The 57,671-nt window shown below is 52.0% G+C and carries 48 protein-coding genes, 1 pseudogene and 1 CRISPR repeat array (1 of these 50 running past the window's edge); of the genes and pseudogenes, 17 read left to right on the forward strand and 32 right to left on the reverse strand.

Annotated features, from left to right (window positions below; translation table 11 throughout):
- The first annotated feature begins 48 nt into the window (after positions 1-48).
- A CRISPR array of direct repeats spans positions 49-1,726; the repeat unit is 29 nt; unit sequence CGGTTTATCCCCGCTGGCGCGGGGAACAC.
- 96 nt (positions 1,727-1,822) lie between these two features.
- The 11 genes from cas2e to cysJ form a co-directional block, all read right to left on the reverse strand.
- A complete protein-coding gene (gene cas2e / locus N0B36_RS12780; protein WP_019077560.1) occupies positions 1,823-2,116 on the reverse strand; it encodes a type I-E CRISPR-associated endoribonuclease Cas2e in 294 nt (97 codons plus the stop codon).
- On the reverse strand, positions 2,113-3,036 hold the full coding sequence (gene cas1e, locus N0B36_RS12785) for a type I-E CRISPR-associated endonuclease Cas1e (RefSeq protein WP_259688447.1): 924 nt from the start codon (positions 3,034-3,036) through the stop codon (positions 2,113-2,115). Before cas1e ends, cas2e begins: the two co-directional genes overlap by 4 nt.
- Entirely contained in the window at positions 3,033-3,683 is a 651-nt protein-coding gene (gene cas6e, locus N0B36_RS12790) for a type I-E CRISPR-associated protein Cas6/Cse3/CasE (protein ID WP_049282614.1), read from the reverse strand. The genes cas1e and cas6e overlap by 4 nt, the downstream gene beginning before the upstream one ends.
- Positions 3,683-4,411 carry a type I-E CRISPR-associated protein Cas5/CasD gene (gene cas5e / locus N0B36_RS12795; protein ID WP_200047098.1) on the reverse strand — a complete coding sequence of 243 codons (729 nt, stop codon included), beginning with the start codon at positions 4,409-4,411 and terminating at the stop codon, positions 3,683-3,685. The genes cas6e and cas5e overlap by 1 nt, the downstream gene beginning before the upstream one ends.
- Before the next feature lie 9 nt (positions 4,412-4,420).
- Entirely contained in the window at positions 4,421-5,476 is a 1,056-nt protein-coding gene (gene cas7e / locus N0B36_RS12800) for a type I-E CRISPR-associated protein Cas7/Cse4/CasC (RefSeq protein ID WP_235117368.1), read from the reverse strand.
- Between the two features lie 12 nt (positions 5,477-5,488).
- A complete protein-coding gene (casB, locus tag N0B36_RS12805) occupies positions 5,489-6,043 on the reverse strand; it encodes a type I-E CRISPR-associated protein Cse2/CasB (protein ID WP_075847520.1) in 555 nt (184 codons plus the stop codon).
- The gene (casA, locus tag N0B36_RS12810; RefSeq protein WP_259688448.1) at positions 6,040-7,599 is read right to left on the reverse strand and encodes a type I-E CRISPR-associated protein Cse1/CasA; all 1,560 of its coding nucleotides are present in this window, start codon (positions 7,597-7,599) and stop codon (positions 6,040-6,042) included. The genes casB and casA overlap by 4 nt, the downstream gene beginning before the upstream one ends.
- Before the next feature lie 158 nt (positions 7,600-7,757).
- Positions 7,758-10,508, reverse strand: a complete 2,751-nt coding sequence (cas3, locus tag N0B36_RS12815) for a CRISPR-associated helicase Cas3' (RefSeq protein WP_259688449.1) — start codon at positions 10,506-10,508, stop codon at positions 7,758-7,760.
- A gap of 222 nt (positions 10,509-10,730) precedes the next feature.
- Positions 10,731-11,465: a phosphoadenosine phosphosulfate reductase gene (gene cysH, locus N0B36_RS12820; RefSeq protein ID WP_259688450.1), complete on the reverse strand. Its 735-nt coding sequence runs from the start codon at positions 11,463-11,465 to the stop codon at positions 10,731-10,733.
- 83 nt (positions 11,466-11,548) lie between these two features.
- Positions 11,549-13,261: an assimilatory sulfite reductase (NADPH) hemoprotein subunit gene (cysI, locus tag N0B36_RS12825; protein WP_016154216.1), complete on the reverse strand. Its 1,713-nt coding sequence runs from the start codon at positions 13,259-13,261 to the stop codon at positions 11,549-11,551.
- Complete coding sequence (gene cysJ / locus N0B36_RS12830) at positions 13,261-15,060, reverse strand: NADPH-dependent assimilatory sulfite reductase flavoprotein subunit (protein ID WP_259688451.1); 1,800 nt, start codon at positions 15,058-15,060, stop codon at positions 13,261-13,263. Before cysJ ends, cysI begins: the two co-directional genes overlap by 1 nt.
- Before the next feature lie 305 nt (positions 15,061-15,365).
- On the opposite strand from cysJ, the gene queD reads away from it, so the two are divergent.
- From queD to N0B36_RS12850, 4 genes are all read left to right on the forward strand, one after another.
- Positions 15,366-15,728, forward strand: a complete 363-nt coding sequence (queD, locus tag N0B36_RS12835; RefSeq protein ID WP_016154218.1) for a 6-carboxytetrahydropterin synthase QueD — start codon at positions 15,366-15,368, stop codon at positions 15,726-15,728.
- An 81-nt stretch (positions 15,729-15,809) separates the two neighbouring features.
- Positions 15,810-17,081 carry an FAD-dependent oxidoreductase gene (locus N0B36_RS12840; RefSeq protein ID WP_259688452.1) on the forward strand — a complete coding sequence of 424 codons (1,272 nt, stop codon included), beginning with the start codon at positions 15,810-15,812 and terminating at the stop codon, positions 17,079-17,081.
- Positions 17,072-17,332 carry a ferredoxin family protein gene (locus N0B36_RS12845; protein WP_103847974.1) on the forward strand — a complete coding sequence of 87 codons (261 nt, stop codon included), beginning with the start codon at positions 17,072-17,074 and terminating at the stop codon, positions 17,330-17,332. Before N0B36_RS12840 ends, N0B36_RS12845 begins: the two co-directional genes overlap by 10 nt.
- Positions 17,333-17,348: 16 nt before the next feature.
- A complete protein-coding gene (locus N0B36_RS12850; protein ID WP_016157338.1) occupies positions 17,349-17,924 on the forward strand; it encodes a glycerol-3-phosphate responsive antiterminator in 576 nt (191 codons plus the stop codon).
- Between the two features lie 50 nt (positions 17,925-17,974).
- On the opposite strand, the gene N0B36_RS12855 is transcribed toward N0B36_RS12850, so the two are convergent.
- From N0B36_RS12855 to N0B36_RS12875, 5 genes and pseudogenes are all read right to left on the reverse strand, one after another.
- The gene (locus N0B36_RS12855; RefSeq protein ID WP_259688453.1) at positions 17,975-18,829 is read right to left on the reverse strand and encodes an electron transfer flavoprotein subunit alpha/FixB family protein; all 855 of its coding nucleotides are present in this window, start codon (positions 18,827-18,829) and stop codon (positions 17,975-17,977) included.
- A complete protein-coding gene (locus N0B36_RS12860; RefSeq protein WP_259688454.1) occupies positions 18,826-19,608 on the reverse strand; it encodes an electron transfer flavoprotein subunit beta/FixA family protein in 783 nt (260 codons plus the stop codon). The genes N0B36_RS12855 and N0B36_RS12860 overlap by 4 nt, the downstream gene beginning before the upstream one ends.
- A pseudogene (locus N0B36_RS12865) lies at positions 19,586-20,944 on the reverse strand (MFS transporter); the annotation flags it as partial. The pseudogene N0B36_RS12865 and the gene N0B36_RS12860, both read right to left, overlap by 23 nt.
- A gap of 45 nt (positions 20,945-20,989) precedes the next feature.
- The gene (locus N0B36_RS12870) at positions 20,990-22,444 is read right to left on the reverse strand and encodes an FAD-binding oxidoreductase (protein ID WP_259688455.1); all 1,455 of its coding nucleotides are present in this window, start codon (positions 22,442-22,444) and stop codon (positions 20,990-20,992) included.
- A gap of 59 nt (positions 22,445-22,503) precedes the next feature.
- A complete protein-coding gene (locus N0B36_RS12875) occupies positions 22,504-23,289 on the reverse strand; it encodes an SDR family oxidoreductase (RefSeq protein ID WP_016154226.1) in 786 nt (261 codons plus the stop codon).
- Between the two features lie 318 nt (positions 23,290-23,607).
- On the opposite strand from N0B36_RS12875, the gene N0B36_RS12880 reads away from it, so the two are divergent.
- The gene (locus N0B36_RS12880; protein ID WP_049268514.1) at positions 23,608-24,906 is read left to right on the forward strand and encodes a nitrate/nitrite transporter; all 1,299 of its coding nucleotides are present in this window, start codon (positions 23,608-23,610) and stop codon (positions 24,904-24,906) included.
- Positions 24,907-24,932: 26 nt separating this feature from the next.
- Complete coding sequence (locus N0B36_RS12885) at positions 24,933-26,411, forward strand: FGGY-family carbohydrate kinase (protein ID WP_259688456.1); 1,479 nt, start codon at positions 24,933-24,935, stop codon at positions 26,409-26,411.
- Between the two features lie 52 nt (positions 26,412-26,463).
- Here the strand turns inward: N0B36_RS12885 and queE are convergent, their stop codons facing one another.
- Together queE and N0B36_RS12895 are read right to left on the reverse strand one after the other, a co-directional pair.
- A complete protein-coding gene (gene queE / locus N0B36_RS12890) occupies positions 26,464-27,135 on the reverse strand; it encodes a 7-carboxy-7-deazaguanine synthase QueE (RefSeq protein WP_016154229.1) in 672 nt (223 codons plus the stop codon).
- Between the two features lie 113 nt (positions 27,136-27,248).
- Complete coding sequence (locus N0B36_RS12895; protein ID WP_259688457.1) at positions 27,249-27,905, reverse strand: winged helix-turn-helix transcriptional regulator; 657 nt, start codon at positions 27,903-27,905, stop codon at positions 27,249-27,251.
- Between the two features lie 383 nt (positions 27,906-28,288).
- Here N0B36_RS12895 and N0B36_RS12900 point away from each other — a divergent pair, with 383 nt between their 5' ends.
- From N0B36_RS12900 to N0B36_RS12945, 10 genes are all read left to right on the forward strand, one after another.
- Entirely contained in the window at positions 28,289-28,921 is a 633-nt protein-coding gene (locus tag N0B36_RS12900) for a winged helix-turn-helix transcriptional regulator (protein WP_223952806.1), read from the forward strand.
- 400 nt (positions 28,922-29,321) lie between these two features.
- A complete protein-coding gene (locus tag N0B36_RS12905) occupies positions 29,322-29,852 on the forward strand; it encodes a fimbrial protein (protein WP_047499397.1) in 531 nt (176 codons plus the stop codon).
- Positions 29,853-29,940: 88 nt separating this feature from the next.
- Positions 29,941-30,615 carry a molecular chaperone gene (locus tag N0B36_RS12910; protein ID WP_219816052.1) on the forward strand — a complete coding sequence of 225 codons (675 nt, stop codon included), beginning with the start codon at positions 29,941-29,943 and terminating at the stop codon, positions 30,613-30,615.
- Positions 30,616-30,674: 59 nt separating this feature from the next.
- Positions 30,675-33,254, forward strand: coding sequence for a fimbria/pilus outer membrane usher protein (locus N0B36_RS12915; protein ID WP_259688458.1), 2,580 nt, complete (start codon positions 30,675-30,677; stop codon positions 33,252-33,254).
- A 67-nt stretch (positions 33,255-33,321) separates the two neighbouring features.
- Positions 33,322-34,290: a fimbrial protein gene (locus tag N0B36_RS12920; protein ID WP_259688459.1), complete on the forward strand. Its 969-nt coding sequence runs from the start codon at positions 33,322-33,324 to the stop codon at positions 34,288-34,290.
- A 39-nt stretch (positions 34,291-34,329) separates the two neighbouring features.
- Complete coding sequence (locus N0B36_RS12925) at positions 34,330-34,866, forward strand: fimbrial protein (RefSeq protein ID WP_047499395.1); 537 nt, start codon at positions 34,330-34,332, stop codon at positions 34,864-34,866.
- Positions 34,867-34,897: 31 nt separating this feature from the next.
- Complete coding sequence (locus N0B36_RS12930; protein WP_052138005.1) at positions 34,898-35,398, forward strand: fimbrial protein; 501 nt, start codon at positions 34,898-34,900, stop codon at positions 35,396-35,398.
- A 78-nt stretch (positions 35,399-35,476) separates the two neighbouring features.
- Entirely contained in the window at positions 35,477-36,199 is a 723-nt protein-coding gene (locus tag N0B36_RS12935; RefSeq protein WP_259688460.1) for a fimbrial protein, read from the forward strand.
- 39 nt (positions 36,200-36,238) lie between these two features.
- Positions 36,239-36,754: a fimbrial protein gene (locus N0B36_RS12940; RefSeq protein WP_200079777.1), complete on the forward strand. Its 516-nt coding sequence runs from the start codon at positions 36,239-36,241 to the stop codon at positions 36,752-36,754.
- 249 nt (positions 36,755-37,003) lie between these two features.
- The gene (locus tag N0B36_RS12945) at positions 37,004-37,639 is read left to right on the forward strand and encodes a LuxR family transcriptional regulator (protein ID WP_200051891.1); all 636 of its coding nucleotides are present in this window, start codon (positions 37,004-37,006) and stop codon (positions 37,637-37,639) included.
- A gap of 47 nt (positions 37,640-37,686) precedes the next feature.
- Here N0B36_RS12945 and eno read toward each other — a convergent pair whose 3' ends face one another.
- The 6 genes from eno to rlmD form a co-directional block, all read right to left on the reverse strand.
- Positions 37,687-38,985: a phosphopyruvate hydratase gene (eno, locus tag N0B36_RS12950; RefSeq protein ID WP_003034129.1), complete on the reverse strand. Its 1,299-nt coding sequence runs from the start codon at positions 38,983-38,985 to the stop codon at positions 37,687-37,689.
- Between the two features lie 87 nt (positions 38,986-39,072).
- A complete protein-coding gene (pyrG, locus tag N0B36_RS12955; RefSeq protein WP_016154233.1) occupies positions 39,073-40,710 on the reverse strand; it encodes a glutamine hydrolyzing CTP synthase in 1,638 nt (545 codons plus the stop codon).
- A gap of 224 nt (positions 40,711-40,934) precedes the next feature.
- Positions 40,935-41,726 carry a nucleoside triphosphate pyrophosphohydrolase gene (gene mazG / locus N0B36_RS12960; protein ID WP_200051890.1) on the reverse strand — a complete coding sequence of 264 codons (792 nt, stop codon included), beginning with the start codon at positions 41,724-41,726 and terminating at the stop codon, positions 40,935-40,937.
- Between the two features lie 402 nt (positions 41,727-42,128).
- Entirely contained in the window at positions 42,129-42,911 is a 783-nt protein-coding gene (locus N0B36_RS12965; RefSeq protein WP_259688461.1) for a DUF4225 domain-containing protein, read from the reverse strand.
- 202 nt (positions 42,912-43,113) lie between these two features.
- On the reverse strand, positions 43,114-45,348 hold the full coding sequence (gene relA / locus N0B36_RS12970) for a GTP diphosphokinase (protein ID WP_259688462.1): 2,235 nt from the start codon (positions 45,346-45,348) through the stop codon (positions 43,114-43,116).
- A 100-nt stretch (positions 45,349-45,448) separates the two neighbouring features.
- The gene (rlmD, locus tag N0B36_RS12975; protein ID WP_259688463.1) at positions 45,449-46,747 is read right to left on the reverse strand and encodes a 23S rRNA (uracil(1939)-C(5))-methyltransferase RlmD; all 1,299 of its coding nucleotides are present in this window, start codon (positions 46,745-46,747) and stop codon (positions 45,449-45,451) included.
- Positions 46,748-46,804: 57 nt separating this feature from the next.
- Between rlmD and barA the strand changes: the two genes are divergently transcribed.
- Positions 46,805-49,552 carry a two-component sensor histidine kinase BarA gene (barA, locus tag N0B36_RS12980; RefSeq protein ID WP_016154237.1) on the forward strand — a complete coding sequence of 916 codons (2,748 nt, stop codon included), beginning with the start codon at positions 46,805-46,807 and terminating at the stop codon, positions 49,550-49,552.
- A gap of 59 nt (positions 49,553-49,611) precedes the next feature.
- On the opposite strand, the gene N0B36_RS12985 is transcribed toward barA, so the two are convergent.
- The 8 genes from N0B36_RS12985 to syd all read right to left on the reverse strand — a co-directional run.
- The gene (locus tag N0B36_RS12985; protein ID WP_259688464.1) at positions 49,612-50,754 is read right to left on the reverse strand and encodes a glycerate kinase; all 1,143 of its coding nucleotides are present in this window, start codon (positions 50,752-50,754) and stop codon (positions 49,612-49,614) included.
- 81 nt (positions 50,755-50,835) lie between these two features.
- Positions 50,836-52,176 carry a glucarate dehydratase gene (gene gudD / locus N0B36_RS12990; protein WP_103284169.1) on the reverse strand — a complete coding sequence of 447 codons (1,341 nt, stop codon included), beginning with the start codon at positions 52,174-52,176 and terminating at the stop codon, positions 50,836-50,838.
- Between the two features lie 20 nt (positions 52,177-52,196).
- The gene (locus tag N0B36_RS12995) at positions 52,197-53,537 is read right to left on the reverse strand and encodes an enolase C-terminal domain-like protein (RefSeq protein ID WP_029139643.1); all 1,341 of its coding nucleotides are present in this window, start codon (positions 53,535-53,537) and stop codon (positions 52,197-52,199) included.
- 2 nt (positions 53,538-53,539) lie between these two features.
- Positions 53,540-54,892: a galactarate/glucarate/glycerate transporter GudP gene (gene gudP, locus N0B36_RS13000; RefSeq protein ID WP_216404158.1), complete on the reverse strand. Its 1,353-nt coding sequence runs from the start codon at positions 54,890-54,892 to the stop codon at positions 53,540-53,542.
- 365 nt (positions 54,893-55,257) lie between these two features.
- Positions 55,258-55,707 (reverse strand): flavodoxin, encoded by a 450-nt coding sequence (locus N0B36_RS13005; RefSeq protein WP_016154242.1) that lies wholly within the window; start codon positions 55,705-55,707, stop codon positions 55,258-55,260.
- A gap of 19 nt (positions 55,708-55,726) precedes the next feature.
- Positions 55,727-56,509, reverse strand: a complete 783-nt coding sequence (truC, locus tag N0B36_RS13010; RefSeq protein WP_003825671.1) for a tRNA pseudouridine(65) synthase TruC — start codon at positions 56,507-56,509, stop codon at positions 55,727-55,729.
- Positions 56,509-56,838, reverse strand: a complete 330-nt coding sequence (locus N0B36_RS13015) for a YqcC family protein (protein WP_016154244.1) — start codon at positions 56,836-56,838, stop codon at positions 56,509-56,511. Before N0B36_RS13015 ends, truC begins: the two co-directional genes overlap by 1 nt.
- A gap of 631 nt (positions 56,839-57,469) precedes the next feature.
- Positions 57,470-57,671 carry the 3' end of a SecY-interacting protein gene (syd, locus tag N0B36_RS13020; protein WP_016157357.1) on the reverse strand. It continues 344 nt past the right edge of the window, so 202 of the gene's 546 nt are visible here — the last part of the coding sequence; the start codon falls outside the window, past its right edge; its stop codon occupies positions 57,470-57,472.

A 57,671-nucleotide genomic window follows, 5' to 3' on the forward strand; every position in this document is an offset into this window, starting at 1 on the left:
CTGGCGCGGGGAACACAGAGGCAACGGTAAAATCACTCAGCTGCGAACCGGTTTATCCCCGCTGGCGCGGGGAACACAGAGGCAACGGTAAAATCACTCAGCTGCGAACCGGTTTATCCCCGCTGGCGCGGGGAACACCCTACGGCGCAAGACATCAGTGATGCCACATCCCGGTTTATCCCCGCTGGCGCGGGGAACACGCATGCCCTTTAGCGACCGCCAGCAGGCGTGGCCGGTTTATCCCCGCTGGCGCGGGGAACACCCCACGATCCCCGCCTGGTTGCCAGTGACTAGCGGTTTATCCCCGCTGGCGCGGGGAACACGCCCTCTTCCTCCCACGTTTGCGCAAGGCTAACGGTTTATCCCCGCTGGCGCGGGGAACACCGGATTGCGTACCAGTTTTTGCACTGCGTACCCGGTTTATCCCCGCTGGCGCGGGGAACACTAGTTTTTCTGCCTCCAGATTAAGTCCCCTGGCGGTTTATCCCCGCTGGCGCGGGGAACACTCCCGGCAAAGTCCGTGGTATTGTCGATAAGCCGGTTTATCCCCGCTGGCGCGGGGAACACTTAAGTCGGGCATATTCCAGTTGTTGAATGATCGGTTTATCCCCGCTGGCGCGGGGAACACTTTTTGTGCGATCAATAAAGGGGCTGTCTGGGCGGTTTATCCCCGCTGGCGCGGGGAACACATCGTTTGCGAATTGTCGGCGCGCCATAATCGCGGTTTATCCCCGCTGGCGCGGGGAACACTCGTCGAATGATACAGGCTCAGCGCTATCAGCCGGTTTATCCCCGCTGGCGCGGGGAACACTGGATAAACTCGAAAAAAGTTTGTTTGTACGGCGGTTTATCCCCGCTGGCGCGGGGAACACTAATGCAGTGTACGAGGATGGTTTTTGGTGTGCGGTTTATCCCCGCTGGCGCGGGGAACACGACCTGAACGCTGATATTGATAACGAGGGGAAAGGTTTATCCCCGCTGGCGCGGGGAACACTATGGCAATTCGCAATCAATACCGGCCTGCGCCGGTTTATCCCCGCTGGCGCGGGGAACACTCTGTTGCCGCCACTGCCGCTGACTCCAGGCCCGGTTTATCCCCGCTGGCGCGGGGAACACTGCAGGCAACTCCCCACGATAAAACCCCCAAGCGGTTTATCCCCGCTGGCGCGGGGAACACCCTGCCTGGATGCCGTTACCGTCATGCGGCGACGGTTTATCCCCGCTGGCGCGGGGAACACCATAATAGCCCGTTTTTCACTATATATGCCACCGGTTTATCCCCGCTGGCGCGGGGAACACGGTCATCAATGAATTCACCGGGATTCTGCATCCGGTTTATCCCCGCTGGCGCGGGGAACACGAAAGTAGATCTCGCCAGTTGTGTCGTCACGACGGTTTATCCCCGCTGGCGCGGGGAACACGGTTAGCCGCTGACAGATAGCGCAATAAGTAGCGGTTTATCCCCGCTGGCGCGGGGAACACTGCCACCGGGAAAATCAAATCAGATGCCAGCGCGGTTTATCCCCGCTGGCGCGGGGAACACGTATTGGTGCCGCTGAAGTTGCGACAACCACGCGGTTTATCCCCGCTGGCGCGGGGAACACTTGCCGGTCATGGTCAACGGTGAGAAGCACTACGGTTTATCCCCGCTGGCGCGGGGAACACCCTGGTTCACTGATAAAGAATCGCCAGTCACCCGGTTTATCCCCGCTGGCGCGGGGAACATACTAAATATATATAACTGTTTTCTATTGCAATTTTCATCAAGTAACAATCTACCAACTTGGGAACAACAATTCCGTTTTATTAAAGAACACTCAACCTATTGATTATCAAAAGGAAGAAAAGACACTAGTCTAAGTCCATCCAAATCTACCGGAATACGGCGATTTTCTCCCCAGGTTTGAAACTCAAAACCTGACTCCGTGTTTGTCGCCCAGGCCATCACAACGTTTCCCGCTCCGCCCAACTGTATGATTTGGTGCCAAATCATTTCCCGAATTCGCTTAGAGGTATCACCAACATAAACACCCGCACGGATTTCCAGCAGCCAGACGGCGAGACGCCCTCGCAGACGCGGCGGAACGTTTTCCGTTACAACGACAACCATACTCATCCACCACGCCCCCTATGACCACCATCTCCAAACAATTCCGGTTCCGGTATTGCAGGCGGCAACATATCTGGCGCAGGCTGCGGAGGGTCTATTTCGCCAGCGTCAAGGACTTCCTCAATCAGAGGTATCAGTTTGCTCGTCAGCTTAGAACTACGAAATATATCGCGACAGGCCAATCTCACCTCTCTATCTGGCTCTACAGGATGGCGGGCAGCAATTTCAAATGCCTTCGGCACGACAGAGTCGAATTTAATGATATCGGCAATGTCATAAACAAAAGAAAGCGGTTTACCACTGTGAATGAAACCAATGGCAGGTGCATAGCCAGCCGCCAGGATAGCCGCTTCTGAAATCCCATAAAGACATGACGTCGCGGCGCTAATACATCGATTGACTACATCGCCTTTTTCCCAGTCTTTAGGATCATAGTTGCGACCATTCCATTTTACGCCGTATTGTTTTGCCAGCAGGGCATAGGGCTGCCGCACACGGGCCCCCTCAATACCGCGTAACTGTTCAACTGAACGACGCGCTGGGGGCGGCTCGCGAAAACGCAATTCATACATTTTTCGCACGACTTTCAGCCGAAAATCATCATCCAGCGCTAATTTGGCCTGATAGAGCAGCTTGTCAGCCCGTGCCCCACCGGGCTGGCCGGAAGCGTAAACGCGCACACCCGCTTCCCCAACCCACACCAGCAATGTCCCGACTATTGATGCCAGTCGCACTGCGGCATGAGAGACTCGCGTTCCCGGCTCCAGCATAATGCAGGCTACCGACCCCACCGGAATATGCGTGCGAATACCGCTTTTATCGATCAAGACAAACGCGCCATCCAGTACGTCAACCTGACCATACTGGAGGAAGATCATTGAGGTACGATCTTTTAAGGGAATCGGGCTTAGCGGGACAAACGTCACTCACCATCTCCCGGTTTGATCATCATCATGCCGCAGCCAAACGCCCGGCTTTTACCGAATCCCACCGCCAGACGTTGCAGGAATCGTTCAGGATCGTTGACCACCAGCACGCCACTATAATCCACGCTGCTGAACTGAATCATCTGGCGGGCTTTCTCGCGCCGTATCTGCTGCTGCCGATAGGCATCAACATTACTCTCACACAATGAGAATCCATGTTGCTCCCCCTGGCGAGACAGCCACGCCAGCGCCGCCTGCTGCTGACAGAGCCAGATGTCCTGACTACCCATCTGCGCTTTGACCTGGCGCTTTGCTTCCATCAGCAAATCATGACGTTTACCTGCTTTACAAATTGTCGGATTAGCACGCAGGTTAAATCGCAACGTCTGACCAACGCTTAACGCTGGGCTGAACGAGCGGCACTGCACGTCGAAAATCGCGCTTTCTGCTGGCCGTTCCTGTGACAAAACAAAAAAGCGAAAAGCACCCTGTAACTCCTCACGACGATAAAGGAACTGCCGATCCTTTCCACCAGGAAAAAGATCCCACAGCCACTGATGCATAACGTATTCGCCACGATCCACCAGATGCAGCAGTTGTGAAGGCGAAAGCTGGCTGGTATGTAACGTTATTCTTGAGAGGTACACTATTCCTCCTTGCTGAGCCATGGCCCTTGATTCACGGAACGTTCGCCAAACAACCATTGTTGGCGACTCAACGGCCTGTCACGGCGGCGCAAAATTTTATTCGCGGTTAAGCCGTCGTGATCCCCTTCCCACCAGCATTCATTCTGTAATTTCGCCAGAGGAAGTTTCAGCGCTTTGAATTTACTCTCATACTGACGATATGCCTCACGTAAGACATCCGGCGCGCTTCCTTCCAGCAGTACCGGCGCGAGCGGCAACCCCAGCGGATAGCTTTTTCGCCCCAAATACAGAGGAAATACCGGATGTTGCAATCCTTCCCGGATCTGCTTCAGCGAATAAGGCGCGTCCGGCGTCATTGCAACGCCAACCATCCACCAGGCATCGGTGTAATAGTCTCGCCGGGAAATCAGCGCACTGAGCAACTCAGGATCGCGCAGCTCTTCCCGGCGGCTAAAATAGCGCGCTTTACGCACCTCTCTTGGCATCTGGACTGTGTGATAATCTCGTGCCCAGCGGGGTTCCTGGCTGGCACACAACAGAAAAGCATAATGCTGATTGAAATCGTTTAACCGCTCCTCTTCATCACGACAAATACCGAGCGCTGCCGCGAGCAGCCCCAGTAATGCCGAACGAGAGGGAAGCTCGTGACTATGGCGAACTTCGCCGGGCGCATCGACGCCCCAGGAAGCCATTGGCCCATGAAGCTGAAAAACCAGATATTGGCTCATAGCCGCCCCTTACGCGCAGATAAAGTCCAGGACGTCTTTCATGCTTCCCTGTTGCTGCATAACATCAAAGTGGGTTGATTTGGTTTGCTCACCATAGACTTTCTTCATATTTTCACGCAGTTCGGTAATGCGTTTTACCGCCACATCCAGTTGGTTGGTGCCGTTGATCGGATTATAAAATGCCGCAGCCAGGGAACGAGGCTGATCGGTTCCCGTTTCCGCCAACGCCCAAGAGGCATAAGCGCGACTGGCAAAGCTGTTTTGTTTGCCGGTTGGCGAGACTTTCAGCGCCGCTTCGGTAAAGGCCCGCAACGTTTTATTAGCCAGCTCTTCATTACTGTGGAGATTTTTCACCAGCAGATCTTTGTCGATGCAGATATAGGTATAAAACAGCGCTGAACCAAAACCGGTTTCTCCCAAGTGACCTGCGCCCGCATCATCTGAAGAAGCGCGTAAATCGTCGACGGCAGTAAAGAAATCGTCTTCGACGATCGTTTCGCTGACGCCGAAGGCATGCGCAACCTGGCAGGCTGCTTCTATATTGAACTCTGGTTTATTGGCCAGCATGCGGCCAAACATCGCGATATCGACGGCCATGCGATCTTTACGTAGCAGCGCCAGCTCTTCCTCTTTTGGCGCACGTTTTTCTTCTGCCAGACGATGAGCCAGGGTAATTACCGCATCAAACTCTGCCGGGCTAATGTGCACCAGTTGCTCGGTTTCGGCGTTGGTCAGCACATCTTTCGCTTTCTTATCTGCTTTTACTTTGCCAAAGCAGTTTGCGATACCCTCTACCCATTCAACCGCTTTTTTCGGATCAATACCTTTTTCTATCAAGATATTCGCCGCCTCACGCGCAATACGCCCACTGCGAATACCAATATTCCCGGCCAGCGCCTGCTCAAACAATTCAGAAGTGCGCCATGCGCGTTTCAGACTCTGGGAAGAAATACGCAAACGTGTTGCTCCGCCAAGCACTACCGTTTTCGGCGCACCGGTATCGTCACGGTTCAGATTGGCAGCAGGATAAGCGGTCAGTAAATGGAGCTGAATAAACGTTGTCATTTGGAGTCCCTATTAATTTTCTTCGTTATCGGTTTCGCCAGCCTGATAGTATTCCAGCGCCCAGCGGATATGGATAAATTCGGTGGGTCGCTGCTGACGGCGATGATGGTTTTGCAAATCGTCGTTTTCCTGACACCAGCGGAAAATATCTTCCGCCAGCGAAATCAGGTTTACAGAGCCTTTTAACAGCTTCACCGCACGTCGCAGCTGACGCAGCAGTTCATCCGGCGTTTTTACCGCAGACAATATCGCAAACCGCTTCTCCGACATGACCGGGTTATTGCCCGTCATCTGCCCAAGCTGCGCGGCAAAACACAGGCGTTCATCAATCGTTTTCACATTTGCGCCCAGTGCAGCAACCAGCGCCAGCGCGGTAACCCGCCACTCCTGCCCTTCAATTTTCCACAGCGTATGGGTCTGCATCAGCAGGGAGCGAAATCCTTCAGACAGACAGGCATCGTTTACCGTTATGCTGCGCCGCAGACTGGCACGCGCGCCGCGCTTCTCCTGCAACTCCTCATGCCATTTGCGCAGCCTGGCTTTGTGATCTTCTTTCACAATACTCATTCAGCAGCCTCCTGCTTTTTGTCCCTGACGGTTTTTGCGCTTTGCTTTTCCGCCGATGTCGTAAAATATTTTTTGCGTGCCATCATGCTGCGCTTCAGGTCGTTATCTTCATAGGGGTTGGTAAAGACACGATCGTCAAAGTAACGGCGAGTAAATAGCCACAGCTCCCTTTGCCATTTATTCAGCCTGTCACCCGGCTCATGGCCATTTTCAAGATCGTGAATCAGGGTCAAAAAACGTCCCTGCGTCAGATTCCAGAAATCAATATCAATAAAACTGAAGTCGCCGCGCGCGCCTTTGGCATCGGCGAACCAGGCGTCTTTTAAGGCGTTACGTAATAGGCTGAGGAGTCGGGTAGCCGTTTGCATGGCTTTACGCAAATGAGGGATCAAATTTTCCGTCATAAGTATCGGGAAGTGATGTTCATACCAGCAGCGTATTTTCATATTGTCGAAATCCGCCCCAAAGCCCCACAAACCCGCCTTGATGTCCTTCAGGCTGCGAGCGTTAAACACTTTGACCACCAGCGCCGGATATTCTTTATTCGTGTCCGTCTGGTTGTCCTGGCTTAACCCCAGCCAGTCCCGCCAGATAAGCCCGCCAGGCTGTGGTTTCACGGAAAAGAACCCATCGCTCTCTTTTATCGGCAGACGATACGGCGTCAGCGGGTGTCGCCAGCCTTCATAGTTAACGCCGTAGTTTTTGACGGTCATCGCGCTGAGCAACTCGTCGCTGTCAGCGCCGCACATATCACAGAAACCAGACTGCGTGGTGGCAAAATTCAGACGGATACGGCGCGGCATGCCCCAGTACGCCTGGAGCTTATTAACCAGCTCCGGCGTCGTCACCCTATTCGCTGGCGGCTCGCTGGTGCGCGTAACGGCGAGCCACGGGAAAATCGACGCATCATATAAATCTGGCAGAGGAAGTTCTGCGGCGTCCTGCGGCATCACGTTAAGCCACAGCTTGCGCCACAGCGGCGTTTGCCGGGTACCCTGATATTCCTGTAACTCGATAAGCGTGGTCATCGGCCCACCACCGCGCAGACCGGTACGATAGCCTTTACCGCCGGATGGCGCGTTGAGTTGCAGTGAGAATAGCGCCAACGCCGCGCAATGCGGGCAAAAACGTTCTGTGACGCCACGTTTGATAAAATGGTCTTTATTAAATTTGGTGGTTTGCGCCCCGGGTGTTTCCGGCAACAGCGAAGCTATAGAAACTTTTTCGCCGGTTAACGGTTCAAAATCCTGCATAAAAGAGGGCGATTCAGCACCGAACTGAAAGGCATGCTCTAAGGGGGTCAGCGCCTCACGAAGCGTTTCTTCCGTTAATCCCTCCACCCAAATATCGTCCCAGCGGGCGCTATTTTTTGGCGCAATGCTGCATTGCAGCAATCCCAGCAGAAATTGCCAGGCCGCCCCCTGTAAATCAGCTCGCGTTGCGGCGATATCCACCACGTTTTCATCCGCCAGATTGGCGGGGGCCAACTTGCCCAGCGAGCCGTCATTAAAGCGCACGGGAAGCCAGGGCGTTGTTAGTAAATTTATTGGAAACATACCTTTTCCTTACGATGCGCCATCCATAGCGCTAATGTTCCCTGGAGTGTTAATGAACTGACAGTTGAAAGCTTGCTGACAGCTTATTACCTAACTGAATCTTCAACCGACAGAACAACCGTTTGCATCGGTTTGATTTTTCTTCCATGACAGATTCCTTATTTACTATTGAAACAACCAATCCCTGAAAGAACGCTATCAAGCTGAGAAACGTGATTGGGCTTCGGGGCATCTCTTCTTATGGAGAGGTAATCAACTTTACCAATCAATCCTTCACTCGCCGTATAGCCGCTGTTTGCATCCTCCGACACAACAATCACCACGGCAAACTCCATATTCTGATGTTGCTCCACACACCATTTCTGCAGCACCTCTCCCTCCAGCCGTTCAAACTCATCTTTATGCTTTTCCCACCAGCTCTGGCGCACTCGCAGCACGCTCATCTCCCAGGGATGAGCACCAGAGGCATAAGGGGTGACGTTGCCATCAACCCTTTTCGCCAGCCATAGCGTGATGGACTCTTCCGCCAGACGAGTCGACAACTTCTCCGGAAGGAAATCGCTACTTTCAGGGCTGTATCCCGGTGCAAAGTTCAGCAACATCTGCGCGGCAAACGCCCGATCGCAATAATATTTTCCTTCCTGCGCATTCTCTGTTTTCGCAAAACCGTCAGGCATTACCACATTTTCACCGTATACCGACTCAATCAACAACCGGGCAGATTGCGGCATCCGAATGGCTCCCTGCTCCCGCAGCACGCGCTGTGTCAGCCATAGGCGGCCATGATCGGGATAGACATAGGCGCTGTTACGCATGGCAGCGGAAAACCAATCTTCTTGCGGGGCGCCATCCCACTCTGGTGCGAGGATCACCAGTTCCGGCGCATCGCGTTCATCCTGACCACTACCTTTCACTCTGCCGTTGCGATAGCGGATATGGCGCTGTAACCGTCCCGCTCGCTGGATCAGGAGATCCACTGGCGCTAAATCAGAGATCATCTCGTCCATATCGATGTCGAGACTCTGCTCAATCACCTGAGTGGCGATAAGAACTTTACCGGCACGTTGCGTACTCTCCCCTTTACCAAATAGCGACAATGTCTGCGTCTCAATCCGCTGCCGGTCATAAAAAGCAAATCGGCTATGAAATAATGAGAGATGTTCGGCCTGAACACGGCCTCTGGCGAGTAGCTGGCGATAAATCCGAATGGCATCATCCACCGAATTGCGAATCCACGTGATGCATTTGCCTTTGCTTACCGCTCGTTCAATTCGCGCGATGCAGGATTCCTCGCTATAGAGCCAACCGACATTAACACTGCGCTCAACTTCTTTGCGCGTCGCCACATGCTGAGAAACCACCTCCTGCCCTATAACCTGAGTCAACCAGGGATAATCGTCATAACTCAATAAAGGCGCTTCAGCTCGGCTTCCTGCCCCGCGCGCGAATGCGGCCACCAGCCGATCGCGCTGCTGTTGTGAGAGCGTGGCAGAAAGCAGGATCGTACTGTTGCCGCTGCGGGCCTGATGCTCAATCAGACTTTCCAGAATCCGCGACATATAGGCGTCGTAAGCGTGGATCTCATCGGCCAGCAGAATTTTGTCGCTAAGGCCCAGCAACCGCAGGTTGTTATGCTTAAACGGCATCACCGCCATCATGGCCTGATCGAGCGTGCCGACGCCCACTTCAGCCAGCAGCGCTTTCTTATTACTGTCGGCAAACCAGGCGGCGCAGCCCTGGCTTAAGGGCTGCTTATCATCCAGCTCCTCCGAACCTGACGACTCAGTCGACCAAATTGATTGATTAAATTTGTCCATTAAACCGCGCGCACTGTGCGCCAGCACCAGACTGGGGCAAGAACCCGACCTGTACAGCGAAAGCCAGCTCTCCGACAGGCGATCAAACATGGCATTCGCGGTTGCCATCGTCGGCAATCCAAAATACAACCCCTGCGCTTTTCCTGCCGCCATCAATCGATGGGTGAGAATTAACGCGGCCTCGGTTTTACCTGCGCCCGTTACGTCTTCCAGAATGAATAGTTGCGGCGCGTCTTTATCAATATCCAGCTCAAGTACCTTTTGCTGTAAAGGCGTGGGCTGCTGAATAAAGGGGAAAAGCGTTTGAATACCGGAGAAAGGAGCAACCGCAGAAGGAGGCGGTATCGTAGCAAGCGCGGCCTTCGCTTTATCCAGCGCTAGCGGCCAGTATTTTTCGATGGGCATCGAACAGGCGATGCGAGGGAAAAAACGGCAGGACGAACCACACCAGTCCGCCAGAACTACCGCAGCAGAAATCGGCCATGAGAGGTGCTGGAACAACACAATACCTTCGTCTTCATCCCAGAATAGCGGAATATCAATCAGCGGAAACAGCGATTTAATACGCGTTAAAAATTCCCGGGCCGCATCTTTGTCCTGCGGCAGAAAATTATCCAGCTCGCGAATCCCCTGCGGCGGGCGCCCATGATGGCCTGTCGTCACCGATATCCACATACCGATAACCCGCTTCAACTTGCGGGAAGAAAGTGGAGAGCCCGGCAATAGTTCAGGGAACTCGCTTAACCAACTGTTCCATAACCAGTGTCCCAGCGTCGTGTGGTGGATTGATTCATAGTTTTTTCGCCGTTCGGAAGGAACGGGCAGGTTGGGATGGCTATACAGCCGTTGAAATGAACTGGCAAACTTACCGATATCATGCCAACACAATAACCAGGCAAAAAATTGTGCGGCTTGCTCAACATTCGTTATTCCCAATCTCTGGAAATAAACAGCAAGCCCGTAGAGATTATTTTTCACCATCCAGTAGCCTACTGCCGCTACGTCCAGTGAATGCCAGCACAGCAGGTGGTAATCGTCGCCACCATCTTTTTCAACTTGCCGGCTTTTTCCCCAATAAAAATATATCGACACCGCGTATCCAGCTAATCAGGAATTGTCTTCGTATCATTACGTATTTACAGAAAACAATTCGTGACACGGCTCAATATATCTTATAATTCAATTAATTAGATAATATGATGTATATTCTAACTTACATTGAATTTTAATATAATTAATAACAAACTTGGCTAAAATATAAAAAAATCCCGGCAACGCCGGGAGTAGAATTATTGATTTGGTGTCCGCTATTTATCACCCTTCGTGCAATCCGCACTCGCGCTTCAATCCAAAGAACCGCGTCTCTTCTTCCGCCATACCCGGCTCCCATTTGCGGGTGGTATGGGTATCACCCACTGACAGATAGCCCTGATCCCACAGTGGATGGTATTTCAGGCCGTACTTTTGCAGGTACTGGTAAACGGTACGGTTGTCCCAGTCGATGATCGGCAGCACTTTAAACACGCCACGCTGGATAGCCAACACCGGCAAATGCGCCCGGCTGCCCGACTGCTCGCGGCGCAGACCGGCAAACCAGGTTTGCGCATTGAGTTCTTTAAGCGCGCGGTTCATCGGCTCGACTTTGTTGATCTCATTGTATTTCTCAATGCCTTCAACGCCCTGCTCCCACAGTTTGCCGTAGCGCGCTTCCTGCCAGGCCGCGCTCTCCTTCGCCCGGTAGACTTGCAGATTAAGCTTGAGTTTGTCTGTTAACTCATCAATAAACTGGTAGGTTTCCGGGAACAAATAGCCGGTATCGGTGAGGATCACCGGGATATCCGGGTGAACCTGATTCACCAGGTGCAGGCTTACTGCAGCCTGGATACCAAAGCTTGATGACAGTACATATTCACCAGGCAGGTTTTCCAGCGCCCACGCCACGCGATCCTCTGCGCTCAATTTTTCCAGTTGGTCGTTGGTTTGTGCCAACGCCATAACGCGTTCAACCTTCGGCAGCGCGTTCAACGCGTTGAGATCGAGTTTGGACATAAATTCCTCGCTGTTTACCTTGCCTGATGGCACTGCGCTTATCAGGCCTACAGATTCAGCAGACCCGATAAGTCAATTTCACCTTATTCCCAGAAATCCCGGGCGGGATCGAGCACCGGGCGAATGATGCCCGCACGCACCGTAAAATCACCGAAGCCTTCACCCGCTTCGCGCTCTTTCGCCCAGCGCCCAACCAGTTCGTCAACGGAGTCGAGAATTTCCGATTCCGTAATATTTTCGCGATACATACGCGGAATGCGCGTGCCCATGCGGTTACCGCCAAGGTGCACGTTGTAGCGCCCCGGCGCTTTACCCACCAGGCCCAGTTCCGCCAGCATCGCGCGGCCGCAGCCGTTCGGGCAACCTGTAACGCGCATCACGATATGCTCGTCAGGAATGCCGTGTTTTTCGAGAATAGCTTCCACTTTATCAGTGAACGATGGCAGGAAACGTTCGGCCTCCGCCATCGCCAGCGGACAGGTCGGGAACGACACGCAGGCCATCGAGTTTTCACGCTGCGGCTTCACCGCATTCATCAATCCGTGATCGCGCGCCAGCTTCTCGATCTTCGCTTTTTGGCTTTCCGGCACACCAGCAATGATCAGGTTCTGGTTGGCGGTGATGCGGAAATCCCCTTTGTGGATCTTCGCGATCTCCAGCAGGCCGGTTTTCAGCGGACGGCCCGGATAATCCAGGATACGGCCGTTTTCAATAAACAGCGTCAGGTGCCAGTTATTGTCGATCCCTTTTACCCAACCAATACGATCGCCGCGACCGGTGAACTCGTACGGGCGGATCGGCTCAAATTTAATACCCGCACGACGCTCCACTTCCTCTTTGAACGTGTCGATACCAACGCGTTCAAGCGTGTATTTGGTTTTGGCGTTTTTACGATCGGTACGATTACCCCAGTCGCGCTGCGTGGTAACAACCGCTTCCGCCACCGCCAGCGTGTGCTCCAGCGGCAGATAGCCGAATTCGCTCGCGGTGCGGGCGTAGGTTTTCTTATTGCCGTGCTCAATCGATAAGCCACCGCCGACCAGCAGGTTAAAGCCCACCAGCTTGCCGTTTTCGGCAATCGCTACGAAGTTCATGTCGTTGGCGTGCAGATCGATGTCGTTCTGCGGCGGGATTACGACCGTGGTTTTAAACTTACGCGGCAGATAGGTTTGACCGAGGATCGGCTCTTCGTCGGTGGTCGCAACCTTCTCCTGATCCAGCCAAATTTCTGCATAGGCGCGAGTACGCGGCAGCAGATGTTCGGAGATCTTCTTCGCCCATTCATAGGCTTGGGCGTGCAGCTCGGACTCGTACGGGTTAGAGGTACACAGAACGTTACGGTTCATGTCGTTGGCGGTCGCCAGCGCGTCCAGCCCGACCGAATGCAGCATCTGGTGTACCGGCTTAACGTTCTTCTTCAGAATGCCGTGAAACTGGAAGGTCTGACGGTTGGTCAGACGAATGCTGCCATAAATCGTGTTGTCATGGGCGAACGTGTCGATCGCCTGCCACTGTTTGGTGGTGATCACCCCACCCGGCAGACGGCAGCGCAGCAGCATCGCGTGACGCGGCTCCAGCTTTTGCTCGGCTCGTTCGGCGCGGATATCGCGGTCATCCTGCTGGTACATACCGTGAAAACGGATCAGCAGGAAGTTGTCGCCTTTGAAGCCGCCGGTCAGGCCGTCGTTTAAATCTTCGGCAATCGTACCGCGCAGATAGTTGCTTTCCAGCTTCATACGCTCAGCGTCGGACAGCTTGCCTTCGACCACCAATGGTCCTGGGTATTTTTCGCTCATTAGTAGACATCTCGCTGATAACGGCGCTCAATGCGCAGCTCACTTAAAAATTCATCCGCCGCTTCGATATCCATAGAACCGAATTCGGCAATCACTTCCAACAAAGCCTGCTCAACGTCTTTCGCCATGCGATTGGCGTCGCCGCAGACATAAATGTGGGCACCGTCGTTTATCCAGCGCCACAGTTCCGCACCTTGTTGGCGCAGTTTATCTTGTACGTAGACTTTTTCTTTTTGATCGCGCGACCAGGCGAGATCGATGCGGCTCAGTACGCCCTCTTTGACGTAACGCTGCCATTCCACCTGGTACAGGAAATCTTCGGTAAAGTGTGGGTTGCCAAAAAACAGCCAGTTTTTGCCTTCGGCTCCGTCAGCCGCACGCTGCTGCATAAATGCACGGAATGGCGCAATCCCCGTGCCCGGTCCAATCATAATCACCGGTGTCTGCGGGTTAGCCGGCAGGCGGAAGTTATCGTTGTGTTCGATGAACACACGCACTTCGCCCTCTTCTTCCACGCGATCGGCGAGGAAACTGGACGCACCGCCAGCACGGGCCCGACCTTCAATGTCATAACGCACCACGCCCACGGTGACATGCACTTCGCTTTCCACTTCCGCCTGGGAAGAGGCAATAGAATACAAACGCGGCGTCAGCGGGCGCAGAAGATCAACCAACGTTTGGGCGTCCAGTTGCGCTGGGGAGAAGCGCACCATATCGACGATTGGCGTGGTTGCGGCGTAATGCTGCAATTGCGCTTTGTCGCCCACCAGCGGCAGCAGAGAGTCGCTACGGGTTAAAGTGGCATAGTTCTCGACGATATTGCCGGTGTTAACCGTCAGCTCGAAATGCCATTGCAGCGCTTCGGTGAGCGACAGGGTTTTGCCGTCAACCGTGACCGGTTCATCTCCTTTCAGCCACAGCAATTCAACCAGCTCTTTGACCAGCTCAGGATCGTTCTGATACCAGACTCCTAAGGCATCGCCCGGCTGGTAGCGCAGGCCGGAATCGCCGAGATCGATTTCAATATGGCGCACATCTTTTTCCGAGTCGCGACCGGTGATTTTCTGATTCACCGCAAGTGACGCCGTCAGCGGCGCTTCTTTGGTGTACGGGCTGGTGTGTACTTCGTTTACCGCACCGCTCGCAGCAACTTGCACAGACGATGCCGCAGGCGCACGCGCTTTCAGGACATCAACCAGACGGGCACGCCATTCGGCTGCCGCGCCCTGGTATTCGACGTCGGCATCCACGCGGTCAAGCAAGCGTTCACCGCCCAGCTCAGCCAGTTTTGCATCGAAGTCTTTTCCTGACTGACAGAAAAACTCGTAAGAAGTGTCACCAAGACCAAACACGGCAAAAGCGGTGTTATCGAGCTTCGGCGCTTTTTTAGAGAACAGGAATTTATGCAACGCTACGGCTTCTTCCGCCGGTTCACCTTCCCCTTGCGTCGACGCCACTACGATCAGCAATTTCTCATTGGCGATTTGTTTGAATTTATAGTCGCCAGCATTGGTGAGAGTGACGTTGAGCTTTGCAGCGATCAGATCATCGCACAGGGCTTCCGCCACACGACGCGCATTACCGGTTTGCGAGGCGGAGATAAGCGTAATGCCAGGCATTTCAGCAGCAGGCGCAGGAGTCGCCGCATTGCTGCCTGGCTGCTGATTCAGCACGCCCCAAAAATAGCCAGAAACCCACGCAAGCTGTGCGGGAGTGAAATCGGTCGTGGCCGCCTGAAGGCGTGCCAGTTGCTCCGGGTTTAGCGGTAGCAGAGCGGAAGGTGGGGCCTGTGTCGTCATGCGTTGTCATGTTCCAGTAAGCAAAGCGGATTTCAGCAATAAAACCCAAACTGAAGATAAGGTTAACGGCGGGGATAGTAACAATTAAAGAAGGGATAGAAATAACAAATAACCAAATGAACTAACCTGTTTTAGTTATAGTTATTAACAGCAAAACAGATTGGATAACTATATGATATATCAATAATTATTAAATATTACCATCATGAATAGGTCGTTCTGATACTCAGCGCCCTTTTAACTAATGATAAAATTCGCTCTTTACGGTACCCTACGGCGGTTTTTCGCATTCTTGAGAGTAAAAAATGTCCACCACCTTGTTTAAAGATTTCACCTTCGAAGCCGCTCACCGCCTGCCGCATGTACCGGAAGGGCATAAGTGTGGCCGCCTGCATGGTCACTCATTTATGGTGCGTCTTGAAATTACCGGTGAAGTCGATCCGCATACCGGTTGGATCATGGATTTTTCTGAGTTAAAAGCCGCGTTTAAGCCAACTTACAACAGACTCGATCACTACTATCTGAACGATATTCCTGGCTTAGAAAACCCAACCAGTGAAGTTCTGGCCAAATGGATTTGGGATCAGGTTAAACCAGTTGTCCCTCTGCTGAGTGCCGTAATGGTGAAAGAGACCTGCACAGCAGGCTGCGTGTATCGCGGGGAATGATTGTATCGTCTGTGGCGACGGTCAATTTTCCTTAACTAACACTCTGTTAGGGTTATGTGCTCTGGATATCTGGAGCACAACATGTCTGACGATTTCGATATTATTATTATCGGTGCAGGGATAGCGGGCACCGCTTGTGCTTTACGCTGCGTGCGAGCAGGACTGTCAGTTTTGCTTATTGAACGCGGCGAGCGTCCCGGCAGTAAAAACCTTTCCGGCGGGCGTCTGTATACTCACGCGCTCGGTGAACTTCTTCCCCACTTCCAACATTCAGCCCCACTTGAACGCCGAATTACCCAGGAAAATCTCTCGCTGTTAACTCGCGATGGCGCAACGACGTACTCCAGCCTGCAACCGGATGGAGACTCATGGAGCCTGCTGCGCGCCCGCTTCGACCCGTGGTTTGTCGCCCAGGCCGAGGACGAAGGCGTACAGTTTATCAGCGGTGTGACGGTCGAGGCGCTCCATATCGAAGAGGGCAGAGTCTGCGGCGTCATTGCCGATAACGAGACGCTGCGCGCCCGTTATGTGGTACTGGCGGAAGGGGCAAACAGCGTACTGGCCGAGCGCTACGGATTCCTGCCGCGTCCCTCGACAGCCGCAATGGCATTAGGCATTAAAGAGACTTTGGCGCTGGATAAATCGTTACTTGAGGAACGTTTCCGCTTATCCAATGACGAAGGCGCGGCAATGCTGTTTAGTGGCAATATTTGTGGCGAGCTTCCCGGCGGCGCGTTTCTCTATACCAATCAAGATACGCTCTCTCTGGGCGTGGTTTGTCCGCTCTCCTCTTTGGCACAGAGCGATATCCCGGCGGCTGAACTGCTGGAACGGCTCAAGACGCATCCGGCGTTACATCCGCTGCTCAGAGGCAGCGAAACGCTGGAATATGGCGCACATCTGGTACCAGAAGGCGGCCTGCACAGCCTGCCCGTACAGTACGCCGGAGACGGCTGGCTGCTGGTGGGCGATGCGCTGCGCAGTTGTGTGAATACCGGTTTCTCCGTTCGCGGCATGGATATGGCGCTCATTGGCGCTCAGGCGGCGGCGCAAACATTGATTAACGCCTGCCGGAAACGCGAGCCGCAAAACCTGTTTCCGGCTTATCACCACGACATCCAGCACAGCCTGCTGTGGGACGTTCTACAACGTTACCGGGATGTTCCAGCGTTGCTCCAGCGCCCCGGATGGTATCGCCAATGGCCCATGCTGATGGAGTCGGTCTCGCGCGAAATCTGGCATCAGGGTAATCATCCGGTAGCCCCACTGCGCCAGATTGTCTGGCGTCAGTTTCGTCGTCACGGCCTGCGTCATCTGGCAGGCGATATCATCAGGAGCTTACGATGTCTGTAGCCCGTAACGTCTGGCGTCCCGCCGACATTTCACATATTGTTCCTGCGACCGTTATTGACAGCAAAACGGCACAACGGCTGATCGCATCCTGCCCCGCCGGACTGTTTTCTCTTACGGCGGAAGGTGAGCTACGGGTCAACTTTCGCGGCTGCCTGGAGTGCGGCACCTGTCGACTGCTGTGTGATGAAAAAACGCTGCAACAGTGGCGCTACCCCGCGTCCGGCTTTGGCATCACTTACCGATTTGGATAATTTAATAGGATAATTTATGCCCCTGTTACACCTGCTCCGCCAGAATCCGGTCATTGCCGCGGTGAAAGACAACGCCAGTCTGCAATTAGCCATTGATTCCGAATGCCAGTTCATCTCTGTTTTGTACGGCAATATCTGCACCATCAGCCATATCGTAAAGAAAATTAAAAATGCCGGTAAGTACGCATTTATCCACGTTGATCTGCTGGAAGGCGCGTCTAATAAAGAGGTGGTGATCCAGTTTCTGAAGCTGGTCACTGAGGCCGACGGCATCATCAGTACCAAAGCGTCGATGCTGAAAGCCGCGCGGGCGGAGGGCTTTTTCTGTATTCATCGCCTGTTTATCGTCGACTCTATCTCTTTTCACAACATTGATAAGCAGGTCGCACAGTCAAACCCGGACTGTATTGAAATCCTGCCGGGATGCATGCCAAAAGTGCTGGGATGGGTGACGGAAAAAATACGCCAGCCGTTGATTGCCGGTGGTCTGGTTTGCGATGAAGAGGACGCCCGCAATGCGATGAAAGCTGGTGTGGCGGCGCTTTCAACTACCAACACCGACGTCTGGACGTTAGCGAAAAAGCTGCATTAACCCGAGGTGCCGGATAGCGGTGTAAACACCTGATCCGGCCTCCCCCTGAATTAATTTTCTGCGATGGCTGCCAATGCCTCCAGCACCGGCAGCCAGTCATCCACAATCCCGACATCCGCCTGTGAAAAGACCGGCGCGCTGGCGTCACTGTTTATCGCCACCACAAACCGGCTCTGACGAACCCCGGCCATTAGCGCCGCCGCGCCGAACGCTCCCGCCACAATGCAGACATCCGGCGCAAGCAGATGCCCCGATATCCCAATCACGCGCTCAGCGTCAAAGCCACCGTTCATCACCCGTGCACGGCTGTAGCCCACTTCGGCACCAAACTCCTTACCAAGAGCGGTAATTTTTTCGGCATCGGCGTCACTTCTTCCCTGCCCGACCACCAGCACACGCCGGGCCTGCAACAAAGGATGAGCTGTAACACGGTCGATGCTTTCTACGCTATCCAGCCAGCCCGGAGGTGTCGTGGGGGCAATTCGGCGCTCCACCATCGCTGGCAGCACGTTGCCCGACGCGCTCGTTTCCGGTTGTCGCGCCAGTGAAAGGCACAAGGGACGCGCGGTGATTTGTAGCCTGGCCGTCAGCGCATTCCCCCAGTGGGATTTCGTCACCATCCCCTGTTGCGCATCCAGCGTCTGCACCTGGCAAACGCTGCCGCCATGCAGACGCCAGGCCAGCCGCGTCGCAAGCTCATCCCCCAGCGCACCCGCCGGGAAAATCAGGATGTCGGCTGGCGTCAGCAACCACTGCGCCGCCAGCGCGTCCAGCACCTGCTCCGCCACGTCCGGCATCGGGTCTAGAGTCCAGCGTTCCAGTTCTGCTGCATTAAGCGCGTTTTCTGCAATCCAGCCTGCCAGTGCAGCGCATTCACCCGATTCCGTAATCACAACGATCTTCATGGCTGCATCCTCTGGCGCAAATAATCATTCCACAATATCCGCGCTTTTTCCTGCGCCGTCGCGCCGTCGATAAGCGTGGCGCTGCGCCGCTGCGCCGGTCGCGCCAGCTTCTGACATTGCACGTTCGGAGTTTCATCACTGGACGCTGGCTGACGTAAAATTGCCGCTTTTGCCGCCGCCAGACGCTGACGCATTCCGGGGACGGGAAGCGCCACTTCACCACATTGCCTGACGGCAATCACTGCCGGAAGCCGCACCCGGCAGCGGCGTAACCCGATTGTCGTTCGCTGTTCGACAACAACAAAAGGCGGCGTCAGCGTAAAACGCTCCACCTGGGTAAAGCAGGGCCAGGCCAGCATTTCAGCCATCAGAAATGGCGTTTGCCCGTTCTGCCCTTCGCTACTCTGACAGCCAGTGATAATCAAATCCGCGCCGTGATGACGCTGCCAGTCAGTTATTTGCCGGGCAATGAATTCCGGCGCAAAGCGCAGATCCGCCGTCGTTTCCAGCAACACCGGCTTATCAAAACCCAGCGCAGCAAAATAGCGCAACCAATGAATCGCACGCTCATCGCTAATGCTTAGCGCGGTTAACGTCATATCACAACCTTCACGACGTTGCGCCAGCAGTAATGCTGCAGCCGCCTGCTCATCGGCACCAGGAGAACAGCGCAGCAGCGCGGTGTCCGGGCCACGGGTATCTTCCGTCGCCGCCAGCCAGTCTTTTTCCGCCAACATGCCGGAGTCTGGTTCGGCCTTAAACGCGAACAGAATGTTCATGTGCTCCTCCCTGTCTTTTCTCCACACTTCCGGCCACCACCAGCGGCAATGCCTTCGTTTCCGGTGCCCATAGCCATGTCACCACAAATCCAATGAGGAGTACGCCAGCCAGCAGCAGCAACGTAACCTGCATCCCCCATTGCGCCAGCGTCCAGGGCAGCAGGCCGGTGCTGATTGCCGCGCCAAGTCTGCTCATCGACGTCGCAAAACCCACGCCCAGCGAGCGGATATCCGTCGGGAAGCTTTCAGCAGGCAGGATCCCTACCAGATTACTGACCGCAGAAATTGTGGTGCTGAACAGGACAAAAAGCAGTAGCGTTAACGAGCTACCGGACGGCAGAAAAGCCATCACCACCAGCGTGGCAGCCAACAGAAAAAAACTCCCAAGCAGAAACCGACGGTGCGCCAGCAGATGTGTCAATACCAGCCCCAGCAATGCGCCAACGATTAACAACGCATTCAGCAGCAGGCTGGCGGTGAGCGCATCCTCCAGGCCGAGGGTCCCGGCAATCGTGGGCAGCCAGGTGTAGATAACAAACCACGGGATCACCAGACAAACAAAAAACACGCTGTTAAACGCGGTTCGCCGCCAGTAGAGGGGGGAAAAGAGCGTTTTGATATGTTTCCCGGACGCCGCAGAAACCTCGTCGCCGAGCAATACGTGCGGCCCAAGATAGCGGTGAACAATGGCATGGGCTTCCGCGAAGCGCCCCTGGCGAAGCAGCCAGCGAGGCGATTCCGGCGTCCCCCAGCGAAGCAGGGTAATCAATAGTGCAGGCAGCGCCGCCGACGCCAGCAGCCAGCGCCAGGCATCCGGGCTTTCGGTAATAAAATAGTGTCCCGCCAGGCTTGCCAGCACATAGCCGATGGTCCATACCACGCTAAAAGCCCCCAGCAACACCCCCCGATGTCGTCGTGGAGAAAATTCGGCCAACAGAGTGTGCCCTACGGAATAATCGCCTCCCAGCCCAATCCCAATCAGAATACGTAAACCAATAAGCTGCTCTGGCGAAGTGGCGAAAAGCTGTAAAAAAGAGGCGATGGTGATCAGCACAAAGCTGAAAGTGAAGATCTTCTGTCGACCAATGTGGTCTGAAATCCAGCCCAACACCAGACTACCGAGAAACAACCCGAGCAGCGCCGAGCCGCCAATCATCCCGGACATAAACGGCGTGAGCTGCATGGCAGGTGTTAACTGAATAATGGCATAGCCGACAACGCCAAGAACATAGCCGTCGGTAAGGTGAGCACCAAAGGTCAAGGCGGCAATACGACAGTGAAAACCTTTAAGCGGTAAATCGTCCATTCGCACCGGTGAAGTGTTCATTTCTACCCCTGTCCGGTAAAATTGTGGCTTCCCGATCAGGAAGCCAGCTGATGTTTATTTCTCAATCGGGTAGATCGTTCCCGTGTTCATAATGCCGTTTGGATCAAACTGACGTTTCAGACCTTCCAGCAGCGGCCACGCGCTGCCATGTTCCAGCTTGCTCCAGTGAACACGATGCTTGCCGATGCCGTGGTGATGCACCATTGAGCCGCCAAGACGGATCGTCTCTTCGCAAATAATCTTGTTAAGCGGGTTGTGGTACTTATCAATCTCCTCTTCCGGCTTGCAGTCCACTACGTTGTAGTCATACACAAAGTACATGTTGGTACCGTTGATATAACTATGGGAAGAGTGACCGCCCAGCATGGTGATGTCATCCGCGTGTGGGAACTCAGTGCGGATACGATGGATCACGTTTTCGTAAATTTGATGGATGCAGCTCCAGCTGCCGGAAACTTCCGTCGTAAAGCCCATATTGCCGGTTTTCAGGATCTGCACGCGTTCAGCAGCCACTTTTTCCGGGCCCCAGTTCAGATGGTTAAACCAGTTCTCAATCAGCTTGCTGTCCACACGCTTACACTGTGGATAACGCGCGACGATCTCCGCAATGCCCTCGCCAGTGGCTTGCGCCATTCGCGGATTGCCCTCAGCCATGAAGATCAACACGCATTTCCCGTCAGCAAAATGAGTGAAGTGCTGGGTGCCATCCTCGGCGTCATACAGGCGTGCAATCGAAGGACGGTAGCCTTCCACCATCACTTCACGCAGGATGTCGAAACCGATTTTCATATCGTCCAGAATGTAGCCATAAAAAAGGTTATTTTCCGGCGTGAACTTGAAGATTTTCACCGTCACTTCAGTGATATAGCACAGCGCGCCTTCGTTCCCAATGATGATGTGGCGAATGTCCGGCCCGGCAGCCCGGCGTGGCACGTTCTTGATGCGGGTTACCGTGCCGTCCGGCAGCACCGCCTCCAGCCCCACGACCATATCTTCAATGGCACCGTAAAGAGTGGAGAACTGCCCGATGCTGCGGGTTGCAACCAGGCCGCCCATCTGCGCCAGCGGCTTAGACTGCGGCGAATGCCCGGTGGTATATCCTTTTTCGCGCAATGCATTTTCCAGAATCTCAAGCGGAACGCCGCATTGAGCGGTCGCCTGCATATTTTCAATATCAATGCTCAGGATCTGGTTCATCCCAGCCCCGTCCAGCACCACGGAGTCTTTAACCACCGTTTCCAGCCCCCCTTCCGTCGCGGATGCGCCGGTACGCGGAACCCCATTGATTTTATGTTGGTCCATAAACGCCAGAACGCGGGAAACCTGCTCTGTCGAACCGAGTTTTACCACTGCCGCCGGAATGGGCAGCGTGTAAACGCCGTGAATGTCGGCATATTTACGAAAGCGGTCAATACTGTTTTTCTTTAATACCGTTTCATCGGTAATTACGCGTTCGGACCCAACAATTTCTTTTAACTGGTCAACAATCGCTTCGCGAGATAAAGGCATAGCTATTCCTTCCTGATAATTAGCAGAACAATTAATAATACAGAAACTATAGGTAGATATTAGCGAACTAAATAACCGCCATCGACGACCAGTAAATGACCGTTAACATAATTAGAAGCCTGACTGGCAAGGAATATCGCAGCCCCCATTAAATCCTGGGTATCGCCCCAACGATTAGCCGGGATATGATCCAATACGCGCTGATTCGTTTCCGGATTGCTGCGCGTAGCCAGCGTAATATCCGTTGCATAATATCCCGGTGCGATACCGTTAACCTGAATATTATATTGCCCCAATTCATCGCAATACGCCTTGGTAAAACCAGCAAGCGCATGTTTTGTCGCTGAATAAGCCGGAGACCACTGTCCGCCAAGATAAGAGAACAAAGAACAGATATTTATAATTTTACCGCTGTTTTGCGGAATCATAATTTTTGCCGCTTCGTAGCTCAGTTCAAACGCTGCCGTCAGGTTGACGTCAATCATCGGATCCCAGTCCGCACGACCAAAGTCCAGTACCTTATTCAGCTTACAAATTCCGGCGTTGTTCACCAGAATATCAACGGTGCCAAAACGCTCGCAGCAGGCGGCAATAATCTTCTGCGGGGCACCTTTCTCGGTGATATCCACCTGCATAAACTCGACTTCAACACCTTGTTTCTCAATGATTTCCTTTGTTTCACCGTTATCTTTTACAAAACTTGGGATAAACAGATTCGCCCCGGCTTTCGCCAGCGCCATCGCAAAAGCCTGACCCAGACCGCTGTTGCCACCCGTTACGATCGCCGTTTTCCCTTTCAGGGAGAAAAAATTCATTGAGAATGCATTGAGAGATTCGATTGACATAGCTGGCTCCAAATTCCTTTAGGCAAAAAAAAAGAAAGGCAACTTCCCCCGCTAGAGGGAAGTCACCTTTCTCATTATCTCTGGTAACTGGAATGAATTTTTAGCATAACGAGAAAATATCTAACGTGATCAAAATCACAGATGCTTTGTTCATTCTGTATTGATGACTAAAAACAAGAAGCGTGATTATTCTCACACTATAACCCACACTTCCATGTTATTTCTAAGCGCAATTACTAGAGACCTGAGAAAAGTAATCCACCTGAAAGGGCGGTTTACTTTTCTCTTTTTTTTGTCTGCATAAAATGAGAGCCCGATATGCAACAATCCTCATATCGCCGTTGGATAACACTCGCAATTATTAGTTTCAGCGGTGGCGTTAGTTTTGATTTAGCCTATTTACGTTATATCTATCAAATTCCCATGGCAAAATTCATGGGATTTAGCAATACCGAAATTGGATTAATAATGAGTACCTTTGGCGTTGCCGCTATTATTCTGTATGCGCCCAGCGGCGTTATTGCCGATAAATTCTCCCATCGCAAAATGATCACCTCAGCCATGATAATTACTGGCTTGCTCGGTCTGCTGATGATGACCTATCCACCGCTGTGGGTCATGCTCTGTATTCAGGTCGCATTTGCCATCACGACAATCCTGATGCTGTGGTCGGTATCAATTAAAGCCGCCTCGCTGCTGGGGGATCACAGTGAACAAGGGAAAATCATGGGCTGGATGGAAGGCCTGCGCGGCGTCGGCGTCATGTCGCTGGCGGTATTTACCATGTGGGTCTTTTCTCGCTTCGCACCGGACGACAGCAACAGCCTGAAGGCCGTGATCCTGATTTATAGCGTGGTTTACATCCTGTTGGGAATTTTGTGCTGGTTCTTCGTGAACGATGGCAACAGCCGCAGCCACGGTGCGAAAGAGGATAAGCAGGCGTTTCAGCTCAAAGATATCATCGCCGTGCTGCGTATCAGCACCACCTGGTATTGCAGCATGGTTATTTTTGGCGTCTTTACGATCTACGCCATTCTCAGCTACTCCACCAACTATCTGACTGAAATGTACGGCATGTCGCTGGTCGCGGCGAGCTACATGGGGATCGTCATCAACAAGATCTTCCGGGCTATCTGTGGGCCGCTGGGCGGCATCATCACCACCTACAGCAAAATTAAGTCGCCAACGCGCGTGGTGCAACTGCTTTCAATTGTCGGCGCCGCTGCGCTGATTGCCCTGCTGGTGACGAACTCAAATCCGCAGTCCGTGGTTATGGGGATCGGCCTGATTCTGCTGCTGGGCTTCACCTGCTACGCCTCGCGCGGGCTTTACTGGGCCTGTCCCGGCGAGGCCAGAACACCTTCTTACATCATGGGAACCACCGTAGGGATCTGCTCGGTGATCGGTTTTCTGCCCGACGTGTTCGTCTATCCGATTGTCGGCCACTGGCAGGATACGCTCCCGGCGGCACAAGCCTATCGCAATATGTGGCTGATGGGACTGGCGGCGCTGTGCATGGTCATCCTCTTCACGTTCTTATTGTTTCGCAAAATTCGCACCAACAATGCCGAACCGGAAAAGATAACCTCACTGGCCGCAGAAACCTCCGGCGAGTGAAGATGGAAAATTAAAGGAGAATGACAATGTCAAAGAAATACATCATTGGAATTGATGGCGGAAGTCAGAGTACCAAGGTAGTGATGTACGATCTGGAAGGTAACGTGGTGTGTGAAGGAAAAGGTCTCCTGCAACCGATGTTTACTCCCGACGCCGATACGGCAGAGCATCCCGACGACGATTTATGGGCTTCATTGTGTTTTGCTGGCAAAGACTTAATGAGCCAGTTCGCGGGAGATCCAAAAGACATTGTCGGGATTGGTCTGGGCTCTATTCGCTGCTGTCGCGCATTGCTCAAAGCAGACGGCACGCCCGCTGCGCCATTGATCAGCTGGCAGGACGCGCGCGTCACCCGCCCCTATGAGCACGCCAATCATGATGTGGCTTACGTCACCTCATTTTCAGGTTATTTGTCACATCGCTTAACCGGTGAATTTAAAGACAATATCGCCAACTACTTTGGTCAGTGGCCGGTGGATTACAAAACCTGGACATGGAGCGACGACCCGGAGGTGGTGAAGAAATTCAATATCCCGCGCAGGATGCTGTTCGAGGTGCAGATGCCGGGAACCGTGATCGGGCACTTGACCGACGCAGCCGCGAAGGCGACCAGCTTCCCTGCCGGATTACCGGTGGTTTGCACCACCAGCGACAAACCGGTAGAGGCCCTGGGCGCAGGATTGCTGGACGACGAAACCGCGGTGATCTCATTAGGCACCTATATCGCCCTGATGATGAACGGCAAAGCCCTGCCCAAAGATCCCGTCGCTTATTGGCCAATTATGTCTTCGATTCCGCAAACGCTACTCTACGAAGGCTATGGCATTCGCAAAGGAATGTGGACGGTCAGTTGGCTGCGGGATATGTTGGGGGAATCACTAATCCAGGATGCGAAAGCGCAGGATCTGTCGCCGGAAGATTTGCTGAACAAGAAAGCGGCCAGCGTACCACCCGGTTGTAATGGCCTGATGACCGTCCTGGACTGGCTGACCAACCCGTGGGAACCGTTCAAACGTGGGATCATGATTGGCTTTGACTCCAGCATGGACTACGCCTGGATTTACCGCTCTATTCTGGAGAGCGTTGCGCTGACGCTGAAAAACAATTACGACAATATGTGTAATGAAATGAACCACTTCGCTAAACAGGTTATCATCACGGGCGGCGGTTCAAACAGCGATCTATTCATGCAAATCTTTGCCGACGTGTTCAATCTTCCAGCAAGACGGAATGCCATTAACGGTTGCGCCAGCCTGGGCGCGGCAATTAACACGGCGGTAGGGCTTGGTCTCTATCCGAACTATGAGACCGCGATAGAAAAAATGGTTCGGGTGAAAGATGTATTCATGCCAATAGAAAGCAACGCCAGACGCTATGACGCGCTGAACAAAGGGATTTTCCGCGATTTAACCCAGCACACCGATGTGATCCTGAAAAAGTCGTATGAAGTACTGCACGGCGGCCTGGATAACGTTAATTCGATTCAGAGCTGGTCTAACGCATAAGGTTATCCGGCCTGCATGTAGCACTCAATGCAGGCCGATAAACCCATTATCATCAGGCAATATTCAGATACTTATGTGTCTGCATCGACAGACGCCAGTTCCGCGCGATACAGGTATCAATACACAAACGCGTGGCATCTTCTTTCTGGCTGATTGGCTGTAAGGCGATGATGCGCGGTTTGTCGTCGCTCAACGTAGCCAGCAGTTCATCCAGCGCTTCAATATCGCGAACGCGACCAACCGGATGTTTGATTTCATTCGCACGCTCCAACGCCTGCGACAGCACATCATAACCGCCGCGCATATTCACCTTCGGCGATACGGTCACCCAGGTATTCGGCGTACAGCGCACTTCGTGGGTACCGCTGGTTTCAATCTGGCAGCTAAAGCCGTTCTTTTCCAGCAGGTCTGTCAGCGGCATCAGGTCATGAATGCAGGGCTCGCCACCGGTTATCACCACGTGACGGGCGGTATAGCCCTGACGCACAATGACCGCCAGCAGATCCTCGCTGCTTGCCGCGCCCCATTTATCGCTCTCTTTGGTCTTAGCCAGGATGCTGTACAGGGAGACTTCCCGATCCTCAAGCTTATCCCAGGTGTGTTTGGTATCGCACCAGGCACAGCCAACCGGGCATCCCTGTAAACGAATAAAAATGGCGGGGACGCCGGTAAAGTAACCCTCACCTTGCAGGGTCTGGAACATCTCGTTAATCGGGTACTGCATAGTCATCTCTGTGAGGGGGATAAAGCATAAGTATCGCAGATTTCGGTCATCAGGTCATGTACGGGAGCCGCCGCGCCTCTGTGGCTTCAGGTGCTGTCGCCAGCGGTGATGATTTAATATTTTGAAGGTATGTTGTTTATCGCTCTGAGCAGGCCTTTTTCAGTCTCGATATAATTTCCAGTCTTCAGCTGAGCCAGTATCTTCATGATGCTGCTGCGTGACAGAAAGGTACGGCTTAAAATATAAGAAACAATGCTGACATTATTTCTCACTTCTTCTGTTTCATCCATCAGTTCATAGAGCTGATAGCATATAATCTCATAAGAAGATAATGCCGAGATCTTCGTGCAGTGATCGAACATTCTTGTCGCACTATAAATTAATAGCGCGGCTACGCCTTTCCACAGGTTACTCCTGTCGATAATCCGGTTAGCATCGGCAATAGAAAGCACGCTAATATCACAAGTCTCATTCGTTTTGATATAGAAATAATCATGCTCCAGCAACTGCGTACTTAAGCCAAATATGTAGGGAGCTGATTCTGAATTTAAGGCAATACCGTCGGCATGGCGATAAAGCGTAATGTTACCGTGATGAAGTAAAAAACATTTATGTTCCCCTTCCACTCTAAAGTTAAGTGACTGCTTATTGGCGAGCGTCAACTTATTGGCTGAAGGTGTAAGGATGCTTATCAGTTGATTGATATCAGCCAGAGGCTTTTTGTGTCTGATGCTGTAACTTATTGAGGTAGCTCTTTTTTTATTATTCACAAATAAATCCCTCCATAGGCTTATGAACATCCCCCTAACGCACTCCCCTCACATAAACGATAATTATGATAATTGTTTTAGATTTTTAAAAGTTATTTATGGGTGTAATTTTACACCCATAAATAACTTGCATAAATATCCATAATACTATTATGGGTACTGAATTCATTCTTCTTAAAAATCATCCAATTTGATATTACAGCCATTTTAGTAAAAGGAAATAAGTAATAAAACCATAAATTACTTATCAGAATTATTTTGTTATATAAACAAGATTAAATATTACTTTGAAGATATTGATTTAAAAAGAAATAAGATTAAGATCTATCGGATAATTCTGAGTCAAATTTTAAGTGAGCGTCAATCAACATGAGGAGTATGTTATGGATACCGAACATCCGGATCGCAGTCTGAACCTCTCCGCTACCGCCGAACTGCTGGAAAGCCTGGCTCCTCTGGCGACTTTTGCTATGTATCCTCCCAACACCCGGTTATATCTTTATAATAATGGCGTTGCGTACTGCTATCTGGTACGAAGCGGCGTGTGCAACGTCTATCATCAGACGAGTGAAATTCTGCTGGGCACGCTGTATGTGCCAGGGATCATGGGTCTCAGTGGAACACTTTACGCCGAGGCGGGGATGTTTATTCAGACCCACAGTACCTCTGAGATCGCCATTACCCGTACCGATAAGGTCAACCAGTTCGTCACCGAACACAATCTCTGGAGGCTGCTGGCCTGCCATAGCCTCAGAGTCACCTCACGACTGTATACGATAAATACCAGGCTCATGGCCACCTGTGCCTATGAAATTGTCCGCGTTCAGTTACAGGAGTTGATGAGTGAACCAGCGGAATACAGACATGATGTTTCTGCCGCGCAGTATATCCAGCAGAAAACCAGCCTTTCACGTAGCAGCATTATGAAAATCCTCGCCCAGCTAAAAAAGGGGGGCTATATCAGCATTGAAAACGGCATCCTTTTGACAATCGAGCATCTTCCGTTAAAGTACTAACCTATTGTATCAACGAAGAAAAATAACGTACTCTCTTCGATGAAATGTTTACCCTTATAATATGTTCTTGTTTTGTTAACTGACAGTCGCTATTTTCCCAAGACTTACCACCCCTCTGGCATAACCCTTTTATCGCGGAAAACACACAGGGTGTAAAATTACACCCAAAAAAGTGTTGCCGGATATTTTGAAATGTACAAGAATAATCTCATACAAATTATAACGTTTGACAAACCCGTTTTAAATATAAAAGCAGGGAACTGTCATTCTTATTAATATTATCATTAGAGATCTGTGAGCCTGGAAACGGGACGATATTCTATTGATAAATTTCAAAAAGCTGCCGTTTGCCTGGCAATACATTAATACTAATAAATTGAATATACTCAAGGAATAGATCATGAAAAGCAAATTACTGCCACTGGGAGTGCTGATTTCGTCTCTGGCTGGAGTTTCAGCGATGGCAGCTGATGGGGAGGTGAATTTTAACGGCGAGATTATTGATGCCGCCTGTAAAGTCACCAATAGTCCGGCCAGTCCGCTGACGGTGACACTAGGTCAGGTCAGTAAGAGCGCCTTTACCAACGCAGGCTCTACTGCTGCACCGACCAAATTCACGTTGCAGCTCACGGATTGCCCGGTAAGCGCAACCAAGGCGGCCGTGAAGTTTGACGGCTCCCCGGTGACAGGGAGTCCTGGCGTGCTGGCCCTGACCGCAGAAACTGGCGTGGCAGGCGGCGTGGGGATTCAATTATACGACGATGCCAATACCGCGATTCCGCTGTATAACGCATCCAAACAATACCCTCTGACGTCAGGTACCGGCGTGGTGAATAATCTGGATTTTATTGCGCGCTATATCGCCACATCGACAACGGTGACTGCAGGCAAGGCTAATTCAATGGCAAGTTTCACCATTGTTTATAATTAATAGCCCGTCATACCTGCATAACGAAATTGTTATTCGGACCGATGGATTATTGTCGGTCCGTCCTCACTCTTTTAATGAATGACTAATGATGAAACTTATTCCTCTCACCTTGCTGACTGCACTAATAATAACCTCCGGGTTAGCCCAGGCTGGCCTGATTGTGGGTGGCACCCGCTTAATTTACGATGGGAGTAAGAAAGAGTCTTCAATTAATGTGAGCAACCCGGACCATGCACCTTATCTGGTGCAAAGCTGGGTCGAACCGGAAATTAATCGCGCAGAGAAAACGCCGTTTGTGATCACCCCGCCGTTATTTCGTCTGGACGGCGGGCAGGAAAATGTCTTGCGCGTCGTGCGGGCGGGCGGGAATCTACCGCAGGATAGGGAATCGCTGTACTGGCTGAATATTAAGAGTATCCCCTCGATAGAAAAAGATCAGGGTAAAAACCTGCTGCAGATCGCGGTCAAGACGCGCATCAAACTGATCTATCGCCCTGAAGGTTTAACAGGCTCCGCGGAAGTGTTAACCCATAAGCTTTCCTGGCAGCGCCGCGGCAACCGGCTGGAGGTGAGTAACCCGACCTCATTTTATATGAATTTTCAGAGCGTTACCGTTGCAGGTAAAGAGCTGGAAGATGCCCGGTATATTGCGCCGCAGAGTAGCGCCATTTTTGAATTACCCAGCGGTGCGGGTAATAGCGTGAGCTGGAAAATTATTAATGATTACGGCGGAATCGGCGAGCTTCATCGTGCTTCGTTCTGATAAATAACAGCACAGGAATCCGGCGTTAATTATTTACCCTTCAGGGAAGGACTACACAGATGGGGAGCCCAAAAAACCTGCGCGAATATCCACAAACCAATAATATCCGCAGGCTGATTTATCTTTTTTCGACACCCTTTTTACTATTAAATTTAACGACTTTTGCCTCACACGCCAGGGAATATTTTAATCCGCTGATGCTGGAAATTGACAACCCGCATCAGGAAAAGACCGATCTTAGCGTATTTGAAGAGGAAAACGGCCAGGCGCCGGGCGTTTACCGGGTCGATATCTCTGTTAACAACCAGTTTCAGGAAACCCGGGAAGTGGAATTCAGCATGCAGCCCGGCCCGGACGGGAAAGCGCTTCTATCGCCATGCCTGAGCGTGAGCCAGCTTAACGCGATGGGAGTCAAAACCGACCTGTTCCCGGATCTGGGCGATGCCGCCGCGCCGTGTGCCAGGCTGGACGCGATCCCCCAGGCTCGCGCAGAGTTTCGCTTTAGCGCGCAGCAACTGCTGTTGAGCATTCCGCAGGCCGCCATTGTGATGAATCCACGCGATTACGTTCCTGAAACGCAGTGGGATGATGGGATCACCGCCCTGCTGCTTAATTACAGCGTGAACGGCGCCAGTACCCGGGCACGGGATCGTAGCGGCACGGACAGTACGACCCAGTACGCCAACCTGCGTCCCGGCATGAATATCGGTCCCTGGCGGCTGCGTAATTACACGACTTTTCAGCGGGATAATAACGGTCGCGACAGCTGGGACACCGTCTATACCTATTTGTCCCGTGATATTCGCGTCCTGAAGAGCCAACTGGTGCTGGGAGACAGTGCCTCCCCGTCCGATATTTTCGACAGCGTTCCTTTTCGCGGCGCGCAGCTGGCGTCCGACGAGGAGATGATCCCCGACAGCATGAAGGGCTATGCACCGGCGATCAAAGGCATCGCGCGAACCAATGCGCAGGTGATTATCCGCCAGAATGGGTATGTTATTTATCAGAGCTATGTGGCACCAGGCGCATTTGAAATCAACGACATGTACGCCACCGGCGGCAGCGGGGATCTCTATGTGACGATTAAAGAAGATAACGGCAGCGAGCAGAATCTCGTCGTACCGTTTGCCTCGCTGCCGGTGCTCCAGCGTGAACAGCGGCTGAAATATTCACTGACCAGCGGCCAGTATCGTTCGTATGACCGCAGCGTGGAAAAGACGCCGTTTAGCCAGGCGACGCTGATCTACGGCCTGCCCCGGGGTTTTACCCTCTATGGCGGCGGCCAGTTCGCGGACCACTATCAGTCGCTGGCGCTGGGCGTCGGTAAAAATCTGGGGGAAATTGGCGCGCTTTCGCTGGACGTCACCCAGGGCTGGTCGAAGATACAGAGCCAGCCGAAGGAGAAAGGCCAGTCATGGCGGATCCGCTACAGCAAAAATATTGTCGAAACCGGGACTAACTTCGCCATTGCCGGTTATCGCTACTCGACCGACGGCTATTACACGCTGGTAGAAGTCATGGATACCTTGCGCGGCGGGAATACCCCGACGTTTTTCGAGCGCAGACGAAACCGTACTGAACTGTCGCTGAGCCAGAATTTGTGGGAAAGAGCGGGTTCGCTGTCGCTGAGCCTGATAAACGAAGACTACTGGAACAGCGGCCGGACCCTGCGGTCGATGAGCGCCGGTTACAACAATAGCTGGAACGGCATCAGCTACGGGCTTAATTACAGCTATAACATTAACTCGACGTCGCGCAGCGGGGGCTCCGGCAAAGAAAAGGTCTATGAGCGCGACCAGGTGTTCTCACTGAACGTCAGCATTCCACTGAATCGCTGGTTGAGTAATACCCACGCGTCGTGGAACGTCAGCAGCAGCCAGAAAGGGAGCACCAATCACACCGTGGGACTCAATGGTACGACGCTTGAGGGCAATAACCTGAGCTGGAGCATCCAGCAGAGTTACGGCAGCCAGGGGACGGGCAACGGCGGCAATCTGAACGCCGACTATCGCGGAACCTATGCTGAAGTCACTGCGGGATATGCTTACGACAAAAACAGCCAGCGGCTGAACTACGGGCTACAGGGCGGGATAGTCGCGCACGCCAGCGGCGTCACCTTCGGCCAACCGCTGGGTGAAACCATGGCACTGGTTCAGGCACCGGGAGCCTCCGGGGTTGGCGTGAGCAATCAGAGCGGGGTGAAAACCGACTGGCGCGGCTATGCCATCGTGCCTTATACCTCGCCCTACCGTAAAAACCAGGTGCAGCTGAATACGCTGACGCTGCCCGATAACGTAGAGCTGACGCAGACCACCCGCAACGTGGTGCCGACGCGGGGAGCCGTGGTGCAGGCCAGCTTTAACGCCAGCGTGGGCCAGCGCGTGATGATGACGCTATTGCGACAGGGTGGAATGCCGGTGCCATTTGGCGCGACGGTCAGCGATACCGCGCAGAAAAGCGCCCAGGCATTTATCGTTGGCGATGGCGGACAGGTGTATCTGACCGGTCTGGCCGACAGCGGCGAACTAAGAGTGAAATGGGGGAACGGTGCAGAGCAGCAGTGTCAGGTGAATTATTCCCTGGATAAAGCGCCGCCGGAAAATAGCGATATTCTGATCATTAGCGAGCGATGTCATTAAGTAAATAACTTAGCCGTTCAAAAAAATAATTTTTTATCTGATATCTGCTGCATATTGAGGTATACCAATGAACAAAATGCAATTTCAGAAAATTATCTGGAGCGCTGCTTTTCTGATATGCAGCTCATTTCCTGCGCTTGCCACCTGCAATATCGAACAACAAAAGGGGGTTATAGCCTGGGATAATATAGATATTGGTACAATCTATGCGCAACGTGATATTCCTGTGGGTCAGAAGATCGGTACGATAAAATTATTTCCGTCCTTTACTGGCTCATGGTTCGGTTGTCAGGGGGGAGAATTAATTTCAGTATCCATGTTTCGCGATGCAATTAGCGGTTTTCCCCATATCTATAGTACAGGCATCCCCGGCGTCGGGATAAAGGTCTATTATACGGCGTTCACGCAAGATACATTTGATAACCCACCCAGGACAGGAACAATGGGACAGGGTGCGGTCGGTGTCGAGAACTCCGGGATGGATAAGGGTGTAACGGTGGAGCTATATAAGACGGGACCGATAACATCCAAAAATATTGATAGCGGATTGTATTTTCAAAAAACCTACGGTGACCTTGAGGTTATCAGGGGAAGTATCGTCGCAGGTCAGGTTATTCAGTTAGCCTGTTCGCTAAACAGTTCAACGATTACCGTACCGTTGCCTGATGCTTTAGGCAGTGAGTTCACCGCAATAGGTACAACCAAAGGCGAGCGGACCTTCACGATAGATCTTAACTGCGATGCAGGTGCCCGCATTAACGCATCGTTAAGCGGGACACAAAGTGCAGAGACCTCCAATGACAGTATCCTGGCGTTATCAGGGGCCGGAACGTCAGGGGTTGCGAAAGGGATCGGGATCCAGCTGCTTTATGACGGCACGCCCCTGAAGCTGAATAACAACATCGTGCTGAAAACCTCAGCAGGCGGTCAGGAATTCCCTCCGGGAGCCTTCACCGCACGCTATTTTCAGACGAAAGACAACGTGACCGCGGGCAGCGCTAACGCCACAGCGACGCTCAATATTACTTATCAGTAGACGGCTCCGCCATCAGAGTTATACAAGGAGAGGAATAAAATGAATATTCATAAAAGATTCATTCATCTGGCGCTGGCGGGGCTGTATTTAGCGGCAACAATCAATATTGCCGGGGCCAATCCGGTCAATATTAATATTACCGGCAAAGTCGTCGCCTCACCTTGTACCGTTGACACCACCAAATCACAGCTCAATGTTAATTTGGGTGATGATATTCAGGCCACCGCCCTGGCACAGCCTGGTAACGTCACAACATTCAAAATCTTTTATTTAATCTTAAAAGATTGTCCTTTCGGCACAACATCGGTAACGGCGGCCTTTTCCGGAACGCCAGCAGCGAACAGCCCCGGGGAGTATGCCAATACCGGGACGGCAACCAATGTTAACGTACAGCTTAAAGAGAGTCTGGGTTCCGGTAACGGTAAGTTTTTAGGTCCGGGAACCACATTAAAGCGTAATGTTGCAACCGACCGCACAGTCTCCTTCCCGATAGGCGCGCGTGCCATTGCCGCAGCGGCAGACGTTATGCCCGGCACGATAGTGACTGTTTCACAAGTCACCTTCACCTATCAGTAAACCTGACTTCTCTGCTCAACGGGTGTTTATCATGCAGCAACAAATGAAATATGTTCTCCCGGCGCTTTGTCTGGCGTGCCCTGCATATGCTGCGGAGATCAATATCGGTGGTCATGTTGTGGCTTCTCCCTGCGTAGTCGATATCGCCTCACAAAACCAGAGCGTTAATTTCGGCCAGCTCCGCTTAAATGAAATGCGCGCCGACGGAAATGCTTCCGCGTGGAAATCGTTTGAGGTAAGGCTTTTCAAATGCCCGGCAGGAACGACATCGGTGGACGTGACGTTCAACGGACAACCGGCAGCAGAAGATCCCACGTTGTATGCCAATACGGGGACCGCCGCCAACGCCGCCGTGCAAATGGCCCGGGACACGAACAAGGCGCAGGTGCAGGGAAACGGCAGCAGCATGAGCGTCCCCGTTGACGCTCAGCGCAAGGCAACCTTTTTACTGGCTGGTCGGGTGATCGTCTCTGACACTACCCTCCCCGGTACGTTTAATTCCCTGGTACAAATGAATTTTACTTACCGATAAAAAACCACCCTGCTTAGAGCCAGGCTCTGAATGAGTTGCTGAGAATAGTCACCTGAAATAGCGGTGAGGGTATGCGTTATGTTACAGATACAGAAGAATCATATATTCGTCCTGGTACTTGGGTTAACCGGTGCGTTTACTGCCTCTGTTGAAGCGGCCAGCTGTAATAATTCCGGCGGGTATTACACGTTCTCAGGAAAGTTAAATTATCAACGTGACGACGCCACCATGAATGTCTTCAGTGATAAATTTGGATCTATTGGCAGCGAAGTATGGGGGTTGGGTTGCTTTGGGGATCCTGACGCCGACAGAGATGTGTACTTGCGTTTACAGGTTAATTCAGCCCCTGTTGCAGGTTATACCGATGTCTATCCCACGAATATCGACGGAATTGGCGTTCGTTATAATTTTGCCCTGAATACAGGCTCATTGTCTTTTTGCCCGGTGCAGTTTGACGATCATATTTCAAACTCAACCCGGACTTACACAATAGACCTGAACTGTGATGCGGGCGTCCGCATTAACGCATCGTTAAGTGGGACGCAAAGTGCAGAGACCGCCAATGACAGTATCCTGGCGTTATCGGGAGCAGGAATGTCAGGAGTTGCGAGCGGAATCGGGATCCAACTGCTATATGGCAATACGCCCCTGAAGCTGAATAACAACATCGTGCTGAAAACCTCAACAGGCGGTCAGGAATTTCCTCCGGGAGCCTTTACCGCACGCTATTTTCAGACGAAAAACAACGTGACCGCAGGCAGCGCTAACGCCACTGCGACGCTCAATATTACTTATCAGTAGGCAACTTCGCCATCAGAGTTATACAAGGAGAGAATTAAAATGAATATTCATAAAAAGTACATTCATCTGGCGCTGGCAGGACTGTATCTGGGGACGACAATCAGTATTGCCGGGGCCGAACCCACCAATATTAATATTACCGGGAAAGTTATTGCGTCCCCGTGTGTCGTAGCCAGTGGCAGCAATATCAATGTTAATTTAGGAGACATCCCGGCTGCAGATATTGCAGTGGCAGGTACAACATCTACCCCGGTTAATTTTACCATTAACCTTGCCAGTTGCCCGGTGGGAACCACCAGCGTAGTCGTGACGTTTACCGGAACGGAAGATCCCGACTTTCCGGTACGCTATAAAAATAGCGGAACGGCGAACGTTGCGATAGAACTGATCCAGGCCAGCACCGGTTACCTGAAAGGAAATAATAAAAATATTACTCAATCGGTACTGGCCGATCGTACCGTTACATACAATTTACGTGCCCGGGCCTATTCCAAAGGCAATGTGATGCCGGGCACGATCTCTGGTATCGTTCAGGCCAACTTTACTTACAATTAAGTTACTATTTTGCAATTCACAATGACTCATCAGTAAACCGAACTATTTCTGTGTAAAGGATATTTATCATGGTGCAACAAATGAATTATTCTATCCTGGCACTTTGTCCCCTGTGTCCAGCGACCTTTTTACTGGCTGGTATCTGCCCCCTTCCCAATACGTTTAACTCTTTGGTACAAATGAATTTTAATCAATAAAAAATACCCTTATTATTAATAAATGCCTCTGCTGGCTTCTGGTATATTAAATATGAAAATACTTATACAGGACCCTTACGAATTTTATTGCGATGGATTGAAACATTTTTTTATAGAGATATTCTTTGGAATAACCGCCAATAACATTATTTTTTTAACATCTTACTCCCAACAAAACTTTGATAAGGCAGATATCGTCGTTATTTCTCTGGCTCCAGGAGAGCATCTCATGTGTTTTCCTGAACTGCAAAACAGGACAACAGGCATTATTATTGGCTTAACCGATGAGGTGATTGACTCCCCTTCCGATCTGCCCTTTTGCATTGCCCGGATCATTTTTATTCACCGACAGGACTCACTGTCGACAGTCAAAGAGAAAGTATTAACCGCCTGGCGGGAATCAAGAAAAAAGCAAAGACAACCTGGGAAAACATTATGTCTTCATTGTCCACATAAAGTCCTGACCAGGCAGCAAAGGCGTATTATGTCCTTTATCTATCAGGGGATAACGACATCTGAGATTGCCCACAACATGTCAATCTCAGAGAAAACGCTCTATGTGCATAAATACATCATCCGCAAAAAGTTTAATCTGCGAACTAATCATGCGCTATTTTGCTTCCTTCAGAAACTTGCCGATAAAAACAGCCAGCAGATTTATCTGCTTCAAGTTCCGCTGAACGCATAAAAAAACCCGCCGCAGCGGGTTTTTACGTTAAGAGTTAAAGAACAGGATTACGCCTGACCTTTGATCTCTTTACGACCGTTGTACGGCGCTTGTTCACCCAGAGCTTCTTCGATACGAATCAGCTGGTTGTACTTAGCAACGCGGTCAGAACGGCTCATAGAACCGGTTTTGATCTGGCCTGCAGCGGTACCCACAGCCAGGTCAGCGATGGTAGCGTCTTCAGTTTCGCCAGAACGGTGAGAGATGACAGCGGTGTAGCCAGCGTCTTTCGCCATTTTGATCGCAGCCAGAGTTTCGGTCAGAGAACCGATCTGGTTGAATTTGATCAGGATGGAGTTAACGATGCCTTTTTCGATGCCTTCTTTCAGGATCTTGGTGTTGGTTACGAACAGATCGTCACCAACCAGCTGGATTTTGTCGCCCAGAACTTTAGTCTGGTATGCGAAACCGTCCCAGTCAGACTCGTCCAGACCATCTTCGATGGACACGATCGGGTACTGTTTGGTCAGTTCTTCCAGGAAGTGAGTGAATTCTTCGGAGGTGAATGCTTTGTTGCCTTCGCCAGCCAGAACGTATTTACCGTCTTTGTAGAATTCAGAAGCTGCACAGTCCATCGCCAGGGTGATGTCTTTGCCCAGCTCGTAGCCAGCTGCTTTAACCGCTTCAGCGATTACAGCCAGAGCTTCAGCGTTGGAACCCAGGTTCGGCGCGTAGCCGCCTTCGTCACCCACTGCAGTGTTCATACCTTTAGCTTTCAGAACTTTAGCCAGGTTATGGAACACTTCAGAACCCATACGTACGGCTTCTTTCAGGGTTTTAGCGCCAACCGGCTGAATCATGAACTCCTGGATGTCAACGTTGTTGTCAGCGTGCTCACCACCGTTGATGATGTTCATCATCGGAACCGGCATGGAGTATTTGCCCGGAGTACCGTTCAGTTCAGCGATGTGTGCATACAGCGGCAGGCCTTTAGCAGCAGCTGCTGCTTTGGCGTTCGCCAGGGACACAGCCAGGATGGCGTTTGCACCGAAGTTGGATTTGTTTTCAGTACCGTCCAGATCGATCATGATCTTGTCGATGCCAGCCTGATCTTTAGCATCTTTACCCAGCAGAGCCTGAGCAATTGGGCCGTTAACAGCTGCAACAGCTTTCAGTACGCCTTTACCCATGAAACGGGATTTGTCGCCGTCGCGCAGTTCCAGTGCTTCGCGGGAACCAGTAGAAGCACCTGACGGAGCTGCTGCCATACCAACGAAACCACCTTCCAGGTGTACTTCGGCTTCAACAGTCGGGTTACCACGGGAGTCGATGATTTCACGACCGATGATTTTAACGATTTTGGACATTAGATTTTCCTCAGTACAAGTTAAACTAAAACTCCAGACAAACAATGCACCCGGATGGGTGCATTGCCGTTCTAACTTTTTTACTTCTTACTTCGCCTGACGCTTCTGATGTTCACTGGCGGCTTTCACAAAGCCGGCAAACAGCGGGTGCCCATCACGTGGCGTGGAAGTAAATTCCGGGTGGAACTGACAGGCCACGAACCACGGATGATTCGGTACCTCAATGATCTCGACCAACTGATCATCACCGGAACGGCCTGCAATACGCAGACCCGCAGCTTCAATCTGTTTCAACAGCATATTGTTGACTTCGTAACGGTGGCGATGGCGTTCAACAATTGTCGGCGCGCCGTACAGCTGACGAACCAGGCTATCGTCGCTCAACTGACACTGCTGGGCGCCAAGGCGCATTGTGCCGCCCAGATCGCTCTTCTCGGTACGGACTTCAACGTTGCCGTCTTCATCGCGCCATTCGGTAATCAGGGCCACCACCGGGTACTTACAGTCTGGCACAAATTCCGTGGAGTTGGCGTTATCCATACCCACTACGTTACGTGCAAACTCAATCAACGCAACCTGCATACCCAGGCAAATACCCAGATAAGGAACATTGTTTTCACGCGCAAAGCGCGCTGTCGCGATCTTACCTTCAACACCACGGTAGCCGAAGCCGCCAGGGATCAGGATTGCATCAAGACCTTTCAGGATCTCAACGCCGCGCGTTTCGACATCTTGCGAATCGATCAGCTTAATGTTGACGGTGACACGATTCTTCAGACCACCGTGCTTCAATGCTTCGATAACTGACTTATAAGCATCCGGCAGTTCAATATACTTGCCGACCATACCGATAGTCACTTCGCCAGCCGGATTCGCTTCTTCGTAGATAACCTGTTCCCATTCTGACAGATTAGCTTCCGGACAGTTCAAGCTGAATCGTTTACAAATATAATCGTCAAGGCCCTGGGATTTCAACAGGCCTGGAATTTTATAGATGGAATCGACATCTTTCATTGAAATAACGGCTTTTTCTGGCACGTTACAGAACAATGCAATTTTTGCACGTTCGTTGGCCGGAACCGCGCGATCGGAACGACAGATCAGAATGTCAGGCTGGATACCGATAGACAGCAACTCTTTTACCGAGTGCTGAGTCGGTTTAGTTTTGACTTCACCGGCAGCGGCCAGGTAAGGAACCAGAGTCAGGTGCATGAACAGCGCGTGTTCACGACCGATATCTACCGCTAATTGGCGAATCGCTTCCAGGAATGGCAGGGATTCGATATCACCGACCGTACCGCCGATTTCAACCAGAACGACGTCATGACCTTCGCCACCGGCAAGGACACGCTCTTTAATCGCGTTGGTGATGTGCGGGATAACCTGTACGGTTGCACCCAGATAGTCGCCACGGCGCTCTTTGCGCAGGACATCGGAGTAAATTCGACCGGTAGTGAAGTTATTGCGGCGAGTCATTTTGGTACGAATGAAACGCTCATAGTGACCCAGGTCCAGGTCGGTTTCAGCGCCGTCTTCAGTAACGAACACTTCCCCGTGTTGGATTGGACTCATAGTACCTGGATCGACGTTGATATACGGATCCAGTTTCATCATGGTCACGTTGAGGCCACGAGCCTCAAGAATGGCTGCCAGGGAGGCTGCGGCAATGCCTTTACCCAGAGAGGATACGACCCCGCCGGTCACAAAAATATAGTTCGTTGTCATGCTGGACCTGAGAAGTTAGGGTGAAACGATGGAATTACCAAGACGGGAAAGTAGTATACCCGAACATGACGAGCGCCACAAACTTTCATTATTCCTCCTCTTCACCAGGCTCACATAAACATCGGGAGTGAGAAAATAGCCCCTTTGGGGTAAATGTTTTTGACGTAAATCAAGCGCTTGTTATTTAAAAAATCACACAAATCGCCCTTGACCGACGAAATCCCTTAGAGATCAATTTCCTGCCGTTTTACCTGTTGCCAGACTTCTTCCATAGTTTCCAGATCAACACCAGTCATTTCCAGACCCCGAGCCGCTACAATTCGCTCAACCTCACGAAAACGGCGCTCAAATTTCTCGTTCGCTTTTTGCAATGCGGTCTCAGCTTTAGTGCCTAAATGCCGAGCCATATTGACCGTCGCAAACAGCAGGTCGCCAATTTCCTCCTCCAGTTTAGCCTGGTCGACAACAGCCTGCTTCGCCTCAAACATGACTTCATCGATCTCTTCGTAAACCTTGTCGACAACCGGTCCTAATGTTTTCCAGTCGAAGCCAACATTAGAGCAGCGTTTCTGGATTTTTTGGGCGCGCATTAACGCCGGTAAGCTACGGGGAATATCGTCGAGTGCGGAATGCTGCGCCTTCTGGGCGCGTTCTTCGCTTTTGATTTGCTCCCAGCGGGTCAACACCTCAGTGCTGTTACTGGCAGAAACATCAGCAAAAACATGTGGGTGGCGACGCTCAAGCTTATCGCTGATGGCGGCGCAAATATCATTGAAATCGAAACGTCCTTCTTCCTGCGCCATCTGGGCGTAAAACACCACCTGGAACAGCAAGTCACCCAGCTCTCCACGCAGGTCGTCGAAGTCTTCCCGCGCAATTGCGTCCAGCACTTCATAGGTTTCTTCGAGGGTGTAAGGGGCAATAGTGGCGAATGTCTGCTCTTTGTCCCAGGGACAACCGTTTTCCGGGTCGCGCAGGCGCTGCATAATACCGAGCAGTCGGTCGATTTGGTTCATGTGAGTAACACCATCTCTACTGTCTATACATTTAATTCTATACTATCGTATCAAATGGGGTTGTCACTATCTTATTCTAAAACCGCCAGATTAATAGCATGCCATATAAGAAACAAAATATGACAGCCCCATAATTTATAGAATCATAATCAGAAGTATGCCATATATTTAAATATTCATAACCGGGGCCTCTATAACCAATCAAGTCATAGTAACCCAATATAACCTGCGCAGCACACAGGCAAGTAACAATAAATATAACAACAAACCTAGGAAATACGTTTGACTTTACAAAAAGTCCTGTGAGTAAAAACAACAAAACAAAAACCAACATCGATACTAAAAAATAAATAAAAACAGGAAACCAAGGTTTTGATAGAGAAATATCCATGTATTCCATTACTACATCTCCAAATCATCTATATCATAAGCTGGCATTAATGATAACACAGTGATTTCATCACTAATAATGTCAAGCATAAAAACAGGTTTCGTCATATCGACAATACCTCGAGTATAATCCGTTTGATGTAATTTTATACCGAAGAGACTCCAGGATTTATCGCGAGGCGTAGGGATTTTACGCGCCACTCCATACCCGGAAAGAGCTAGATCTATAGTACTATAGGCCATATCCCCAAACTTTCTATCATACCCAGCTTTACTCGCGGTATATCGATAAGCTTCCCTTAATGGCCCTGAAACTTCTTCATAAGCAACAAGGTAGTAGCCGTTTTCATAAATATTATTTAGCCCCTGGACTATCATTGAAACACCTGGTATTGCAGCACTTCCGGCGGTCGAAACACATATTCCAACACCTGTACCTACTTGACCAAAACCAGATAAAAACCCAATTATTTTACTAAAAAGCCTGTATAACTCAACAGAGCGTTCATTTCTATACTGATTTTCTCCCAACCATGTAGAATAAATTTTGTTATTTGATATTACTGCTTGTTGATATTTCATCACTCCGTTTTTATACTTTAATATTTCTTCTCCCCCTTTCCAGGTCAAACAATTCATCTTAATTTGAATTTCAAGGTGAGTAACCGTTCTGATTACTCGATTATAATAATCAGAACTCTTGAAGTAAAATGGTTCAACCATCCACAAACGCTGCGCCGTGATTAAATATTCGCGTTTCTGTTTTTCAAATGAATCTTTAGTTCCATAAAACATAATGTTTCCGAGTAATAAGCTAGTATTTAAAAATAAAAATGCTTAACACCGGGGAAATTATATCAATGCGAAGATTTGAAGTTAATCAGGAAAAATAAAAATCAGAATTGTGCCTGCATAAACAGCAGCTCCAGCGGAGATACTGTTTATGCAGACATCAAATAAGAGCTACTGATAAAACTCAGCAACTCTGAACACTAAACTAACCGCCGTGCAGACGACGTGCGTCGATCACATCCGGCACCTGGTTCAGCTTGCCAAGCACGCGCCCGAGCACCTGCAGGTTATAGATTTCGATGGTCATATCGATGGTAGCCAGTTGCTGTTTGATATCACTCCGGCTGGCAACCCCCAGCACGTTCACCTTCTCGTTGGCAAGAATCGTGGTGATATCACGTAATAAGCCGCTGCGATCGTTAGCCTGGACGCGAACCACCAGCGAATATCCTGCCGAGTAGCTTTCGCCCCAAACCGCATCAACAATACGTTCCGGCGCATGGGAGCGCAGCTCGGTCAACTGTTCGCAATCCGCCCGGTGCACGGAAATACCGCGGCCCTGAGTGATAAACCCGACAATTTCATCGCCTGGAATCGGCTGGCAGCAGCGCGCGATGTGGTGCATCAGGTTACCCACCCCTTCCACCACCACGCGACCGTTGTCTTTACGGCGACTCTGCGGCGCCTGCGTTTTCTGCTGAAGCTGTTTCAGCGCGGCGGCATCCTGTTCGGCTGCGCTTGGCTTATTAAACTGCGCCTGCAGGAAGTTCACCATCTGGTTGAGGCGAATGTCCCCCCCACCAATCGCCGCCAGCAGCTCATCCAGCTCATTGAAGCTGTAGCGCGGCAGCAGGTGCTTTTCCGCTTCTTTCAGGCTAATGCCTAAATGCGCCAGCTCATCGTCGAGGATCTGGCGGCCAGCAAGGATGTTTTTGTCGCGGTCCTGTTTACGGAACCAGGCGTGGATCTTCGAACGCCCCCGACTGGTGGTTACGTAACCGAGGTTAGGGTTCAGCCAGTCGCGGCTTGGGTTAGGCTGTTTCTGGGTGATAATTTCAATTTGATCGCCCATCTGCAGCTGGTAGGTAAACGGTACGATGCGCCCGCCAATTTTCGCGCCAATGCAACGGTGCCCCACATCACTGTGAATATGATAAGCAAAATCGAGCGGTGTGGAGCCCGCAGGTAAGTCCACAACGTCGCCTTTTGGCGTAAAGACGTACACTCGGTCATCAAAGACCTGGCTACGGACTTCATCCAGCATTTCGCCAGAGTCCGCCATCTCTTCCTGCCAGGCGATCAGCTTACGCAGCCATGCAATACGATCTTCATGACCAGAACGCGCTACGCCTGAAGCGGTGCCCTCTTTGTACTTCCAGTGTGCCGCAACGCCCAGTTCGGCATCTTCGTGCATCTGTTTTGTACGGATCTGAATTTCAATGGTTTTCCCGCCCGGTCCCAGCACAACCGTATGAATTGACTGATAGCCGTTGGGTTTCGGGTTAGCGACATAGTCATCGAACTCATCCGGCAGATGGCGATAGTGAGTATGCACTATCCCGAGCGCGGCATAGCAGTCCTGTAAACGCTCCGCCACGATACGCACCGCGCGCACGTCGAAAAGTTCATCGAAGGCCAGCTGCTTTTTCTGCATTTTGCGCCAGATGCTGTAGATGTGTTTCGGACGTCCGTACACTTCGGCTTTGACGCCTTCCGTTTTCATCTCTGAGCGCAAATGACCGACGAACTCATCAATGTAATGCTCGCGATCGATGCGACGTTCGTGCAGCAGCTTGGCAATACGTTTGTATTCAGCCGGGTGCAGGTAACGGAAGCAGTAATCTTCCAGTTCCCATTTTAATTGCCCGATACCCAAACGGTTGGCCAGCGGCGCATAGATATTGGTGCACTCTTTTGCCGCCAGAACGCGTTCATCTTCTGGAGCGTCCTTCACTTCACGCAGATGTGCAATTCGTTCGGCCAGCTTGATGACCACACAGCGGAAATCGTCCACCATAGCCAGCAGCATGCGGCGAACGTTATCGACCTGTTCGGATGAGACTGAATCGGTATGAGTGGCCTTAAGCTGGCGTATTGCCGCCATATCCCGCACGCCGTGGATAAGATGAACAATGGATTTGCCCACGCTCTCGCGCAGGATGTCTTCACTGACCACGTTGGCATCTGCCAGAGGGAACAGCATTGCTGCACGCAGCGTGTCGATATCCATACTCAACATGGAGAGTATTTCAACCATCTCTACGCCACGCCACAGCAGCAGTTCCGCATCCGGATGCCCCTGTGTCTGCTGCTGGCAGTACGCCCAGGTTTCGGCTAAGCGTTCACACGACTGCTGGCTGGAGATCCCCAGACTCGCGATCCATTTCTTTGGATCAAACTCACCAGCTTTATTTATATGTGCACTTCTTACCGCAACCATTGTCCTCTCCTTAAGGGGCCTGGCCTGTCGAAGTCGACAAGCCATACCCATTGTCTTTCACGCTGCATTACCACCCGAAATCCAATGGGTACAAAATTTATTACATACGCTCAAACAGGACCATTGATTCCAGGTGTCCAGTGTGCGGGAACATATCGAGCATCGCCAGTCGCCGTATGACATATCCCGCGTTGAGCAAAGCGTCGCTGTCACGAGCCAGCGTTGCCGGGTTACAGGATACATAAACAACGCGTATAGGTTCTAATTTTATAATATGTTGCATCACACCTGCAGCCCCCGCACGCGCAGGATCGAGCAATACTTTGTCGAATCCGTTTTTCGCCCACGGCTGCCGGGTAACATCTTCCTCAAGGTTTTCATGAAAAAATGTCACATTGTGTAATCCGTTATTCAGCGCGTTTTCCCGGCCTTTTTCCACCAGCGCCGGTACCCCTTCCACCCCCACCACGTTTGCAGCCCGGGTTGCCAACGGCAGGGTAAAATTACCCATTCCACAGAACAGATCGAGTACGCGATCTTCAGGTTGCACATCCAGCCATTCGAGCGCACGGGCCACCATTTGTTGGTTTACCCCTTCATTGACCTGAATAAAATCACGCGGGCTGAAGGTTAACCGTAGTCCATTTGAGTCATACCAGGGCGACTCTTCTGATATTGATTCCAGTATCTCGCTTTGCGGGGCCAGAAACAAAGACAGCCCCTGAGAATGCGAAAAGCATTCCAGTTTTTCTTTGTCCTGAACACTTAATGGCGCCGTGTGGCGCAAAATCATCAGGGTTCCGCTCCCCGCCTGCACCAGCTCGACATGACCAAGATGGCGTAACCCTTGCAGACTTTCCAGACACGCCCGGATGTGGGGCAAGAGCGCTTCAAGCTGGGGCACCAAAATAGGGCATTGTTTAACATCGATAATGTCGCTGGATGCAGATTTGCGAAACCCCATCTGCAATTTTTGTTCTTTTGGCCGATAGTTCAGGCTCAACCTGGCGCGACGACGATAGCCCCACGGGGTATCAGCTATAACATCCGACACTTCACATTTCATTAAACGCGACAACGCCGCGCTTTTGCTACGCTGCTGCAACATGATGCTGGCATGCTGCTGCTGGCAGCCGCCGCACACGCCAAAATGCGGGCAACGTGGCACTTCACGCTGCGGACTGTCGTTTAAACGTCGTTTTACTTGCGCGCGGGCGAACTGTTTTTTATCTTCGGTAATCACCACCTCGGCGCTTTCCTGAGGTAGCAATTCCGGTATAAACAACGCCTTTCCGTTATGGCGAGCAACGCCCTGGCCGAAAGGATCAAGGTCATTGACGGTAACGGTTATGATCTGACGCGTCGTCACGCGTCGTTTTGCAGAGTAGAATTGCGCCATCGACGAGATATTTCTCTATTTAACAGTGTGACCCTAATTGTCCCATAACGGAACTCCATGACCAACTACAGCCTGCGCGCACGCATGATGATTCTGATCCTGGCCCCGACCGTCCTGATTGGTTTGCTGCTCAGTATCTTTTTTGTTGTGCATCGCTATAACGACTTGCAGCGTCAACTGGAAGATGCTGGCGCCAGCATCATTGAGCCACTCGCAGTCTCCAGCGAATATGGCATGAATCTGCAAAACAGAGAATCCATCGGCCAACTTATCAGCGTGCTGCATCGTCGCCATTCCGATATCGTGCGGGCAATTTCTGTCTATGACGAGAATAATCGGCTGTTTGTCACATCCAATTTTCATCTCGATCCGTCTGAAATGCAGCTGGCAACCGGTTCACCATTTCCCCGAAAGCTGAGCGTCACCCGGCTCGGGGATATCATGATCCTGCGAACGCCAATTATATCGGAAAGCTATTCGCCGGATGAATCTGCCGTCAGCGACGCCAAAAATACGGAAAATATGCTGGGGTATGTGGCGCTTGAGCTGGACCTCAAGTCAGTACGATTGCAGCAGTATAAAGAGATCTTTATCTCCAGCGTAATGATGCTGTTTTGTATCGGTATTGCGTTAATTTTTGGCTGGCGTCTGATGCGCGACGTGACTGGCCCGATTCGCAATATGGTAAATACCGTTGACCGAATACGTAGAGGACAGCTCGACAGCCGCGTCGAAGGTTTCATGTTGGGCGAGCTGGATATGCTCAAAAATGGCATCAACTCGATGGCGATGTCACTTGCGGCCTACCATGAAGAGATGCAGCACAACATCGACCAGGCCACCTCTGACCTGCGCGAAACGTTGGAGCAGATGGAAATCCAGAACGTCGAACTGGATCTGGCGAAGAAACGCGCCCAGGAAGCGGCGCGTATTAAGTCTGAGTTTCTGGCTAACATGTCGCATGAGCTGCGTACGCCGCTGAATGGCGTGATTGGCTTCACCCGCCTGACGCTTAAAACCGAGCTCAACACGACGCAGCGCGATCACCTGAATACGATTGAACGCTCGGCCAACAATCTGTTGGCCATCATCAATGATGTGCTCGACTTCTCCAAACTTGAGGCGGGCAAACTGATTCTGGAAAGCATCCCATTCCCGCTGCGTAGCACGCTGGATGACGTCGTCACGCTGTTAGCGCACTCATCCCATGATAAAGGGCTTGAGCTGACGCTAAATATTAAGAATGACGTGCCGGACAACGTCATCGGGGACCCGCTGCGCTTACAGCAGGTAATCACTAATCTGGTTGGCAATGCCATCAAATTTACCGAAGGCGGCAATATCGACATTCTGGTCGAGAAACGCGCCCTCAGTAACACGAAAGTGCAAATTGAAGTGCAAATCCGCGATACCGGAATTGGCATCCCTGAGCGCGATCAGTCACGCCTGTTCCAGGCCTTCCGCCAGGCCGATGCCAGTATTTCCCGCCGCCACGGCGGGACAGGACTGGGCCTGGTCATTACGCAAAAGCTGGTCAATGAAATGGGCGGGGATATCTCCTTCCACAGCCAGCCGAACCGGGGCTCCACGTTCTGGTTCCATATCAGCCTCGATCTCAACCCTAACGTTCTCGTGGATCGCTCAACCACGCACTGTCTGGCCGGAAAGCGGCTGGCCTACGTTGAACCTAACGCCACAGCCGCGCAATGCACGTTAGATATCTTGAGTGAAACGCCGCTGGAAGTGATTTACAGCCCTTCATTCTCCGGGCTGCCGAAGGATCACTACGATATTCTGCTGCTTGGCATACCGGTCACTTTACGCGAACCGCTCACTATGCAGCATGAGCGGCTGGCAAGCGCAGCGGCGATGACCGACTTTTTGTTACTGGCTCTGCCTTGCCATGCGCAGATCAACGCTGAGAAATTAAAGCAGGGCGGCGCGGCGGCGTGCCTGTTGAAACCTCTTACCTCAACCCGCTTACTGCCAGCGTTGACAGAGTATTGTCAACTGAACCACAGCGCGGCTCCGCTACTGTTAGACGAGAGCAAAATTGCGATGACCGTCATGGCGGTGGACGACAACCCGGCGAACCTCAAGCTGATTGGTGCTCTGCTGGAAGATAAAGTGCAGCACGTCGTGCTCTGCGACAGCGGACATCAGGCTGTGGATCGCGCCAAACAGATGCAGTTTGATCTCATCCTGATGGATATTCAGATGCCAGACATGGACGGTATTCGCGCCTGCGAACTGATCCACCAGCTTCCTCATCAACAACAGACGCCGGTCATTGCGGTCACCGCGCATGCCATGGCCGGGCAAAAAGAGAAGCTGCTCAGCGCCGGGATGAACGATTACCTGGCGAAGCCTATCGAAGAAGATAAGCTGCATAATCTGCTGTTACGCTACAAACCCGGCGCGAGCACATCGCTGAGGGCGCTCGCTGTTGAACCGGTCGTCAATCCGAATACCACACTCGACTGGCAACTGGCGTTAAGGCAAGCCGCCGGTAAAAACGATCTGGCGCGGGATATGCTGCAAATGCTGCTCGATTTTCTGCCCGAAGTGCGTAACAAAATTGAAGAACAGCTGGTAGGTGAAAACCCTGAAGGACTGGTGGATATGATCCATAAACTGCATGGCAGTTGCGGTTATAGCGGCGTTCCCCGCATGAAAAACCTGTGTCAGCTGATTGAGCAGCAATTACGTAGCGGGAGCAAAGAAGAAGAGCTGGAGCCTGAGTTTTTAGAGCTTCTGGATGAAATGGATAACGTTGCGCGCGAAGCGAAGAAGTTGTTAGGGTAAAGATCTGATTGCCGGATGACGACGCTCACGCGTCTTATCCGGCCTTCATGCCACATCATTCAACGTAATTGCTGACCAGCTTTCAGGGCCGCGGCCACGTTTCGCGCCGTCATTCGCACATTCTCACTCGCGTTCTTCAGCGCCTCATCCAGCGTGCAAACGGTATAAATAACGCTAAAAACCGCATCCAGCCCATGCTCGTGTACAACACCGACATCAGCCGTCAGGCTGCCGGCAATGCCAATAACCGGTTTGTTGTAACGCTTTGCCACCTTCGCCACGCCAACCGGAACCTTACCGTGAATGGTCTGGCTGTCGATACGTCCTTCACCCGTGACCACTAAATCCGCATCCGCAACGCAGTCGTCGAGGTGTAACGCATCCGTCACGACCTCAATACCGCAGCGTAACTGCGCACCGCAAAACGCATACAGTGCCGCCCCCATACCGCCAGCCGCGCCACCACCCGCCAATTCCAGCACGTTGACGTCCAGATCGCGGGCAATGAGTTGCGCATAATGCGTGAGCGCCCGATCAAGACGAAGAATCATCTCCGGCGTCGCCCCCTTTTGCGGACCGAAGACCGCAGAGGCCCCCTCTTCACCGGTCAACGGATTAGTCACATCGCAGGCCACTTCAATACGGCACGCGGCAAGGCGCGGGTCTAGCTGAGAAATATCAATCCGGGCGAGTGATTCAAGGCCAGTCCCGCTATGAGCAATATCGTTATTTTGCGCATCCAGTAATTTTGCTCCCAGCGCTTGCACCATCCCGGCACCGCCATCATTGGTGGCGCTGCCGCCAATGCCGATAATGATATGTTCAACGCCCGCGTCCAGCGCATGACGGATTAGCTCCCCGGTTCCCCAGGAGGTCGTTTTCAGCGGATCGCGTAAACCTGCGGGAACCTGCTCCAGTCCGCTGGCGGCCGCCATTTCGATAAACGCCGAACGCTCATCCCCGGATAAACCATAAAATGCCTGAATCGTTTTACCCAGAGGGCCGGTAACATCAACATGCACAAGGTGGCCTTGCGTTGCGGCAACCATCGCTTCGACCGTTCCCTCACCGCCATCCGCGACCGGGATCTTCACGTAATTCGCCTCAGGCCAGATCTCACGAAATCCCAGCTCAATAGCCGTTGCCACTTCAAGCGCACTCAAACTTTCCTTATAGGAATCCGGTGCGATTACTATTTTCATAAAGCATCCTTACGCATGTTGACTGTGTTAAGCATACACCAGGAGAAAAACCGCCCCTTCGTGGGAGCGGTCCCAGTTCGCTTAGCGTACCATGCACGGACGCTTATTATCAAACGTCCAGTTCGGGATCAGATACTGCATTCCCATGGCATCATCGCGCGCTCCCAGTCCATGTTGCTGATACAGCTCATGAGCTTTCATAACCTGATCCATATCCAGCTCCACGCCCAGACCCGGCTTCGCCGGTACCTGCACCATGCCACCTTTGATTTCAAACGGCTCTTTGGTCAGGCGTTGATTGCCTTCCTGCCAGATCCAGTGGGTATCGATAGCGGTAATTTTGCCCGGCGCCGCCGCCGCAACATGAGTAAACATCGCCAGCGAAATATCAAAGTGGTTGTTAGAGTGCGAGCCCCAGGTCAGCCCAAACTCATGACACATCTGCGCAACGCGGACAGAACCCTGCATAGTCCAGAAGTGCGGATCCGCCAGCGGGATATCCACGGACTGCAACGACAGCGTATGTCCCATCTGACGCCAGTCGGTGGCGATCATGTTGGTGGCGGTCGGCAAACCGGTAGCACGACGGAATTCCGCCATGACTTCACGGCCTGAGAACCCCTGCTCGGCACCGCACGGATCTTCCGCATAAGCCAGCGATCCTTTCAGGTACTTACCAATTTTAATCGCTTCATTCAGCGACCACGCGCCATTGGGATCGAGCGTGACACGTGCCTGTGGAAAGCGTTTCGCCAGCGCCACAATAGATTCCGCTTCTTCTTCCCCGGCCAACACCCCGCCTTTCAGTTTGAAATCGTTAAAACCATATTTCTCATATGCGGCTTCCGCCAGGCGCACCACTGCATCCGGGGTCATCGCCTCTTCATGACGCAGGCGATACCAGTCGCATTTCTCATCCGGCTGGCTCTGATACGGCAGCGGCGTCGCGTTACGGTTACCGACGAAGAACAGATAACCCAGCATTTCAACTTCGCTACGCTGCTGACCGTCGCCCAGCAGAGATGCGACGTTAACGCCCAGATGCTGACCCAGCAGATCCAACATGGCTGCCTCGATCCCGGTAACCACATGAATAGTGGTACGTAAATCGAAGGTCTGCAAACCGCGTCCACCGGCATCACGCTCGGCAAAGGTATTGCGGACCGCATTCAGTACGTTTTTGTATTCACCTAACGTTTTGCCCACCACCAGCGGAATGGCATCTTCCAGGGTCTGACGAATTTTTTCGCCGCCGGGAATCTCACCCACGCCGGTATGACCGGAGTTATCTTTGATAATCACAATATTACGCGTGAAGAACGGGGCATGTGCGCCGCTCAGATTCATCAGCATGCTGTCATGGCCCGCAACCGGGATCACCTGCATCGCGGTTACGACTGGAGTAGTAAATTGTGCGCTCATAATTAAGTCCTTATTCAAAATTAGTGGCGGCCGAAAACGGGACGTTTACGGTCAAAAGTCCATCCAGGGATCAGATACTGCATCGGGCCTGCGTCATTACGCGCGCCGCCGGGCAGCGCCTTATAGGCTTCATGCGCTTTCTGTACCTGATCCCAGTCCAGTTCCACGCCCAGGCCGGGCGCGTCGGGTACCGCAATTTTTCCGTGTTTAATCTCCAGCGGATTTTTGGTCAGGCGGCAATCGCCCTCCTGCCAGATCCAGTGGGTGTCGATCGCCGTTGGGTTGCCCGGCGCAGCGGCACCGACGTGGGTGAACATCGCCAGGGAAATATCAAAATGATTGTTAGAGTGGCAGCCCCAGGTCAGTCCCCAGTCATCGCATAACTGTGCCACGCGCACCGCGCCGGAAAGGGTCCAGAAGTGCGGATCGGCCAGTGGAATATCTACCGAGTTGAGCATCACCGCATGGCCCATCTCACGCCAGTTGGTGGCTATCATATTCGTTGCTACCGGCAGACCGGTTGCACGGCGGAACTCGGCCATCACTTCGCGGCCAGAAAAACCCTGTTCTGCGCCGCACGGATCTTCGGCGTAAGTCAGAACATCGTTCAGCCCTTTACACAAGGAGATAGCTTCATCCAGCAGCCAGGCACCGTTAGGGTCGACCGTAATACGCGCATCCGGGAAGCATTGTTTCAACGCGCGAGCGGTGTCGATTTCCTGCTCGCCAGGCAGCACACCGCCTTTGAGTTTGAAATCTTTAAAGCCGTAGCGATCCTGCGAAGCCTGAGCCAGACGTACCACCGCCTCACTGTTCATCGCCTGCTGGTGACGCAGGTGATACCACTCATGGTTACCCGGCGTGCTGTCCAGATACGGCAGATCGGTTTTGCTGCGATCTCCCACGTAGAACAGATAGCCGAGCACGGTGACCGCATCGCGCTGCTTGCCTGGCCCTAACAGTTCGCAGACCGGCACGTTCAGCGCCTTGCCCAGCAGGTCGAGCAGTGCGGCTTCCAGCGCGGCCACCGCATTAACCCGCAGTTCAAAGGTCCAGGCACCTTTGCCAAAGGTGTCAAAATCAGCGGCCTGGTTGCCTTTATGCACCTGCTGAACCACCTTATTCAGGCGCGCGACTTCCTGACCCAACACTTGTGGAATCGCGTCCACCAGCGTCTGATAAATCACTTCACCGCCCGGCGCTTCACCGACGCCGGTATTTCCGGCGTTATCGGTGAGCACGACGATATTGCGGGTAAAGTATGCGTTATGCGCCCCGCCAATATTGAGTAGCATGCTGTCATGACCGGCCACCGGGATGACCTTCATATCGGTAATAATGGGACTCGATTGTGTTGTCATCATCATTGCCCTGCGACAGGTTTCAGTTCGATACGTTTAATATCACCCACCAGCACCAGATAGCTCACTACAGCAATCAGCGCATGCACCCCGACGTAAATCAACGCACCGTTAAACGAGCCAGTGGTACCTACGATGTAGCCGATAGCAATTGGCGTAACGATACCGGAGATGTTGCCAAACATATTGAACAGACCGCCGCTCAAACCGCTGATCTCTTTTGGCGCAGTATCGGCCATCACCGCCCATCCCAACGCACCGATACCTTTGCCGAAGAAGGCCAGCGCCATAAAGCCGATGATCATCCACTCTACGTTGACGTAGTTACAGAACACCATCACCATCGACAACAGCATACCCAGTACGATTGGCGTTTTACGGGCGATATTCAGCGAACCGGTACGGCGCATCAGCCAGTCGGAAATAATGCCGCCGAGCACGCCGCCTGCGAATCCGCAAATGGCCGGGACCGAGGCAACAAAACCGGCTTTCAAAATCGACATACCGCGTGCCTGTACCAGATAAACCGGGAACCAGGTAATAAAGAAGTAGGTCAGCGCGTTTATGCAGTATTGGCCGATGTAAATACCGATCATCATCCGTGAGCCCAGCAGTTGCTTGATCTGCCCCCACTTCACGCTGAACGGCACTTTGGCTTTGGCTGCCGCCTGATCCATATTGATCAGCGCTCCGCCTTCGGCAATGTAGTCCAGCTCTTTTTGGTTTACGCCCGGATGCTGGTTCGGTTCATGAATCACCTTCAGCCAGACAAAACTGATAACAATCCCGAGACCGCCCATAAAGAAGAACACATGCGACCAGCCCACTTCGTGGGTCAACCAGCCCATGATTGGCGCGAAGATCACGGTGGCAAAGTACTGCGCCGAGTTAAAAATAGCGACCGCCGTGCCCCTTTCCTGCGCCGGGAACCACGCCGCCACAATACGACTGTTGCCAGGGAAGGATGGCGCTTCGGCTAACCCCACGAGGAAGCGCAGGGTAAACAGCGCAACGATAATGCCGAAGCCGCTGAAGATATCGACGAAGCCCTGCAGCAGGGTAAACATCGACCAGATAAAAATGGACCAGAAGTAAACACGTTTTGAACCGAAGCGGTCGAGCAGCCAGCCGCCGGGGATCTGACCGATAACATAGGCCCATGAAAAAGCGGAGAATACATACCCCATCCCTACCGCATCCAGACCAATATCTTTGGCCATCTCCGAGCCGGCAATGGATAAGGTGGCGCGATCGCCGTAGTTGAAGGATGTGACGATAAACAGCATCACCACTATCCAGTAGCGAGCGTTAGTGCGTTTTTCCGCGCTGCTCGCCGCCTGACTTAATGAACTCATTGTTGCACTCCTGAATCTTGGCTTTCGCCAGTTCATTCTGTACAGCACCTGTAGGGTGATCAGAATGAGAGGTTAGTGTGTGGCAGTTTTGGTACAGCTCAGGGCCGTTTTATTCTGACTCGCTGCCTTTTCGGGAACTGACGGGAAAAGTATATGAAGGAGTGCCTCTTACCCTCACCGTGCAAAAACACAACATTGCGGGAGGTGAATGAGGTTGTTTATGGCATAAGCCTAAGGGAATGGAAGATGCTTCACGAAATTGGCGTTTGGTGGGCGTTTTGTTGCCGGGTAGCAACGCCTTACCCGGCCTACGATCCAAAAGAGAGTAACAGGCCCGTGCAAACAAAGCGCTGCCGGGCGCAAGGTTATTTAAGCAAGGTTCCCCAGTTTTCTACCCAGGGATTGGATTCGCTTTCCGGTTCAGGATGCTCGCTGGCGTCAATCAGCAGCATTTCCCCTACACGTTGGGCGCTTTGTTCCTGCAACAGTGCATCGAACTGCTTGCCGCCATTGCAGAAATTAACATAGCTACTGTCACCCAGCGCAATTACTCCGTAATGCAGATTTGGCTGGAAACCGAGATTATCTTTGATCCCCTGAAACAGCGGCACGATGCTATCCGGCAGATCGCCCTGCCCGGTCGTTGAGGTCACCACCAGCACATATTTTTCCTGATATGCCTGCCAGTCGCTGAGCTCGGGATCTTCGAACACCGTGGCTTTATGACCCTGCGCCGTCAAAATAGCTTCGGCCTCTTCGGCAACCAGCAACGCGTTTCCGTACATCGTGCCGACAAAAATTCCAATTTCCGCCATAACCGTAATCTCCTGGGACTTAAGAATCTATCTGCTCATCCTGACCTGACAGCCCGCTGAACTCAACCCTTTCATTCTCAGGGAGAAGTCCACGCCAGCCAAACTGTGATAGCGCCTGCATCCAGACATCATCCAGCCCGGCGCGAATAACCAGCGGTTCGCCGGTGAAAGGATGAGTCAGCGCAAGCTGGCTGGCATGAAGCATCAAACGCTGACAGCCAAAGTGCTCAGCGGCGCTGCGGTTTTGCCGCAAATCACCGTGCTTACTGTCGCCGATAATTGGATGACGTAAGTGCGCCAGATGGCGTCTGAGCTGGTGTTTTCGACCGGTTTTAGGATCCAGTTCCACCAATCCGTAACGGGTCGTCGGATAACGCCCGGTCGCTACCGGCATCTCAACCGTCGCCAAACCGCGATAATGGGTGACGGCAGGCTGCGGGCCTTTATCATCACGGGCAAATTTATCGGCGATCTTATCCAGTTCTTCGACCAGCGGGTAATCCAGCACGGCATCATCCATCAGCCAGCCACGCACAATCGCATGATAGCGTTTCTGAATTTGATGATGTTCAAATTGCTGGGACAGCAGCCGCCCGGCTTCGCTGGACAGTCCCATCAGCAGTACTCCGGAAGTCGGTCTGTCGAGTCGGTGGGCGGTAAAAACGTGCTGACCAATCTGGTCGCGTACCGTTTGCATCACCACCACTTTCTCATCCCGGTCGAGCCAACTGCGGTGAACCAACCAGCCCGAAGGTTTGTTAACTGCGACCAGCCATTCGTCCTGATACAGAATCTCCAGCATCAGGCGTTATCACTTGTAAACAGTGCATCCAACTCCTGCAATGCCGTCAGCAGAATTTCGCGTTGCGGGTGATCGGCTGCCAACGCCATTTCGTAATACGGTGCGACGGCAAAAGCCTGCGGAAGCGGTTGAGCGTTATCAATCAGCGTATGCATGCGGGGAATCAATACCCATTGCAGCCACTCAACCGGCTCCATGGTATCCATACAAAAAGGCTGCGTGCTGGTAAACAGATGCTCTGCAGGCTCATCCAACCGCCAGTGATTATGTTCACGCAGTAGCGCTTCAAGCGCGTGTAACTGCTGGCGCACACGGTCATGAGTCGTCATGAAATTAACCTCAATGATGAAAAATCTGGCGCGAAGAATAGCACTAGTGAAGGGAAATAAAAAAAGGGAGCACTGTAAAAACAGTGCTCCCGGTTCGTTTCGCAGCGTTCCAGCTACTTTTAGTGCTCCCTGCTCATCCGTGACAACTTTTCCTGTGGTCTTGCGACCTTGTTCATCCTGAACTTGTGCATCCTGCTCACACCACCCCGATGTGAAAACTTCATCCTGAAGTGTCCTGGCCATCCTGACCCGCCGAACATCCTGACCGGCTCTCATTCTCCATCCTGGAGGTGTCCCTTAACGCATCCAGCGCTTTCCGCTTTGCTTCATCCTGAAGCCTGTCCTTGTAACACCGTCCTGGTGTGTCCTGCCGAAGAGCCATCATCCTGATGTTCTCTTCGTTGTGCGACTCCTTGTCGACAGATATAGAATCGCCTGTTTCGCCTTGTCTTACAAGATGCTTAGAGACACTCCCTTAAGATTATTTTCGTATGAAAGTTGACAATAAAACATTAAATTCATGAATAATAAGGAATAATTATTTTATCCGTTCATTAAGTCTTTACTTATCACCTGGCAATGTCCTACAGGGTTTGTAAGAGATCTCTCACAAGGTTCAGGGCAATCTGGATTACAGAACTGGCTTAAGCTGAGTGAGAAATTCCGCAAGTGAGTCCGCCAGCACCGTTCGTTTACGGGTTCCCAGCGTTTCTTTGCACACTTCACCGGAGAGATTGCACACCGAAATGACGTCAAGCTCATTGTCCTGGGTGGCAATAAAAAGCGTAGGCGACAGCTTGAGGCGCTTTTGCGTAACTAGGTGACCAATCAGG

The sequence above is a fragment of the Citrobacter sp. XY323 genome (assembly GCF_025106035.1).
Classification (GTDB): domain Bacteria; phylum Pseudomonadota; class Gammaproteobacteria; order Enterobacterales; family Enterobacteriaceae; genus Citrobacter; species Citrobacter braakii.

Excerpts from the sequence above, each read along its gene's own strand:
- cas2e (WP_019077560.1), bottom strand. The coding sequence starts at position 2,116 with ATGAGTATGGTTGTCGTTGTAACGGAAAACGTTCCGCCGCGTCTGCGA.
- cas5e (WP_200047098.1), bottom strand. The coding sequence starts at position 4,411 with ATGAGCCAATATCTGGTTTTTCAGCTTCATGGGCCAATGGCTTCCTGG.
- cas7e (WP_235117368.1), bottom strand. The coding sequence starts at position 5,476 with ATGACAACGTTTATTCAGCTCCATTTACTGACCGCTTATCCTGCTGCC.
- casB (WP_075847520.1), bottom strand. The coding sequence starts at position 6,043 with ATGAGTATTGTGAAAGAAGATCACAAAGCCAGGCTGCGCAAATGGCAT.
- casA (WP_259688448.1), bottom strand. The coding sequence starts at position 7,599 with ATGTTTCCAATAAATTTACTAACAACGCCCTGGCTTCCCGTGCGCTTT.
- cysH (WP_259688450.1), bottom strand. The coding sequence starts at position 11,465 with ATGTCCAAACTCGATCTCAACGCGTTGAACGCGCTGCCGAAGGTTGAA.
- cysI (WP_016154216.1), bottom strand. The coding sequence starts at position 13,261 with ATGAGCGAAAAATACCCAGGACCATTGGTGGTCGAAGGCAAGCTGTCC.
- cysJ (WP_259688451.1), bottom strand. The coding sequence starts at position 15,060 with ATGACGACACAGGCCCCACCTTCCGCTCTGCTACCGCTAAACCCGGAG.
- queD (WP_016154218.1), top strand. The coding sequence starts at position 15,366 with ATGTCCACCACCTTGTTTAAAGATTTCACCTTCGAAGCCGCTCACCGC.
- N0B36_RS12840 (WP_259688452.1), top strand. The coding sequence starts at position 15,810 with ATGTCTGACGATTTCGATATTATTATTATCGGTGCAGGGATAGCGGGC.
- N0B36_RS12845 (WP_103847974.1), top strand. The coding sequence starts at position 17,072 with ATGTCTGTAGCCCGTAACGTCTGGCGTCCCGCCGACATTTCACATATT.
- N0B36_RS12850 (WP_016157338.1), top strand. The coding sequence starts at position 17,349 with ATGCCCCTGTTACACCTGCTCCGCCAGAATCCGGTCATTGCCGCGGTG.
- N0B36_RS12855 (WP_259688453.1), bottom strand. The coding sequence starts at position 18,829 with ATGAAGATCGTTGTGATTACGGAATCGGGTGAATGCGCTGCACTGGCA.
- N0B36_RS12860 (WP_259688454.1), bottom strand. The coding sequence starts at position 19,608 with ATGAACATTCTGTTCGCGTTTAAGGCCGAACCAGACTCCGGCATGTTG.
- N0B36_RS12870 (WP_259688455.1), bottom strand. The coding sequence starts at position 22,444 with ATGCCTTTATCTCGCGAAGCGATTGTTGACCAGTTAAAAGAAATTGTT.
- N0B36_RS12875 (WP_016154226.1), bottom strand. The coding sequence starts at position 23,289 with ATGTCAATCGAATCTCTCAATGCATTCTCAATGAATTTTTTCTCCCTG.
- N0B36_RS12880 (WP_049268514.1), top strand. The coding sequence starts at position 23,608 with ATGCAACAATCCTCATATCGCCGTTGGATAACACTCGCAATTATTAGT.
- N0B36_RS12885 (WP_259688456.1), top strand. The coding sequence starts at position 24,933 with ATGTCAAAGAAATACATCATTGGAATTGATGGCGGAAGTCAGAGTACC.
- queE (WP_016154229.1), bottom strand. The coding sequence starts at position 27,135 with ATGCAGTACCCGATTAACGAGATGTTCCAGACCCTGCAAGGTGAGGGT.
- N0B36_RS12900 (WP_223952806.1), top strand. The coding sequence starts at position 28,289 with ATGGATACCGAACATCCGGATCGCAGTCTGAACCTCTCCGCTACCGCC.
- N0B36_RS12905 (WP_047499397.1), top strand. The coding sequence starts at position 29,322 with ATGAAAAGCAAATTACTGCCACTGGGAGTGCTGATTTCGTCTCTGGCT.
- N0B36_RS12910 (WP_219816052.1), top strand. The coding sequence starts at position 29,941 with ATGAAACTTATTCCTCTCACCTTGCTGACTGCACTAATAATAACCTCC.
- N0B36_RS12915 (WP_259688458.1), top strand. The coding sequence starts at position 30,675 with ATGGGGAGCCCAAAAAACCTGCGCGAATATCCACAAACCAATAATATC.
- N0B36_RS12920 (WP_259688459.1), top strand. The coding sequence starts at position 33,322 with ATGAACAAAATGCAATTTCAGAAAATTATCTGGAGCGCTGCTTTTCTG.
- N0B36_RS12925 (WP_047499395.1), top strand. The coding sequence starts at position 34,330 with ATGAATATTCATAAAAGATTCATTCATCTGGCGCTGGCGGGGCTGTAT.
- N0B36_RS12930 (WP_052138005.1), top strand. The coding sequence starts at position 34,898 with ATGCAGCAACAAATGAAATATGTTCTCCCGGCGCTTTGTCTGGCGTGC.
- N0B36_RS12935 (WP_259688460.1), top strand. The coding sequence starts at position 35,477 with ATGTTACAGATACAGAAGAATCATATATTCGTCCTGGTACTTGGGTTA.
- N0B36_RS12940 (WP_200079777.1), top strand. The coding sequence starts at position 36,239 with ATGAATATTCATAAAAAGTACATTCATCTGGCGCTGGCAGGACTGTAT.
- N0B36_RS12945 (WP_200051891.1), top strand. The coding sequence starts at position 37,004 with ATGAAAATACTTATACAGGACCCTTACGAATTTTATTGCGATGGATTG.
- eno (WP_003034129.1), bottom strand. The coding sequence starts at position 38,985 with ATGTCCAAAATCGTTAAAATCATCGGTCGTGAAATCATCGACTCCCGT.
- pyrG (WP_016154233.1), bottom strand. The coding sequence starts at position 40,710 with ATGACAACGAACTATATTTTTGTGACCGGCGGGGTCGTATCCTCTCTG.
- mazG (WP_200051890.1), bottom strand. The coding sequence starts at position 41,726 with ATGAACCAAATCGACCGACTGCTCGGTATTATGCAGCGCCTGCGCGAC.
- N0B36_RS12965 (WP_259688461.1), bottom strand. The coding sequence starts at position 42,911 with ATGTTTTATGGAACTAAAGATTCATTTGAAAAACAGAAACGCGAATAT.
- relA (WP_259688462.1), bottom strand. The coding sequence starts at position 45,348 with ATGGTTGCGGTAAGAAGTGCACATATAAATAAAGCTGGTGAGTTTGAT.
- rlmD (WP_259688463.1), bottom strand. The coding sequence starts at position 46,747 with ATGGCGCAATTCTACTCTGCAAAACGACGCGTGACGACGCGTCAGATC.
- barA (WP_016154237.1), top strand. The coding sequence starts at position 46,805 with ATGACCAACTACAGCCTGCGCGCACGCATGATGATTCTGATCCTGGCC.
- N0B36_RS12985 (WP_259688464.1), bottom strand. The coding sequence starts at position 50,754 with ATGAAAATAGTAATCGCACCGGATTCCTATAAGGAAAGTTTGAGTGCG.
- gudD (WP_103284169.1), bottom strand. The coding sequence starts at position 52,176 with ATGAGCGCACAATTTACTACTCCAGTCGTAACCGCGATGCAGGTGATC.
- N0B36_RS12995 (WP_029139643.1), bottom strand. The coding sequence starts at position 53,537 with ATGACAACACAATCGAGTCCCATTATTACCGATATGAAGGTCATCCCG.
- gudP (WP_216404158.1), bottom strand. The coding sequence starts at position 54,892 with ATGAGTTCATTAAGTCAGGCGGCGAGCAGCGCGGAAAAACGCACTAAC.
- N0B36_RS13005 (WP_016154242.1), bottom strand. The coding sequence starts at position 55,707 with ATGGCGGAAATTGGAATTTTTGTCGGCACGATGTACGGAAACGCGTTG.
- truC (WP_003825671.1), bottom strand. The coding sequence starts at position 56,509 with ATGCTGGAGATTCTGTATCAGGACGAATGGCTGGTCGCAGTTAACAAA.
- N0B36_RS13015 (WP_016154244.1), bottom strand. The coding sequence starts at position 56,838 with ATGACGACTCATGACCGTGTGCGCCAGCAGTTACACGCGCTTGAAGCG.